The sequence below is a fragment of the Steroidobacter cummioxidans genome, assembly GCF_003104955.1.
Window position 1 is genome coordinate 1 of the sequence record NZ_LSRW01000008.1, and the last position, 57,671, is coordinate 57,671.

The following is a 57,671-nucleotide window of genomic DNA, read 5'->3' on the forward strand; positions in this document are numbered from 1 at the left end:
GCAGCGTCAGATGTGTATAAGAGACAGCGCCACGATGGGTGGGATTTGTATTTCAACGACCGGAAATGCACCGCATTCATCATCAGTATGGCCGGCATAAGAATAACTACGGAGACATTACTTGGTGGGATATGTTGTTCGGCACCTACGAAAATCCGCAGGAGTGGGTCCATACCTGCGGTTTCGATGACGATAAGGAGCAGCGCCTGCTCGCCATGCTTGCCTATCAAGACGTGCACGCTGAACCAAGAGAATAGTGTTTATTTCAGATCCGAAGCGACTTGGTCAGATCGGGTAGATCCTTTTTAGCCCGCTAGTTCACCTGGGTGGTTCGAGATCGGCAGACGGGCGAGGGCGGCGTACCTGTCAATCCGCGCGACGGCCGTCGGAGAAAGATCCTTCGGCCGTCACTGTGGCGCTATTTTTCTTATATGCGCTCCCTGCGATCGTTATGCCGCTTCTTCGCGTCGTTCGCGCATCAGATGCGCGATCAACATGCGGCGTGCCCGCGTTCGGCGCAGCCCACGCTTGCCCATTTGGAGCCGCGCGAGCCTGTGCTCACCGTCGCCAGCTTCCTCGCCGTACTCATCCTCGTCCTCTTCCTCGCCGGCTTCGCCTCCCTCGCGTACCAGGTGCGCGAGAAGCATCTGTCGCACGCGTCGGCGACGCAGAATACGACTGGCGATCAGCAACCGCGCGAGCTTGCGCTCATCACCGCTGCCTTCCTCGCCGTACTCATCCACACCCTCGTCCTCCTCTTCACCTTCTTCATCTCTTCTCTCACTGAGCAGGTGCGCAAGAAGCATGCGTCGCACACGTCCGCGACGCAGAATGCGACTGGCGATCAGCAGTCGCGCGAGCTTGCGCTCACCACCGCCGCTTTCCTCGCCGTACTCATCTTCACCTTCCTCCTCTTCGCTTGCTTCACCGCCCTCGCGCAGCAGGTGCGCGATGAGCACATTGCGCAAACGTCGGCGGCGCATCTTGCCACCGGCTGCCATTTTCAGCAGATCCTCATTCTCAAGCGAAGCGCTCATAAAGGTCTCCTACTGACTTGATTGAATCGTCGAAATCCCAGTCGGCGCGCGAACCGAAGTCACGCGCTGGCCGCGGGGCGGCCTGGGGTGTTTTTGGCTTGCTGAATCAACGTTTCCAGGAGCAGCCGGTTCATGGATTCGCGCTCCAGCAGGTGCTTGGCCGGACTGTGCGCGATCAGTTGCGTAAGCAACGCGTGGCGCAGCTCTGCGTCTTTCTCCGACTCCTTGGTCTCGTTCTGGCCATCTTCTTCGCCCAAGACGCAATCGATTCCCGCCTCGAAGGCCTCCTCGATAGCTTGCTCCAGTTTCTGGCTTCCTGGTTGTGCGAGATTCGCGGTCTCCTCACCTGAGATCTCGTGGCTGGCGCCACTCGCGTCAACGGTCTCAAACTTGATGACCTGCGCGGTCGCCGGGTCGATGGTGAACGTAAATAACTTACCTCGCTTCTGCGGCGAGGTCTCGTGCGGATTTGAAGCCTTTTGCCTTACACCCTTGCGACGAGCGCCTGCGGATTTTTTCACTTCATGCTCCTTTCAGAGGCATGCAAGCTATCGCACGACGCACGAGTCGCATATGTCCCCTTGGTCTAATCCGCGTCGCAGCTACACAGACGCAACCCACCTCTCAGCGGCCGCTTTGCCCGCCCTCAGTGTCTTTTCGCGCGGCCACGAGCCGAGGTTCGTTGTGCTCGTAATCGAGAAAGTCCAGTGGATCGGGATCGGCGGATCGTACGTGTGGGGCACGCACGTCACCGGATGGACCGTTGGTGCGGACGTTGCCTTCCGCTTGTGAGCCAGACCTCGCGGTGGGAGGAACCGTTTCTAAGGAACTCGCGGTTCCTGAGCATGGATCGAGATGCCAAGTAAACCTTGTAGTGCCCACGCTCGCCAACTTGACGAACTAACGGGCAGTCTCCTATCGCCGCTGCGTCGAGCGGTCGCGTTGAGGCTATTTCTCCCGTTCCGGCGGGTCCATGGGGTGTCCAGCCCTGACTTGGATCAAGGGCTCGAGCGCTGCTAAGATTCTGCGCACCGGCACCACACTCGGAATCACAATATCGGCCATGCCGGTGGCCGCCAGGATGCGGCACTCCATGAGAAGAATATTTTGTGCTCGTCGCACGTTGCGTCAGCTGCTCGCTCTCATCGGTCTCGTCGCCTGGTGCACGCCCACGAGTGCGGCCGTAAATGAATGGACGCAGATCGGTCCGAGTGGCGGCTACGTGCGTGGCCTCGTGTTCCACCCAGCAGCCGCCGGTGTGTTGTATTCGATCGTGGAGGAGCGGTTCTACGTCTCTACCGACAATGGCATGTCGTGGACTGCCCGGCCGAAAGAGTTCTCGGACACGCTCACGGCTCTGGTCGTCGACCCGACCAACGGCGACGTGCTGTATGTGTTCGAGATCAATTCCGGCCTGTGGCGTAGTGCCGATCGGGGCGAAACGTTTACCTTCGTGGGTGCGGGGGGAAGCGATGCCGGCGTCATCGATCTTGCGATCAGTCACGATGGCATGCGGCTGCTGGCCGCTACCGCAGCTGGAGCGCTGCTGAAGAGCGACGACGGTGGGGCGCATTGGAGTAACGTAACCCCCGCGGCGACGCCGCCGCTCGTGGCATCGTATTTCGTCGCACTGACGATCGATCTAGTGAACAAAGACATCCTCTATGCCGGCATGCTCAATGGAGGGGTGTTCAAGAGCACCAATGGCGGCGCGACGTGGACGCAACTCATGGCCGGCCCTGGGGGCTCGCTTGAGTACAGCATCGTTGTCGATCCGGCGGATCAAGATCACCTGCTACTCTCCGCAGTTCAGCTACTCGAGTCGCACGATGCCGGCGCAAGCTGGTCCATCGTCGGCGGCGCGGCCGGGCCGGTCGTCGCGTTCGATCCGCAGGATTCGAACCGGATCTACGTCGGCAGCATCCACAACGCCATCTTCAGAACGAGGGACGGCGGCGCCCCGTGGGAATTGTTCAACACGGATGACGGCCTGACGTGCGGCTGGTTCAACCATCTGCATGTGGACCCGCGCGACCCCAGCCATCTGGTCGGCGGCGGCGATGAAGGAATCTGCGCGTCTAGCGATGGGGGTAGCACCTGGACATCTGCGTCAGCCGGAATATCTGCCACGCGTGTCGAAACGCTGCGCACGGCACCCGGCTCGCAGCGCCGAATACTAGTAGGCCTGTCGCCAGGCGCCGCGTACGTGAGCTCGGATACCGACGGCTCGTGGACACGGCTCGACAATCATTCCTTTCGCTCCGGAGGTGCGCCCAGCGGCACATCGATCGTCGCTTTCGATGCGGCGGCGCCGGCAAGTAAGTGGCTCATAGGCATCCGCACAGGCGGACTGCGCATCACTCCGGACGGCGGTGCCAGCTGGCTGTTCGGTGACCTGGGCACGCCATACTATGATCTGATTCCAGATGCCGCCTTGGCCGACACGTTCATCGGCGCAACCCACTTCGGCATCGTCCGCAGCACCAATGGCGGCGTGAATTGGGAGTTCACGTCGACGCCGGCGGATTTTCGCGACTTCGCCGCACTTGCCACGGATCCCGCAGATCCAGCCGTTCTCTATGCTGGCGCCGGCGGTCGACGCGGCGCTGCTTTCGGTGTGGTGAAGAGCACCGATGGCGGCCACACGTGGTTGGCAGCGAACACGGGCATCGCCTCTCAATCGATCAATCGTCTGGTCGTGAATCCCACGAACTCCAACGTGATCTATGCGGCCGCCAGCGGTAGCCTCAGTCGGTCGGTAGATGCAGGGCAGAGTTGGACGGCACTGCCGGCTATCGATCAGAGTGCTGCCGCGCAGTTCGATGACGTCGCGCTCGATCCCTCGAATCCGGACGTCATCTACGCCGCGCACGGAACGCTCGATCGGTCGGTCGATGGAGGTGCGTCATGGCAAACGATCTATTCGGGGTCGCGAAAGCGCGTGCGTCGAGTCGCTCTCGATACGCTCAACCCGAGCATCATCTACGTGGGCACCGAGGTACATGGTGTGCAGGCGATGGAGATCGCGCTGGATCTGCTTCTCACGGCAACGCCACCTGCGGCGGAGGTTCGTGAGGGTACGACCGCACGCATCAGCTTCGAAGTGCGTAATCAGGGACCGTTCTCTGCAAGTCTGGTCTCGCTTTCCGGCACTTTCTCTCAGGCCGCCGCGAGCACGACGATCGCGAGCAATCGTGGCACGTGCTCGCCAAGTGCAGGTGCATTCACGTGCTCGATCGGGGCGCTCGGGTTGGGGGAGGTCGCCAGAGTGACATTCGATTTCACGCCGGCGGCCGGAGTTTTCTCAGTAAATGCACGCGCCAGCGCGCACGAACGAGACCCCGCGAACGACAACAACGCCGCTCAGGTCACCATCAATGCAACGAGCGCGCCCAGCGCGCCTACGGGCGGCGGATCGAGTTCGGGGCGTCGTGGGGGAGGGGGCACCACTGGACCGCTCGATCTGTTCGCGCTACTCCTGATTGCGGGTGCCGCTCGTTGGTCGCTTACGGCAACTCGACAGCCACGATGCGAGTCGATCCCGCCACGAACAGCAATCGCTCATCGGCGGACAATGTGCTGCCAAAGCTGGTGACATTGCCGTAGTCGTAATCGCGATCGGGGGTGCCCATGTCTTCGGGCACCGGAATGTCGGCGCCGATTTGGGGGAAGGTGCTGTTCGCGCCAACCGCGGCCGAGGTATTGAACACCGCCACATGCCCTGTGCCGCCAGCGCCGTGGACATAGACATAAGCGCGGCTACCGTCCGCGGACAACGTGGCCGCGCTGTTCGTCGGCAATCTACCCAGCGTAATGCCAGCTTGATCTCGCAGGGAGGTATTGTTGATTAGCACTTTGGCGCCGGTGCGATCCAGGCTGAAGCGATAGTAATAGTAGACGCCGTAACGGGACCAGTTCCCTTTATCGATGACCGACCGCGTCGATGTATCGAACAGCACATAGTTGCCGCCGCTGGTCGAGGTGTTGCCGATCGCGACCACTCGGCCATCGCCGCTGGTGGCGAGGTTGGCTCGATAGAAATTCCAGTCACGGTAGTCGTAGTTCGTTATCAGTGGGCCCTTCATCGCCCCGGACAGCAGGTCCAGCTCGCCGATATCCGACGCGGAACAGGAGCTATTGAGTGATGCGAACACCGTGCCAGTCGTCGGGGTGACGACATGCGAGTAAACACAGGCCGGATTGGGGTTGCCCGGCATCGGCGTAGCCACGCCACTGTCCAGATCGACGCTATGGAAAGCGCCGTAGCTGACCGCGACCATATGGCGGCCGTCGCGTAGCAAGGCTGCATCCTGAAGGAGCGCTATCGATAGGGAAGGCAGTGCATTCCATTGCGTGCCGTTCCATTCATAGCGCTCGATCTCGCTATTCAGGGTGTCGATTCCGTACAGGCGGGACCGGATGGCGTCGTACAGCAGCTTCATGCGATTGCCGGTACCAACCATTTCTCCGGCGCCCGGTGTGAGGGGAGCGGCGGCTACTTTGATCGCGGCCGCCGAGCGGCTCAGTCCGAGCTGATTTTGAAAGCTCACTTCGTAGTCGTTGGCGGCGAGTGCGGGCAGAGTCAGCGCAATCTCTCGTGCGCTGGTCAGCGACGCCGATGCGCCGAGCGCCGACAGCGGCTGGTTGTTAATTCGCAGCAGCTCCAGGTCGTCCTGCGTGAAATCCTCGCCCAACAAGCGGATGGTGTCCGGCGTGCCTGGCCGCAGGAAATAGGGGTCGGCGGCATTGGCGCGCGGCAGGCGCACACTCACATTGAAGTTCAGATACCTGTTCTCGTAATAGCCGTATTTGATCGTCGCGGCCGGTGTGTAGACGCCCGTGCGCAACGCATTCAGCTCGCTGCGATCCAGGTCGAGCGTCAGCGTCGTCGGCGCGCCGGCCGTCGTGCCGCTGGACGGAGCTACGTGGAGCAGTGATGAGTTGCTCTCGGCGGTCCAGGCAATGGCGCGCGGCAGATTTTGCCCCAGGGCGGAATCGGAGATCACCACGCCGTGGTGAGTGTCGGCCTCGGGTGTCTGGGAATTCAAAGTGATATCGAAACGGGTCGCGCTGGCCGTGAGTTGCGGCACGACGACCTGGACGACTCCCAAGAAGCGCCACTCGTTGCCGCTGATACTATCCTTGATACCGAATATCTGCTGATAGCGGCCGGGAGCCAGTCCGGTCGGATTCGGCGTGACGACAATCGAACCCCGCTGCGTGCCGCTGGTGGCGGAGAAATGCAGCCAGCTCGGCCCGTCGACGCTCCATGAAATGTTCTCGCCAGTGATGTCGATCGTGACGCCCTCCGCGGGCGTGAACGGTCCTCCTTCCACCACGGAAAAGTTGATGTCGGGAGCAGTGGCTCGGAAGCCCTCGCGCAAATTCAAGGTGATGGCCAGCTCCTGATAAACCGTATTGGAGCCGTTGGCATTGCCGCTGACAAAACGCAGCGCAGTCGAGTGAGTACCGGCCGCCAGGGACCCAGGCACGATTTCAACGGAAAAGACGGCACGATCGCCGGTGACGCCGGTGTTCGACACCCGTAGCCACTGCGGTAAGACCTCGCCCGGTCGCGTGCCGACGAGCACGCCATCGCCTTTGAACGTCGCAGTGACGGTCTGCGCGGGAATGGAAGAGTACTGCGTGCCCGAGAATGTCAGAGCCTGCGTCGACAGCGAGATCGAATATCCGCCGCTCGTGCTCGTGCCTCCGCCTCCGGTACCGCCACTGCCGCCGCCACCACCGCCGCCGCCACAGGCTGATAGCAACGACAAACAAAGCGCGGCCAAGACGCTCCGGACAACCGCCGTGTTGATATTCATGTTTATTCCCGCCGATGGAACGCGGCTCGTTCGTGCCCAAGGCCGCTTGCCGCGGACTATATCAATTTCGGGCGCAATGTCCCCGAGCCTTTGCGACTGAGCAAGATTAAGTCATGACAACGGGCTTGTTTGCATATCTCGCGCAAGGGATTGCCATAGTGTGCAAACATCGGCCGGATACTCGCGTCCGCACCCTTCGCAGTGATAAGTCAAAAAGAGAGCCCGATCTTTCGACCGAGCTCTCCTGCTTGATGTTGTCGTAGCTCACTTCAGTTCGCCGGAACCTGAATGCGCACGACATCCTTCAACACGCCGTCGAGGCCGCCGAAGACCGTCAGCTTGTCGACCTTCTCCGTCACCTTCTCCAGCGTTTCCAGCTCCTTCAGGCGCAGCAGCGTCGGGTTCTCGTCCATGAGACGCGCCGTGTTCAGAAGGGAGCGGGTTGCCGCGGTCTCTTCGCGACGCTTGATCAGGTTCGCTTGCGCAACCTTCTCGGCTTCCACGACTCGGTTGAGAATCTCCTTCATCTCACCCGGCAGGATCACGTCCTTGATCCCTACGCTTGCCAGCTTGATACCGTGCTGCTCGATCTTGCCGCGCGCCGAGGTCTGGATCTCACGATCCAGGTTGCCCTTGGCACCGAGCAATTCATCGAGCGTACGGCTACCGATCGCCTCACGCAGCGCGAACTGCAGCTCCTTGTAGATGTACTCCACGAAGTTCTGCAGCTGCGTGCGCGCCAGCACGACATCCTCCACCTGCCACAGGGCAGTGAGGTTGACGCGCAAGCTGACCTTGTCCTTCGTCAGGATGTCCTGACCCGAGACTTCCATGGTCTGCACCCGGCGATCGACGAGCTCGACCTTCACCGTGCGCTGGAACTTCCAGAACACGTGCAGGCCAGGCTCGAGCAGCTTCACGAACTTGCCGTCCACGATCAGCATTGCGACCGAGGTATCCGGCACCTCGATCGAGCTGGTGGCGTCCGCTGCCTGTGCAGCCAGCGGCTGCTTTGCTCGCGCCAGCAGCTTTGACAAGCGCGCCGGCACTTCCAGATCCGCCGTGAGGTCGATCTTCTCGACCTTCACTTCGATCGGGCCCTTCCAATACAGCTGACGCTTGCCGGGTGCGAGCACGCCGGCCAGCTTACCGTTCTTGTAAACAAGACCCGCCTCGCTATCGGTGAGCTCGACGATGTCGAAGTGCTGTTCCATCGTCGCCCGCGCATCCTTCACGAGGAAGTCCACGCGTGCGTGTTCGAACTCCGGGACCGTCAGGTCATAGAGTTGCGCCTGTACGTCGCTCATCGGCGCGATGAGCCAGTGCTTACCCGGCTCCAGCACACCTGCAAAGGTCTTGTTCTTCCAAACCAGTGCACGCTCATGCTGGGCGACAGTGATTCGCTTCATCGTCATGATTGCCTCCTTCTTCTTTCTCTGTTTCCTTCGCCCAATGCCACCGCTGGCCCAATCCAGCGGCGTTCTTTGAATGAGTCCGAAGCCACCCCACACCTACCGCACGGGCATCGCGTTCGTCGTGTCCATCCCCGGCGCGAGCACGGTTGTCATCGCTCGCGCCTTCCTGGCACGAGCACTTTTTCAACCGTTCTCTTCGTCAGATTGGGCACACGCAGAGCATCGATGCACAGGGCGTGGTACGCGCTGCGATGTGATCGTCGCTCACTTGCGTAAGCTCGATCAGGGATCGCTGGGGCGCCTCGGGTGCGAGACTTGCGTCTCGCGGATAAGATGCTGCTGGCATCCAACAGGGGGAGTCGAACCCCGAGCCTTGCGGCTCTTACCAGTAACGACATCTCAAGTCGTTGCAATAGAGGGAGTCGAACCCTCGACCGAGCAGTTATGAGCTGCTTGCTCTATCCAGCTGAGCTACATTGCAGTGGTGGACATGGTTGCGTTGTGCGCGGGTACACACAGCAGCAGCGCTGCAGCGTGCCAGTGTGGTTCGAACCACAACCGCTGGCGCATACGCTCACCAGGACCTCGGTGATGACCAACGCGGGTTTCGCGCTCGTCAAAATTCTTATGGACGGCGGCAGGCGGACGAATTTCCGCCTGCCGGTTTCATGCGATCGATCGCATCCTCGAATTCCTCGGTACACCCTGGAGCAGGAACTCCATCTGGTCGGCGAGGATCTTGCGGTTGCTTAGAATGAAGGCCTCGTACCGGTTCGGAACGTACGGCACGTAATGCAGCTTCATACCTGCAGCCTCCGGCGTGCGATCGGCCTTGCGGTTGTTGCACGCCTTGCAGGCAGCGACGAGATTCATCCAGGAGTTCTCGCCACCCTTGGAGCGCGGCACGATGTGCTCCATGTCGAGCTGATCGAAGCGAAACCGCTGTGCGCAGTAGGCGCAGACGTAGCGGTCTCGTGCGAGCAGCATTTCCTTGGTGAGTGCTGCCACCTGATCGAAGTTGCGGACGATGAAGTCCTTCCCTTTGATCGCGATGATGGAGTTCGCACGGATCAGCGACTGGATCCCAGTGGATCGCTGCGTACCGCCGCGAAGCAGAAACTCGTTTGTACCGGTAGCCCACGCGATCATGTCGGTTGCGTAGTACTGCGCGGCTTCACGCACGTTGATCCACCGATGCGGAGCGCCGGCGACGTCGAGCGCGAGAATGTGCGGACTCATCGTTACTCCTCCTCTGGTTGAACAACGGTTAATGGATGGCGCCACGGATGGGATTCGAACCCACGACTTCTCGCTAGACAGGCGAGCACTCTGGCCTCTGAGTTACCGCGGCAAATTCATATTGGATCAGGCGCCAGGGTTAAATATTGGTGCGGGCGACAGGATTCGAACCTGCACATGGCGGAACTCCGATCATTACTCGAAGACAGCATCGGCTTGGAAACGCGCTTCCCTAGCGACCCACTGAAGTAGCCGTTCGGTGCATCCGCAACCGCGTGCCTCAGCTGATTACCCGCGTAGCCTCTTCGGCTTTCCCTTGTCACGTTTTAGGGTCGCGTTTACCTTTTCCGCTACGCCCGCGCAAACAGTCACACGATGTGAGTCAACAATTGAGCTCACATCTGCAAAATTCGTAAGCGAATAAGACCCTCACGCTTGCACGTGCTTGGAATATTTCTTACTCGCTACAGACTCTCACCCTCAGCGTCGCAAGCACATCAACTGGTGTTGGCGTGGATGTGCGCAAGGGTGAGAGCCCTTACAGTTTCCAATTGTTAAACAGCGTCCTGTCCGAGCGAGCGGCGCAGGGGTCCATACGCATGCGCGTACGAATCCGGATCGAGGGCATTACCTCGCGGACGGAACACTGTTTTGGGTGGTTTTCGCCGACTCTGAGAGGGATCTCAGGTGGCTTGGCTCCCGTGGGTGCCCCGTCCGGCTTACCGCCTTCGGGGCAAGGAGCCCTAAAGGCGGTTACAGATCGAGTTCGGTCACGAAGTCGCGATAATTTTTCGCGATGGGCCGTAACCAGCTACCCATGATCGACGGGCAGCCGGACGCGGCGCGCTGTGCGCTTGGTCTTTGCATGGCTGTTCCGTGGATCGAGAGCATTTCAGTTTCGCTTCAACAGGCGGCACCAGGCCGCGTTACAAGTCAAGTGGCGCGAAAGATAGCATGCTTTATCGAACGTGCAAATGTTTCTTTCGAAAGCGCAGCGTAGATCTCATATTCATCCAATCAACGTTTTCAGCAGTTCAGGGGCAGAAAAGTCCTGCAGCCAATGCTCGCACTTCCCACGCAACCGGCTGCCTACGCCAATGAATCGCCAGCCCAGGCGTTCACTTGCCCTCTGGTCCCAATCGCCATCACCGACGTAGACAGTGACTGCCGTCGCAGGCAACAAGGTGCGGCACCGTTGCATGATACGAACACGTTCGTGATCGTCATCGGATGATGTCAGAGGAATGCCCGCAACGTCGTAGCCTGCGCGTGCCAGCTTCATGCGAGCTGTATGTTCCCATCCGCCGGTCGCTATGCCGATCCGGCAATGGAGCACCTCCCGCAGGTTTTCCAGAAGGCCTGGCGCGCCGGGTGTCGGGCAGCAGGAGCCCTCGTGGCGAAGATGATCTGCCATCAATTCGCCGAAGCGCGTTCTCACATTCTGCTCGCATCGCGTGATGTCGAGACCATTCTCATGGCATATTTGCCGGAGAATCCCGCGATCGGTCACATGCTCGTAGTCGCTCCACCTCGGTCTGGTCGAAACATCACCCAGCACCTCACGGACAGCGGTGGCGTACAAGCGGGCATCGTCTGCGACGGTGTCTACCAGGGTTCCGTCGATGTCGAAGATCACACAAGCATCCATGATGTGCACTTCTCAGTTCGGGGCATGCGGCTGCCGTGTAAGATGAGTCGGCGCCGAGTATTCGGATTAAACCGAACATTAGCATATGCCTTGTAACTCTAGGGATGGATCACCCAATGAGCACTACTGACCGTCGCTCCATCTGTCGCTGTCTTGCCCTTGCGTGTGCCGTTTTTGTACTGCCTGCCGCTGGCGTGGCTGCATCCGAGCAATCCAGTGCGAATGCCGGGGGCAACGACGCCTACTATGGTAACTATCGCGTCTCACGGGATCATGAGCTGGGAATTCAACGGTTCATTACGGATGCGGGTGAGAGCGTTGCGCTGATCGCAGACTATCAATCAGGCGTCGTCCGGCTGCTGTTTCCGGTCTCAGAAACGGAGTTCGTGATGGGCCCGGGGTTCGCTGTGCAGTCCCCGGCCGAGCTGCACGTTCGATTCGTCAAAGACGCGCAGGGCAATGTCACGGGCATCTCACTTCGCTCTGCAGTGGGTGCTACAAACTTTGCCGAGCGAGTGCCCGTGGCAGAGGAGGCTGTCGAGATTCCCCACGGCGACACGAGGCTCGCAGGAACACTTTTCATCCCGCCCGGCAAAGGGCCGCACCCTGCCATCATCCTCCTGCACGGTTCCGGGCCGTTGACGCGTTACTCGTTCGGTCCGTATCCGCGTTTCTTCGCCTCGCTGGGGCTCGCTGTTCTGATCTTCGACAAACGAGGCACCGGCGCTTCAACCGGTACGCGCCTGGACGCTTCGACGGGAGCTCAGTCGCCGCTGCCTGCGGCGTACTATCCCGATGACCTGGCGAACGATGCTCTTGCTGTCTTCGCCTTTCTGCAGCGGCGACCGGAGATCAACCCGAAGGAGATTGGTTTCTGGGGATCGAGCGAGGGAGGAATGCTTGCAACGCAGGTCGCTGCGCGCAACAAGGATGTGGCGTTCTCCATCAATTCCTCTGGCTTCATGGGGCCGCTGTGGGAGACAGTCCTCTATCAAGCGGGAGCGATTCCTAGATCGCACGGTCTTTCCGCGGCTCAAGCCGAGGAGGCGCGAGAGTTCGCCAAGCTTTGGATGAGAGTGGCGCGCACTGGAGAAGGCTACGATCAGTTCATTAGTCAGCGAGAGGAAATCCGCAAGGCGAACAAGGCCTGGCTGCTGTGTTACTTCAGCAAAGAGTACAGTTCGCTCGAACAGATGCGCTGGGATTGGGACCACATCCTTTCATTCAGCCCATTGCCCGCACTTGGGAACGTGACCTCTCCCGTCCTGGGAGTGTTCGGAGAGTTGGATCCCTTAACTGACGCCTCGGATGCAGCGAGCAACATGCGCAAGGTGCTCTCGGGTGCCGGCCACGGTGACTTTACCATCAAGATCTTCCCAAACGCTGGCCACTCATTGGGGGAAATGCCTTCCGGGAGCAGGATGGCCCCGGGGGTGTTTGAGATGCTTCGCTCGTGGCTACTAAAGCGCGTACACGTGGCTGAATAGATAACAAGCTGTGTATGCCTCGATTGCGACGCTTCAATAGCCAACGGTGAAGCGCTGCCGGATGTGCGCAGGGCGCTCCAGTTCATTGATCATCGCGACGGCATAGTCCTGCACACTGATGTGGCTCTTGCCGTTAACGTCCACCAATAGTTGATCGTCGCCCAGCCGGAATTCTCCGGTCCGCGACCCCGGAATTTTTCAATCTCTGCGGAAAGGCGCAAAGAAAAACGAACCACTCGAGCGAGGGTTCCTTGCGCAACTGCTCCAGTGCGTCGATCGTCGCGAGCGACCCGGGCTTTATCCAGTCAGGAAACCCCGGCGCATCGACGACGCGGACGCCGGGGGTGATCGTCTGACCACCGGCGCCGCCTACCCACAGTACGCGCCTGATACCTGCCTTTTTTATAGCGGCGATGATGGCGGTCGTGCCGCGTACTTGCTCGTCGTACAGGTGCGGATTCTTCCAACCCGGATTGAACGCGCTGATGAGTGCATCGTGGCCTGCGATCAGGGTTGCCAGCGCTTCTATATCGTGAACATCGCCTGCTTTCGGAATGAGGCGCTCCTGCCGCTGCAGTTTCCCGGGATCACGAGCAATCGCGGTGACCGTGTGTCCGCGGTCGAGCGCTTCCTTCAGCAGCGCTGAGCCGACAAAGCCTGTTGCGCCGAGCAGTACGATGTTCATGGGTGGGACCTTTCACTGGGTCATTTATCGGATGACATCGTCACGGCGCGCCCGACTGTCACGGCGCGACGACGCTGTCGACCTGCGCGCACATGATGAAACTCTCATATTGAGATTGGTAGCTGCGCGCGGCTCGAGACTCGAGTATGAAGTTCTGCATCGGACGCGGAACATGGGTCACTGAGTTGCGTTGCCTTTGCGGATCGGTTCACGGCCCCGGTAGTCGCTGACTTTGCGATCGGCAGTAGGTGTGCGCCGACATTCGAGGTTCCTTGCCGGAGATTTTCATGGTCACACTCAACGACGCAAAGACAATTATTGCTGCCGCCGAGAAGAAGGCGACGCAAATCGGCCAGCCTCAGAACATTGCTGTCGTTGACGCGGGGGGCAATCTGATCGCGCATGAGCGCATGGATGGTGCCTGGATCGGTAGCATCGACATTTCCATCAAGAAGGCCTTTACCTCGCGCGCGTTCGACATTGCCACCAAGGATCTGGCGAAAGAGGCGCAGCCGGGCAAGCAGTTCTACGGTATCCAAATGTCCAACTCGGGGCGGATCATGATTTTCGCGGGCGGCATCCCGCTCAAACGCGATGGCAGGGTCGTGGGTGCGATCGGTGTCAGCGGCGGGTCGGGTGAGCAGGATCAGACCGTCGCCGAAGCCGGCGCCGCTGCCTTCCGGTAGCAAGACGAGCCAACAGGAGAGTCATCATGGCCAGCAATCGCGGCGTCGTTTACACAGGCCCCGGCAAAGTTGAGATTCAGAGCATCGACTTTCCGGTGCTGGCGCTGGGCAAGCGCAAGTGCGAACACGGTGTCATTGTGAAACTGATCGCGACCAACATCTGCGGTAGCGATCAGCACATGGTGCGTGGTCGAACCACGGCGCCGGTCGGCATGGTGCTGGGGCACGAGATCACGGGTGAGGTCATTGAGTGCGGCCGCGACGTCGAATTCATCGAGAAGGGCGATTTGATCTCCGTGCCGTTCAACGTCGCCTGCGGACGCTGCCGCAATTGCAAGGAACGGCACACCGGCGTGTGCCTGAATGTAAATGGCGATCGAGCCGGTGGAGCCTACGGCTATGTCGACATGGGCGGTTGGGTCGGCGGACAAGCTGAGTATGTGATGGTGCCGTATGCGGATTGGAATGCGCTGAAGTTTCCAGATAAAGCTCAGGCCATGGAGAAAATGCGCGACCTGACCTGCCTGAGCGACATTCTGCCGACCGGTTATCACGGCTGTGTGTCGGCGGGTGTTACGACCGGTTCGACAGTGCTCATCTCCGGCGCTGGCCCGGTGGGGTTGGCGGCAGCGGCGGCTGCATTTCTGTTGGGCGCCTCGGTCGTCATTGTCACCGACCTCAACAAGGAGCGCCTTGCACACGCACGCTCGTTCGGTTGCGAAACCATCGATCTGAGCGAGGGAGGTAAGATCACCGAACGGATCGAACAGATCCTGGGCGTTCCGGAAGTGGATTGTGCGGTGGATTGCGTCGGTTTCGAAGCGAAAGGGCATGGCGGCGCCGACCAGCCTGCCGTGGTGCTCAACCAATTGATGGAGGTCACGCGTGCCGCGGGCGCGATCGGCATCCCGGGGCTCTACGTCACCGAAGATCCGGGTGCGAAAGACGAAGCCGCACGGCATGGCACGCTCGGGCTGCGTTTCGGACTCGGTTGGGCCAAGTCGCATGCGTTCTATACCGGCCAGACTCCCGTAATGAAGTATCACCGCGGCTTGATGATGGCGATCCTGAATGACCGTATCCAGATCGCCAAGGCCGTCAATGTGGAGGTGATTACGCTGGATGCCGCGCCAAAGGGCTACCAGGACTTCGACGCGGGTGTCGCGAAGAAATTCGTGATCGATCCGCACAACTCGCTCAAGGCCGCCGCCTAGCTCCCCAGGTGCCTGCGTCACACCATCCAGCCTTTGCCCTCGTACTCGAGGTCGGCAGCGGTCGTCGCCGCACGACACCTGGTCCTGTTTCTACCTCAGCTCAGCGTCGCACTGTCAGCGCAGGCGCAGAGCTCTGATCGCATGCGCGAGCTGCTCGCATGGATCGTCGAGCCCCCGAACGCGCCTTTGATCACCAGCATGCTGGCTGATCGTCTCGACATGAGGGAGCGTACCGTTACCCGTCGATTTCGCGAGGAGTCCGGTTGGCGCCTACGCAGTTCGTCGCGAGCGTGCGCGTCGATCAGGCGCGCGCCTTGCTGGAGCATACCGATTGGCCGATCGATCGTATCGTGGCCAAGTCAGGCTTCGGCTCTAGCGACGCGTTGCAGAGGGCGTTCGCGCGGCGCTTGAGATCGACGCCGCGGGAGTATCGGAGACAATAGAGAGGGACGGAGCCGTCTGGTCCAACCGGCCATTCTAAGCGAGCGCGTGTACGGCGCAGTCCAAGCAAACGGTAGTAAGATCAGTCTATGTGGACGACGACCTGCGGGGCCGGAAGATGAAACTACGTGTATTCGGTTGCGCGTTTTTTCCTTTGCTCACCGCTTGCGGCACAATTGCCACGCTCGGGGAAGACGAAACGCGCAACAAAATCTACTCAGGCACGCTGCGGCAGGTCGAGTTGAAGTGCGCACATGGTACCTGTCTGGATCTGCCGTTTTCCTTCGTCGCCGATACTGTGCTCCTTCCGGTGACGATTCCGTGGACTATCCTGAACGCCAACAAAGAAGACATCGCTGAGCCATGAACACTGCATCACATTTTCAGCTGCTTGCCGAGTATAACCGGTGGATGAATCGCTCTTTGTTCGCTTCCGCGGCCAAATTGCCTGCCGATGCGATTACAGCAGATAGAGGTGCATTCTTCGGTTCGATATTGGGAACCCTGAATCATCTGGCGGTAGCCGACACTATCTGGCTGAAACGATTCTCCACACATCCGGCTTGTGCAGCCTCACTACAGCCGATGAGCGATGTGCCATTGCCCACGCGGCTCAATGAGACTTTATTCTCCGATTTGACCTCGCTGCAAGGCTATCGCGAGCGGCTGGATGAGCTGATCGTCAAGTTCGTTGCGTCGCTGGGAGACGAGGCATTGAAGCAGTCTCTGACCTTCTCCAGCTTGAAAGGTGTTCCGTCGGGTCGCAATTTTCATGCGCTGCTCATGCACTTCTTCAATCATCAAACGCACCATCGAGGTCAGGTGACCACACTGCTGTTTCAGGCGGGTGTCGATCCGGGACCCACGGATCTGCTGGTGCTGGTCCCTGCAGATGAGATCGCATAGGTTGGATCATTAAACACCTCCTGCTCGAACGAGTCCGGTCAGAATCGTGCCAGCGAGCAGAGCGGCGAATGCATTCCTTGTAATCAGCATCACGACGGCGCCACCCGCGACGCCGGTTGCGCGAGCTGCGTCGCCGCTGCAAGCCATCGTCACTGCAAGGGCCGACAGCACGGATCCTGACAAGTGATGCAGAAAGCGCTCGAACCGCTGTGTCGGGGGGAGGATAGCAACCAGCCACAGACCGCCCACGCGAGTCAGATACGTCACCCCACCCATGACCAGGATCGCTGCGATGACATCGGTCGTGCCGATCCCGGGACTATTCATCTCGTGACACACCGAAGAGCGCACCAGATCCTGCACCGATGAGGATCGCCCACTGCGAAGGGATCAGAAGCGACAGCGCCGAGGCCAACGCCGCAGCCAACATCCACGGCGCAATATCGGCACGACCGCGCACCAGTCCTATCAGCGAGCAAACAAAGAACGTAGGCATGATTGCATCGAGGCCGAAGCGTTGCGGGTCTCCGAGCGTATGGCCGGCGCATGCGCCCACGGTCGTGCCGATCATCCAGGCGCCCCATAACACCAACCCACCGCCGACGAGATACCCAAGATTGCGCTCGCCTCGTGCAATCGCCTGTTGTGTCGAGGCCCAATTGGCATCGCTCAACAGGGCCACAGCGGCGTATCGCGATGCTCGTCCGTGCTTTGCCAGATAGTCGCGCAGCGTCATTCCAAATATCAAATGACGCGCGTTGACGGCCAACGTCATCATCGCAAGGCTGAGCAGCGGGAGCGGCGCAGTCCATAGATCAAGAGCTGCGTACTGAGATGCACCCGCGAATACAAATGCGCTCATGGCGATCGCGGCGAGGGGCGGAATATTGGCGGCGACCGCCGCGGCACCAAAGCCGATCCCAAAGGCGAGGACTGCGACGAATGCGCCGGCCAGGTCACGCACTCCGGCCGCTAGGCCCGATGATGCCGACGCCACGGATGCTCTGGTTGCGTCTGGCCGATTCATGCCCACAGCATCGTTGATCCGCTGTGTTTCGACCGCTGGCGGGATTGCCAAGAATCTGGAACAAAGTGACAGAAGACCGCTGAGGAAAGCGTCCCCCGAGTTCGTCATGACGTTGACAGCAGCCCCAGACGCTGCGCCAACAAACTCGAATCAGGGGGATTCACGTGACACTGCCAAAAATGGGTGTGCGAACGGGCAACTGCGCCCGTCAGAACCTGAAACTGCGTAACGCGATTGCTATTGCCACTGGAGCGGCGCTCTCGGCAGTGGTGCAAGTGGGCGCGGCGGCGGAGGTGGAGGAGATCGTCGTCGTCGGTGTGCGGCAGTCGCTGGAGACGTCGCAGGAAATCAAGCGAGAGGCGGACACGTTCGTCGACTCGATCACCGCAACGGACATCGGCGCCTTTCCGGACAAGTCGGTCGCAGAAGCTCTGCAACGCGTGCCGGGCATCACTGTCTCGAGGTTGCAGTCGAGCGACGATAGCACACACTTTTCCGCCGAACCGGCGAGCGTCCTGATTCGCGGCCTGACGTTCGTGCGCACCGAGTTCAACGGGCGCGACAGCTTCTCCGCCGACGGCTATCGCGGCTTGAACTTCAACGATGTGTCGCCCGAGTTGATGGCGGGCGTCGATTCCTACAAGAACCAGACCGCCGAGATGATCGAAGGCGGCATCGCGGGCACCGTGAATCTGCGGACGCGACTGCCGTTCGATTCCAAGGGCCAGGTGCTTTCCCTGACGGGTCGAGCGAACTACGGCGACCGAGTCGACGACACGACCTATGAGGCCTCGGGTATCTACAGCAACATCTGGGAAATCAGTGCCGGTCGCATCGGTGCGATGGTCAACTATGCCTATTCGCATGTGAAGACACAGAGCGAAGGCGTCGTCATGCAACGTATCGGCGCCTTTTGCAATGGCGGCAATCTCGACGCGAGTGGCAATCCCATCATGAACTCGGATGGTACCCCCGCGTGTACCTCCTCGCCGTACGGTGGGAGTGGCTGGCAGTACATGCCGCGTCAGGTGAACTTCTCACAAGTGCTCTACGACCGCGAACGTCATGGCGCCTCCGCGGCTCTTCAGTTCGAGAGCAGTGACGAGAAGGTCTTGGCGACGTTGCAGTTCATCGACTCGCGTTACGACAATCCGTGGCTGGAACGTAGCTCGAATGTGGGCTTCTTCGATCTGTGGGGCGCGGCCGCTTACTCACCACAAACGACAGCGAGGATCGGACCCGCTGCCGGAACACCAGCATTCAGGTTCGGCGCGGACGGCATGTTGGAATCCGGTGTGCTCACGCAGGCTTCGGGCGCGGGCGATTGGGGCACGGGGAGCCGGCAGGAGAGCATCAATCGAGGCTCTGCCGTCCCCGGCATGCCCTTCGTGAACTACTGTGGCGATGGTAGTTGCACCACCGATCGACAGGGCCTGGATATAACGAACGAAGCGCGCAACTTCGGTCACACCGAAGGGACGCGAGATCTCTCGGTGAACCTGCGTTGGGACATCACCGACAACGTACGCAGCACCTTCGACGTCCAGCGCATCAAGGCCAAGACGAACAACTACGACATCCTGGTCGCAGCCCGAACCATGGCCGACGTGCAGTACTCGACCAACTCGGATGGCACGCCACAGATCAAATTGCTGCCGGGCTCGAACATCAACTACGCAGCCGGCGGCTTCGCCAACCCGCACAATTACTATGTGCCCTTCATCCAGGATCACTGGGAGGACAATGACGCGCAGGAGACTGCGGCGCGCGCAGACTTTGAATTCGACATCGGCGAAAGCGGCTGGCTGGACTCGCTGAAAGTCGGCGTGCGCTATGCCGATCGCGAGCAGGAGGTGCGGTACTCGACGTTCAACTGGTCGCCGGTGGCGGCGCCCTGGAACTGCAATGGCCCGGGATTCAACGCCGATAACACCACGCCTGCGGCCTATCCGGACTGCGCCGCCGGGCGTACGTTCCAGGGCTACGGCGCGGGTATCTGGGAGTCCACCAGTCTCGGCAGCTTCTATAACGGCAGCGTCTATAACAACGGACCGCTGGTTTACTTGAATCGCGCCACGCTTGCCAATCGCGACGCTCACATCGGCGCGCTGAGCAGTGCCGAGACCAATTCACCGCTGGCGTGGAATCCCCTGTGCAGTCGCGAGGCGAATACCGCGGGATGCTTCATCGCTCCAGAGATGCTGGATGTGCAGGAGAAGAGCAAAGCGGCCTATGCAATGTTGAGATTCGGCGGCGCGGATACGTCGTTGTTCGGCCTGAACGTACGCGGCAACGTCGGCGTGCGTTACGTGAAGACTGACGTTGTGAGCACGGGCGGCGTCTCGTTCCCAACCTCGAACTGGTACAACCTGGCGGCTGCGACGCCCTGCAATGCGCCCCTGGGCCCCGATGCAGTGACCCACATCTCCTGTTGGCTGACGCCCGACTTGCTGGCCTTCAGCAATGGCGGCGGTGCCGGCAACAATGTCGACACGTCGTACGAGAATTGGCTGCCCAGCTTCAATGTTCGCTTCGGCATTGACGATCGTCAGTACGTGCGCTTCGGCTATTCGCGATCGATGTCGCGACCGGATTTCGGATTGCTGAGAAACTTCGTCGGCATCCAGGCGCCAGCGTTGGACGTCAAAGCCGATTCGCCGTACCTCGTGCGCAACGCGGCTGGCCAGATCACGGGCTATAACTTCGTGTTCGATGCCGACTCGGGCTTCGGCGGGCTCAAGCCCATCACCGCCGACAATTTCGATCTGTCCTACGAGAACTATCTGGGCAAGAGCAGTTCGCTCACGCTGGGTGTCTTCTACAAGCGGCTCAATGGCAGCATCGCGTATGGCGAGTTCGACCGCGAGTTCGACAACAACGGCACCACACAGGTGGTGACGGTTCGCGGTCCACGCAATGGCGAAGGCGGCGGCACGTTGAAGGGCGTGGAAGTGGGCTTCCAGACGTTCTTCGAGTTCCTGCCTGGGGCGTGGAGCGGCCTGGGCACGCAGCTGAACTACACGCACGTCAAGCAATCGGGCATCAACAACTCGAACCTCGCAGTCCAGCCCGGCTATGCGGCGGGCGGCACGATTGCGTTCGGTGGCGGTTTGCAGGTCAACGGTGCGGTGCTCGACTCGCATCGTCTGGCCGGCATTTCCGACGATGCCTACAACGTGGTCGCGTTGTACGAGTACGGGCCGATCGGCGCGCGCCTGGCTTACAGCTGGCGCTCCGAGTTCCTGACCAACAATCTCGACTGCTGTATCGGGCTGCCGATGTGGCAGAAGGCGAGCGGCTATCTGGACGGGTCGGTTCGATATCAGATCGGCAACAACATGGAGGTGTCGCTGGACGCGTCCAATCTGTTGAACACGACCACGGTCAATCAACAGCAGATCTTCGGCGACTCGGCGGCGACGCCGGGCGCCAAGCCGCTGAAGATCGACTCCGCATGGATTCGCAGCGATCGTCGGTTCCAGCTGGGAGTGCGTTTCAAGTACTGAGGTCATGGCGCAAGCCTTGCACATCGTCATTGTCGGTGGCGGGTCGGCGGGCTGGATGTCCGCCGCCGCCTTCGCTCGCGCCCTGCATCCGGGGCGCTATCGAATCACCCTCATCGAGTCGGAGGAGATCGGCACGGTCGGCGTGGGCGAGGCGACGCTGCCCCACATCAAGACGTTCAACGATCAGTTGGGCATCGATGAAGCGCAGTTCATGCGCGAGACGCGCGCGACGTTCAAGCTCGGTATCGAGTTTCGCAACTGGGGCGAGCCCGGCGATCGTTACATTCATCCGTTCGGGGTGTTCGGTGCGCCGTGGGGCGGGGTGGACTTCCAGCACCACTGGATTCGGGCGAGACAGCTCGGTCAGCAGATCGCCTCGTTCCAGGAGTATTCATACGCCATCGCGGCCTGCCGTCGTAACGCGTTCGAGTTTCCACACCGAGCTCGAAAGTCGATTCGTGCCACGTACGCTTACGCTTATCACTTCGACGCCGGCTTGTACTCTGATTTTCTGCGGCGCTGGGCGATCAGTCGCGGCGTTCGCCGCATCGAGGGGCAAGTCCGGGACATCTCGCTCGATGAATCCGGAGCCATCGAGTCGCTGTTGCTGCAATCGGGAGCACGCATCGAAGGTGATCTCTTCGTTGATTGCACGGGTTTTCGCTCGCTGTTGCTAGGATCGAAGCTTGGCGTGCAGTGGGAAGACTGGAGTCAGTGGCTGCCTTGCGATCGCGCGTGGGCGGTGCCTTGCCAGAGGGCAGGAGAGTTCACGCCGTACACTCGATCAACGGCGCAAACAGGCGGATGGATCTGGCGCATACCGCTACAGCACCGCACGGGCAACGGATATGTTTTTTCGACCCGCTTCATTGGCGAGGAGCAAGCGCGGGATACCTTGCTCGGACAGCTCGATGGCGCTGCGCTAGCTGAGCCTCGGCTACTGCGCTTCAAGCCTGGCCGACGCATTCGGGCGTGGGCGCGCAACTGTGTGGCAATTGGCCTCTCGAGCGGATTTCTGGAGCCGCTAGAGTCGACCAGCATCTTTCTCATTCAGGCGGCGGTGTCCGATCTGTTGCGGCTCATGCCATCGCCGGAGCGTGGCCGGGTGGTTGATCCAAGACTCGCCGACGAGTTCAACCGTTTGAGCGACATCCAATACGCGCGGGTGCGCGACTTCCTGATCCTGCACTACTTCGCCAACCGTCGCCACGGCGAAGCGCTTTGGGATTACGTGCGCAGCATGCCGATCCCGGACACGCTCGTACACAAGATCAGTTTGTTTGAAGGGCGAGGGCACGTGCCGTATTACAAGGACGGCTTGTTTTCTCGCGACAGCTGGCTGGCGGTGTTGTTCGGACAGGGATTGATGCCGCACGCCTATGACCGCCTGGCGGATAACCTCAGTGCGGATCAAGTCGGGCAGCTGCTGCGCGAGTTGCGCCAAGCGATCGCATCGAATGTGACGACGATCCCGTCGCATGCAGAGTTCATCTCGCGTTATTGCGCCGATCTGCAATCCGAAAGGGCGGTGATGTCATGAGCGCCCTTACCAAGGTCGTCATCGTCGGGCGCGATATCGACCTGTGGCTGTCGGCCTGCGTGCTCCAAACGGCGCTGTATCGCTCTGGCGTCAGTGTGACGGCGATTGAGCTGCCCACTCAGCTCCATGCAGCCGACGTGTATGTGACGCTACCCGCGCTGGAGGCTCTTCATAAACGTCTCAGAATCGAGGAACCCGAATTGCTTGCCGCGACTCGGGGCGTGTTCTCGTTGGGTCAGAACTTTGTTGGCGCCGACGGCCGCCAAACGTACTTCCATGCATACGGTGCGTACGGCTCCGCTATCGACTACAAGGCGTTCTTTCCGCATTGGTTGCGGGCGCGTTCGCTTGGAGCGAACGCCAGTCTCGAGGACTTCTCGCTGACTGCAACGGCTGCGAAGCATGGACGCATGCTCGTTCCCGATCGGGCGACGGAGAACTACGGTCGCACCGACTATGCATATCATTTGCCAGCGGTCGAGTACGTGCGCTTCGTGAAAGGACGGGCGCAGCGGCTTGGAGTGACAGTTCATCAAGCGCAGACCGCCGGTTGCACGATCGATCCACTGACCGGCGATGTCGCAGCAATGAGCCTGGATCAGGACCGTCGCATTGGCGGGCAACTGTTCATCGATGCAAGTGGACCTGAGGCGCTGCTGATCGGCTCTAGTCTTGGCGTGCCGAGAGAGAGCTGGCGTGATAGCAGTCCGATCGATCGGGTGATCGTTGCTTCAGGCGATGCGTTCGCGTCCATCCCGGCCCACGCGGAGATTCGAGCGCATGCGAACGGCTGGGTCGGCTTGTATCCAAGTCGCTCGTGCACGCACGTGATCGAGGCCTATTCGAGCACGCGTTGTAGCGCGAGCGAGGCGATGGCAGCGGCGGCCGCAGTGTCGCGCCTCGCACTACAAAACGCAGCGATACGAATCTGCGACCCGGGGATACGCACGCGCGCCTGGGAGCGAAACGTCGTTGCGGTGGGTGGTGCGGCGTGCACGTTCGATCCTGTCCATAGCGTGCAGGTTCAAGCGCTACAGATGGGGCTCGTGCACCTGCTTTCGCTGTTCCCAGCCGGCGAGCAAGTGAGCGGTGCGGAGCGTGCAGAATTCAATCGTGTGAGCCGACTGAGCTTCGAGCGACTTCGCGACTTTCAAGTGGCCCACTATCTTCTGAACCGGTGTGAGGTCCACGCGTCCGCCGAGTTGCTGCACAAAATCGTGACGTTCCGCGCGCGTGGCGAGGTGCCGTTGTACGAGCACGAAACGTTTTCGTTGGACAGCTGGCTTGCGCAATTCATCGGCAACGGCCAGCTGCCCGAAAGCTACGACCCGGCTGCGGACGGCACGGCGCCCGACTTGTTGAAGGCCGAGCTCAAACGCATGCTGCGCTTCATCAAGGACAAGGTCCTCGAACAGACGACGCACGATGCATATCTGCAGAGATGGTGGCCATGAGCGCGCTCGAAGCGAGTGGTCCATTGCTGCTGGGACGGTCGATCAGCGTCCGGCTCCAGCACGTGGGCGTCGAGCGTCACCCGCTCATGATCGTCGAGGATGTCCTGGCTGCGCCGCAGGCCATGATCGATGCAGCCTGTGCGGCCAGGTTCTATGTGCCACATCACACCAACTACCCGGGCATCAACGCGCCGGTGCCGCAGTCCTATTATTTGACGGTGATTACGACGCTGCGCGGCCCGATCGAGGCGGCTTTTGGACTGCCGAGCTCGGCCTATCTTTCTTACTTCGGCTTCTTCGCATTGGCCACGATCGACGCCTCCGATGCACAGCCGATTCAGAAGATTCCGCATCGTGATTCACCCGATCCGAATCGGCTCGCGATGGTTCACTATCTTTGTCGGGGCAGCTTCGGTGGCACCGGCCTGTTTCGTCATCGCGCGACTGGCTTTGAATCGGTTGATGCATCCAGGCAGGCTCACTACGAGAGCACGGCACGCCGAGAGCTCGCGGAGACCTCGTCCGAGCGTCAGGGATACATCGATGCTCAGACCCGGCACTACGAGCTGATCGGCCAATCCGAGGCGGTATTCAACCGTCTCATCGTTTATCGCAGTCACGTGTTGCATTCAGCGCTGCTGGCCGACGGTGCCGGCAGTGCCGATCCTGCCGTCGGCAGGCTCACCGTCAATGGCTTTATCGAGGCGGCGAAGTAACGTCATGCCAAAGCGCGCCTCTTGTGCGGACGGCTCCGCATTGTCATATTCGGCAGCACAGGGGGACCGTCCGCACCCGACGGAACAGGTCGGAACGAACAAGATGGCAGAGCTGCCGAATACTCGAAGCGGGTGGTTGGACCTGCTGCGGGCCGTGAAGCGTGCAGTCGGCGGAGCCGACAGTGCCGAGGATCTATTGCATTCGGCGTTCGTGCGGCTGTCCGAGTACAGCGCCCGGGACAGTGTCGACAATCCTTCCGGGTTCCTGGTCAGAACGGCTGCGAATCTCGCGATCGACGAACGGCGGCGGGTCCAGGTGCGCCGCGAAAGCCCGATCGACATTGGTGAAATGCTGAATTTGTCCGATGGCCAGCCGTTGCATCCTGAGGTTTTGGCGGCCCGAGAACGTCTTGAAAAGGTCATGGCTGCTCTCGACTCGCTCGGGCCGAGAACGCGGGAGATCTTTTTGCTGCATCGTCTGGACGGGTTGAAGTATCGCGAGATCGCCACGCGGCTCGACATCACAGTGAGTGCCGTCGAGAAGCACATCGCGAAGGCCAGCCTGTTCCTGGTGAACTGGGTGGAAGGCGAATGAGCGGTGGGCGTAACAAGGCTCAACAGCAGGCGGCCCGAGCCGAGGCGGCGGCGTGGCTGGCCCGGTTGCGTTCCGAAGATCGCAGCGCCGAGGACGAGCGGGGCTTTCGCGCCTGGCTGGCCGAAAGCGAGGATCATCGCGCGGCCTTTGAAGTGACGAATGCGATCTTCGAGATGGCTGGCGCCGCCGACCGCCGGCCGCAACAGACTCAGGCAGACAGGCAGGTCAGCCGTCGCCACGTACTTCGTGCGGGCATGGGCTTGGCGGCCGCATCGGTCGCCGGCGTGGTTGTCTATCTGCGATCAGGCACCACGTACGCGACCGACATCGGCGAACAGCACAAGGTTTCGCTGGAGGATGGCACGCTCGTCAGTCTGGACACCGATACGGAAATCCACGTTTCCATGAACGACACGCGGCGCCAGGCGAAGCTGCGCAAGGGGCGTGCGCATTTCGACGTGGCCGAGGACAGGGTTCGTCCGTTCCATGTAATCGCGGGAGACCAGCGGATCAGCACGCCGCGCGGTCATTTCGATGTGAGTCGCGATGGGATGGTGGTGTCGGTGTTGCTGGAGGAAGGGCCGGTCGAGGTCGAGCTGGGAAACTCTGTGGCCGGTGTGCCGATGCCAAGACTGCTGACGGCAGGGCAACTCGTGGTATTCGCCGAAGACAAGGTCGTCCGTGAAGAGCGACCGGTCATGGAGCGGGCGAGCGCCTGGCGGCAGGGACGGCTGGCATTCTTCGGTGAGCCGCTCGCAGAGGCGGTCGCCGCGATGAATCGCTATACGCGCCGGCCGATCGTGATTCTCGATCCGGAGATCGCTCAAATGCCGATCTCCGGCAACTACAGCGTCGACGATCCGCAGGCCTTTGCCACGTCCATCTCGGTACTGCTGCCAGTTCGGGTCGAGATGGAGCGCAGTCGAATTACATTACGCCGGACTGAGGAAACTCGAGCCCATATTCGTCATAGGTTGGATAGACCGCTGGCGTGACTGGCGGCTACCCGGGGGAGCATGTCGAAGCTGAGTGGCGCGCTGCGCGTTGCCGTAGGGTGCGCGGTTGCTCTTGCAGCCGTCAGTGCTTTGGGTGTGGCAGTCGCCGATCAAGTGGCTGTCAACGTCGATATTGAGGCGCAGTCCGTCGACGCCGCGCTCCGGGAACTGTCACGCCAGGCGAATACCAACATTCTGTTTTCGCCGGCAGCGGTTCAGGGACTGATATCGACGTCCATCAAGGCGGTAATGACGGCGGAGGAGGCGGCCAGGGCAATGACCGCTGGCACCGACCTGGAGGTCGTGCGCGATCTGACCGGGGCGCTGATCGTGCGTCGTCGTTCGATGTCCAAGACGAGCTATAACGATGTGAACCTCGATATTGAGTTGGAGGAGGTGATCGTCGTCGGCGTGCGACGAGCGCTCGAGACTGCGCAGCAGATCAAGCGCGACGCCGATACGTTCGTCGACTCAGTGACGGCGACCGACATCGGCTCGTTTCCGGATAAGTCGGTGGCCGAAGCGCTCCAGCGGGTGGCTGGCATCACCGTGTCTCGGCTGCAATCCAACGACGACAGCACCCACTTTTCCGCAGAACCCGCCGGCGTATTGATCCGCGGGCTCACGTTCGTACGTACCGAATTCAATGGGCGCGACAGCTTCTCCGCCGATGGCTATCGCGGATTGAACTTCAACGACATCTCGCCGGAATTGATGGCGGGCGTCGACGTGTACAAGAACCAGACCGCCGAGATGATCGAAGGGGGGATCGCGGGGACCGTCAATTTGCGTACGCGCCTGCCGCTCGATACTCCCTCGCGCGTCTTCTCGCTCACGGCGCGAGCGAACTATGGCGATCGCAGCGACGACACCACTTATGAAGGGTCGGGCATCTTTGCCGATGTCTGGAACACGGAGTTCGGCCGCTTCGGGATGCTCGCGAACTACGCGTACTCGCATGTGAAGACGCAAACCGAAGGCGTCGTCATGCAACGGATCGGTACGTTCTGTAGCAGTGGCAATGCCGATGCGGGCGGAAATGCGCTCGTCACCACGGACGGCTCGGTTCCGTGCGCGTCGTCGCCCTATGGGGGCTCGGGCTGGCGCTACATTCCCAGTCAGGTGAATTTCTCTGAAGTGCTCTATGATCGTGTGCGTCATGGGGCGTCGGCAGCGCTGCAGTTCGAGTCGAAAGATCGACGCTGGCTCGCGACCGCGCAATACATGAATTCTCAGTATGACAACGCATGGGGCGAACGCAGCTCAAACGTTTCTTTCTTCAGTCTGTGGGCGGTGCCGGGTTACTCGCCCCAGAGCAACGCAGTCATCGCCCCTGCGGACGGCACCCCCGCCTTTACTTTCGGTCGTAATGGAATGTTGGAATCCGGTGTGCTGACGCAGCCCACCGGCGATTGGCTCGGCGGCAGCACCGCAGGGAATCTCCTGTACGGCTCCGCGGTTCCCGGCCTGCCGTTCGTGAACTACTGCGGCCCTCAGGCCGACGGCAGCCCGTCGACCTGTAGCACGCAACGCCAGGGGGTGTATGTCGGTAATGAAGCGCGCAACTTCGATCATGCAGAGGGTACGCGCGATGTTTCATTCAATCTGCGCTGGGATCCGACCGATCGGCTGCGCGCAACGTTCGATGTTCAACGCATCGATGCTGAAACCAACAACTACGACATCCTGGTCGCGAACCGAACCATGGCGAACGCCAAGTACTCGACCAACCGGGATGGCACGCCTCAAATCGAATTGCTGCCTGGGTCCAACATCAACTACGCGCCGGGGTTTCTGGCCAACCCGCACAACTACTACATTCCGTTCATCCAGGATCACCTCGAGGACAACCAAGCTCGCGAGACCGCGTTGCGTGGCGATCTGGAATATCGGATCGGCGGCACCTGGCTCGACGCTCTGAAGGTTGGTGCTCGGCATGCGGATCGCAAGCAGCGAGTTCGCTACTCGGTCTACAACTGGTCGCCGATTGCGACGCCGTCGTTCTGCAATGGGCCGGGCTTCAATATCGACAACTCGCAAGCTGCAGCTTACCCGGCAGGGTGCGGTGAGGCCGGGCGAGCCTTTCGAGGCTATGGCGCAGGCATCTGGGAAACTGGCAGCCTCGATGCGTTGTACGATGGCAACGTGTTCGCGAACGGCGCGATGGTGTTCTTGAATCGATCGACATTGCTCGATCGCCAACGTCACATCGATGCATTGAGTGGCGCGACGACGGGCTCGCCCATGGCTTGGACGCCGCTGTGTCAGCGCGACAACAACACCGAAGGATGCTTCATCGATCCCGAGATTCTGGATGTCGAGGAACGCACCAAGGCGCTGTACGCAATGCTTCGATTCGGCGGTGACAACGTGACGCTCTTCGGCGTCGGCGTTCGGGGCAACATCGGACTGCGTTACGTTCGCACGGCGGTGTCGAGTGATGGCGCGGTCGCTTTCCCGATGTCTACTTGGTATCAGACCGCGGCCGCCACGCCTTGCAATGCGCCGCTCGCTGGCGAGGATGTCACGCATCTTTCCTGCTGGTTGACGCCGGAGTTGCTGGCGTTCAGCAATGGCGCGGGCATCGATAACGATCTCAGTCGCAGCCATGACAACCTGCTGCCGAGTCTCAATCTGCGCTTGCGGCTCAATGCGCGTCAGTACATCCGGTTCGGCGCGTCCAGATCGTTATCACGTCCAGATTTTGGGCTGCTGCGCAATCATGTCGGTGTGCAGTCGCCGGTGATCGATACGTCCGCCGACTCGCCGTACGTGATCTATCGTTCACCGACTGCGCCGCGCACTCCGGAGAATGTCACAGGCTATCGATTCGTGTTTCATGCTGACTCGGGATTTGGCGGCCTCGCGCCGATTACCGCGGATAACTTTGATGTCGCGTACGAGCACTATTGGGGCCGCAGTAGCTCGTTCAGCCTCGGTCTGTTTCACAAACGGCTGAACGGCAGCATCGCCTATGGCGAGTTCGAGCGAGAGTTCGAGAACAACGGCACGTCGCAGACCGTCATCGTGCGTGGCCCCCGCAACGGGGCAGGTGGCGGCACGCTGAATGGGGTCGAGGTGGCGTTTCAGGCGTTCTTCGATTTTCTGCCGGCGCCTTGGAATGGGCTCGGCGCACAGCTGAACTACACGCATGTGAAGCAGTCCGGCATCAGCAATTCGAACCTGGCGGTTCAGCCCGGTTACGCGCCCGGCGGCACGATCGCGTTCGGCGGCGGGCTGCAGGTCAATGACAAGGTCATCGATTCGCACCGGCTCGCCGGCATTTCCGACGATTCCTACAATGTCGTGGCGCTGTACGAGCGCGGTCCGATCGGTGTGCGGCTCGCGTACAGCTGGCGCTCGGATTTTCTGACCAACAATCTCGACTGCTGCATCGGCCTGCCGATGTGGCAGAAGGCGGGCGGCTATCTGGATGGCTCGGTGCGGCTGCAGGTCGGTAACAACGTCGAGCTGTCGCTGGACGGTTCCAACCTGCTCGACAGAACGACCGTGAGCCAGCAACAACTGTTCGGTGATTCGCCGCTGACGCCCGGTGCCGCGCCGGTACGACGCGACTCGGCGTGGATCCGCAGCGACCGCCGCTTCCAGCTCGGCTTCAGGTTCAAGTATTGATTGGCGCCCGAGGTCGACTGAGGGAATCGGCGCTTTCATTCGTCAGTGGTATGCGGCAGGCGCCGCGATCTGGAGCTGGCTGTGAAATTTGTAATTGGGCTCACATGTGTCCTGGTATTTCAGGCTGGGTTGGTTGAGGCTGCCGAGTGCGTCGAATCGCCGGGAAACGTGCTGCGGATCTGCGTGGGCGCCGCAGGTGGACAGCCATTCTACGAAGTCAGCCGGCGAGGGCGGCCGGTACTCGAGCGCTCGGCCCTTGGGCTGACGTTCGTTGGGGAAGCCCAGGCGAATGTGACGCTTGGGAAGGTAAAGCGCAGCGCCCACGACGCGACCTGGGAGCAACCTTGGGGCGAGCAGCGAGTCATTCGCGATCATCACAACGAGATGCGCGTCGCGATGCGCGGCAATACTCGGAGCAGCAAGTCATTCGATATTGTCGTGCGCGCGTTCGATGAGGGCTTTGGCCTCCGTTACGACTATCACGGCATTCCATCGAACCAGGAAGTCGCGATCAGCGATGAGCGGACGCAGTTCCGGCCGGCGGGAAAATATCAAGCGTGGTGGTTCGAGGCGTATCAGAAGGAGCGCGACGAGTATTTGTATCGCCGCTCGCCGCTCGCGGAGCTGACCAAAGCGGAGACGCCGCTGACGTTGGAATCGCCGGGATTGTTCCTTGCCATCCACGAAGCTGCGCTCGTCGACTTTGCAAGCATGACGTTGCGGTTGACCGCGCCGGACACCCTGCAGGCCGATCTCATGCCTTGGTCGGACGGCGTCAAGGTTCGACGCACGGGCCCATTTCAAACGCCATGGCGAACCGTGCTGATCTCCGAGACGCCGGGAGGATTGGCCGACTCGCGCATGGAGCTGAACTTGAATGAGCCGAACCAGCTCGGCGACGTTTCTGCCTACGCGCGTCCCGGCAAGTACGTCGGCATTTGGTGGGAGATGCATCTGAATCGTTCGACGTGGGGCAGTGGCCCCCAACATGGCGCGACCACGGCGAACACCAAGCGCTACATCGATTTCGCCGCGAAGCACGGTTTCAGCGGCGTGCTGGTCGAGGGTTGGAACACCGGCTGGGATGGTGACTGGATTGCCAATGGCGCCAGCTTCAGTTTCACGCAGACGTATCCGGATTTCGATCTCGCCGAGGTCACGGCGTATGCGCGGAGCAAAGGCGTCTCGCTGATCGGTCACAATGAAACGGCCGGTGCGATTGCGAATTACGAGTCGCAGATGGCGGCGGGTTTCGAGCAGTATGCAAAGTACGGTGTCCACACGGTCAAGACCGGCTATGTGAAACCGAACGGGACGATTCAGCGCCTCACGCCCGACGGCGCGTCGCATAATGAATGGTTCGCGGGCCAATACCTCGTGCAACATCATCAACGCGTCGCCGACACCGCCGCGAAAAATACAAAGATCGCGATCGATGTTCACGAGCCCGTCAAGGACACGGGCCTGCGACGCACCTATCCCAACATCATGTCGCGCGAAGGTGCGAGAGGGCAGGAGTTCAATGCGTGGGGCGATCCGACGAATCCGCCTGAGCACGTCGTCATCTTACCATTCACGCGCTTGCTCGCTGGGCCGATGGATTTCACCCCGGGCATCTTCGATATCACCGCAGGCAAGAAGGACATTCACAAGCGTGTGCAATCGACGCTCGCGAACCAGCTCGCACTTTACGTCGTAATTTACAGCCCGCTACACATGGCAGCCGACCTGCCGGAAAACTACGAGAAGCATCCGGAAGCATTCCAGTTCATCAAAGATGTGCCGACGGACTGGGAGCATTCGCGCACCCTCGATGCACGCATCGGGGATTACATCGTCGTCGCTCGTCAGGAGCGTAACGGCGAAGATTGGTATTTGGGCGCGCTGACGGACGAGCAGCCGCGATCGCTATCCGTGGCGCTGGATTTTCTGCAGCCAGGTCGCAGCTATCAGGCGCAGATCTATCGCGACGAAACCGATGCGGATTACCGGACCAATCCCCTCGCTTACGTGATCGAAAAGCGCACCGTGCGTGCGACGGACCGACTGCCGCTGGCAATGGGACCGGGAGGCGGGGTGGCGATCAGGTTCAAGGCGCTGGATCAGGATGCGCCCAGATAGGTCGGCGGGTCCTCCGTTGATCTATCGCGTGGCTGACAACTCCGCGACACATGCGCTGAAAGTTGACATCGGTGGGGGCGGCGAGTCTTTTAACGGAACGGCGAGCAGGCCGAACGGTCAGCATTGCATCGCTCGTCAGTTGGTTGGCAGCGCGCCTACCTGGATCAGAGTCACCTGGCAGAGATTGTCACCAGTAGGTCGCAGCGTGTCGTCTATGTAGAACGCTATCGGTTCACCACTTTGCATCGCTGTCAGTAGATGAGCGAGCAGGTGCGTGTCGCTTTTCTTTATGGCTACTGCATCCTGCCGGCACGTTGACGCACCCCATGGCGCAGGATTGACGTACACCAGCATGAGATCTGTGCTGTTGGGGTAAGCGGGGCGGGCTGCGGCCATTGTCAGTGACGCCCCGACGATCACGCTCCGACCATACTCGGCTGCGTGCAAAGGCTTGATTGGCATCGGGCTCAATGCAATTGCCAGTGCAATCGCGATCCTGCTATTCGTCGTTCGTGGGCCTGTCGTCAGCTGCGGCGTCACCGCGGCGAACCTCGGTTCCTTTAAGCTCAATTCAACTGCTTCCATACAGTGCCCCCAATCAAGGACGGCGCGAGGTTGTAACTGCTAACGCACCTGTGACGCACGCCCATCCAATCTAGTTGGTGTTGGGCTCAGTTTCGGTAGCGCCTGGATCTCTGTCAACAGCTTTGTCTCGGTGGGAATCGAAATCAGGGTTTCGCCGAATTGCTACTCTCACAATCGAGTCAACGACCGTGCACGGCAACCTCTCTGCGCAGAACGGATTGACAGACCGCGGTCCAAACTGAGAATGTTCGACTCCTCGCACAGCAACGGAAGCTAACAATGCTAAAAAGTATGATTGCGTTGACAGGCGCGTGTGCCCTGTTCCTCATCGCTCCAAGCGAAGCCAATGCCGGAGAAAAGCGCGGCCGCATCACTTCTGTGCATCTGGGCCAACAGCACGCCGAGAAGGTCTTTGTGAAGATTGAAGGCGCGTATACCCAGCCAGAGCCGGCGTGCAGTTTAGGTGTAAGCAGTTGGGATTTTGTTCTCAATGTATCGAGTCCCACGGGCAAGGCGATCTACACGCAACTCATAGCTGCGCAGTACTCTCAGACGCCATTGCTCGTGGCAGGTACGGGCGACTGCTTCCTTCACGGCGGCTATGAGACCCTGCAGCACATCATCATCGATACTTGATGCGGTGTCCTCCGCGGAAGCTCGATCTTGGTCTACTGAGTGACTCGGCGGTGGCAGGCTCATTCACATTAGCGTAATGACGCATCCGACTGCACAGATGGGCAGGTCTTTGTCGCTAGTTCTCGCGTGTCTGATCTCCGGAGCCCGCGCCGGCTGCCAGCAGCCGGCGCCGAAAAGGAGGAGGCAACCGTGGTCGACGCTCTCAGTTTCTCCGAAGATAAGGCACCGATCGTCCCGCGTGTGGTGCTTTATTACGTCTCGGCAAGTGGCGCATATTCAGCTCGAAGAGCGCCGCGCTATGGCGAGTACGCAAATTGTTCTCTTCATGGTTCGTCCTGAACACCTGGCTGTATCGCCAAAGTAAATTTGCAGCCTGAAGCATTGCATTGTCAAGAGCATTCCGTGACGCGCGCAGCAATCAGGGAATCCAGCGTCAGCGCCCGAACGGTCCTGCAAGAGATATTCGGGAGCGTTCCTTGATTCGTTATATCGGACTGGATTATTTCGTTGACACTGTCTCGGTGTGGCTGTAATTATCATTCCACTCAAGAAATGGCAAAGGACGGCCAACTAACAAACCGTACCTTCTCCTTTTCTCGTCAGTGGCGTTGTCACGAGAGTGAATCGTGTCACGCAAGCACAGCCAAAGAGTTTTCCTCAGTCCGCATGGATGCGTATTGCTTTGGGTTTACTTTGAAATAGGAGTACTGCGATGACGTTGTTGCGATCGTTGCTCGGGGCGGCGCTGCTGATGACTGCGTCTGTGTCCGCTCATGCATACACAGAGTGTACTGGACGAGTCGCGCGCATCTTTGCCGACTCATCGGTGTATGTTTGGTTCGATAACGGGCTCACTTGGCAAAAGGCGGCTTGGTTCGGCTCGACGACCGTGGAGCTCCAAAGCCAAGCCACCGTGAAGAATATTCTGGCCGTCGCAACAACGGGGATGACGACCGGCCGATCGGTCACCGTCAGGTTCGTTGCTGATGGGGTCTCGTGCTCTGGAGACAAACAAGCTCTTGAGGTTTGGGGCGTCTATCTGAACGCAACTTGACGAACTTGCCTGCGGCGATCAGCGCGGTTCTTCGAAACGGAACGAACAAGGAGCGTCTCGTGCGCATCATTCCCAGATATCTCTTTTCACGGCTTGGGCTCGGGCTGCTGACCGTGCTGTTGTTCGTTGCGCCCAACGATCCGGCAAGCGCTCAAACACGGGCGTTCCAGATGACTTTGTGGGCTGGCAGCGATTCTGCGCCAGGCCCCGATAGCGACATACCGACGTTCTACGATGGGAACCCACAGCCTGCCGGCCGCTCCATCTTGATCAATTTCAACTGGCACGTTCCGGTCTCCACCCGTAACTATGAGTGGTCGCGGATTGTTGCTGTGCTGATCGATGAGCCCTATAACGATTTTAATGGGTTGTGGGGACCCTGCTGGTCGGCGAGTGATGTCGCGGCGGTCAACGCCCGAGCACAGGTGCTGGCGGACACAGCGGCGGCAATCAAGTCGGTTGCTCCCATGACGCGCTTCTGGGTGAACCTCGCCAAGCCGCAGCTTGATTGGATGACAGGTTCCCAGTGTTCGGTCGCGGCCTATGCGCCCGTCAATGTCAACAGGGCCTATATCGACGTGATTTCAGTCGATGTCTACAAAACGTCGTTCGTGCCGACCCTCAAGGGTTATTACGACTGGCTGGATACTCATCGAGCGAAACCAGATCAGCAGATGGCGCTGATTCCCGGCACGTTCTACCGTGTCGGCAAAGATAGCGAGATTGGTCAGGCCTCGCTTCTGCAAGGCTACTTCGACTACGCGAACAGCGCGAATCAGAGCTGCGATCTACCTTGGGGCAGCCGCGGTCTGACCGGAAGCTTCGATGGCTGTCGAGTATGGATCGTCATGGGATGGCTGGCCGAAAATCATACGGAAGGCGGCGTACTCTATAGAGGCTTGCGAGATCCAAACTCACAGTACCTCGCCGCATATTGGAGAACTCAGTTAGCGTTGCCTCTCAGGCCCGACCTGGCGCGCCAGGTGGCACCGGGGGAGTTGCTTCCGGCAATCCTGCCCCTGTTTCTGGAGTGAGGTCCGGAAATTCGAGTGCAATCACCACCGCTGATGCGTCAACGACCGGAAGGTCACACTATCGCTCGCCGAATCGACCATCGGCGAGCGTGATAGAGCGAGCTTCCGGCTTTCCCGATGAGCTCCATCTGGGTCTTGGTGGTCCGTTGACGGTTAAGGCACCGGGACCAAAACATAGCTGCGCCGCTGTTGCGCGACCGTATCGATCCCATTGACGACGATGTAACCCAGATCATTGATTGCGGTTGCCTCGAGCAATCTGATGTGCAAGGCCTGGGTCGGGGTGAGCACCGTGTTGAGGTTCAGTGCACTCGTGCCATCCCACAGTGTCGCGACGGAAGTCAGACTGCTGTTCTCCGAGGAGCCAACGATCTGCCCGGCATTGTTGATGTCGCGGGCCGTGGTGCCGAACTGATAATTCGCCGGGCCGGTCAGTGCGACTGCGGTTCCTGCCGACCAGAGTCTTGCTGTGGTTGTCCATTGGCGAGTATTGGGATCGAATGTCTCACTGTTGCCGACGATCGCGGTTGAATCGTTGATGGCGATCGGTTGCATATTTACTCCCAACGCCGTCGCCGTGGTGCCATTCCACAGCGTGGCACCAAGGCTCGACAGGCCGATCACCTGGCCGAGATTGTTGATATCTCGCGCCGAGCCCTGACCCAGGTCAGTCAGCGTCGCGCCGTCCCAGATGACCGCGCGTTGTGACAGGGTGCTTGTGAACGTCCAACCGACGACCTGGCCCAGCTGGTTGATGGCAAGCGCATTGCCTTCGGTTCCTCCCAAGGTCGGCAGCAGCGTTGCCACCCCGCCATTCCACATCGTGGCGCGCTGGCCGTAGGTGCCATTGGGCTGCATCGTATAGGTGGTTCCGGCGATCAAGCCCGCGTCGTTGATCGCAAACCCTGCGCCCGAAATTCCGCCAGCCAGATCCAGCGTCGTCGCGCTCGTGCCATTCCATAGCGTGGGATTTTCAGAACTGGGTGAAGCGGAGATCGCACCGACAACCTCATCATTGTCGTTGATCCCGAACGCCAGACTGTAGTTGGCCGTGGCCGGTGCGTCGAGTTCGATCAGTGAATATTGCTGAGCGTGGACTGTGTGAGCGGACAGGCTCAACGCGGTGATGCTCAAGCAGGTCGCAAACCATCCGTGAGTGCGTAACATTGTTCTTGACGTCCCTTGGTTAAGTTATTGGTCTAAATTCTTGGTGTGAGTCGTTGGTCGGAATGATCGGCTCGGATTATTGCGCGAGCAGTATCTCCTGTCATCAAGGATTGATGGTCGAAATGTGACGGCCTGGTTTTATTAGCGCCGTTGCGCGCGCCTTCCGTTGCGGTACCTGCGAACGACATGACCCATCGCCGCGGGGGCGAATGCCCGACCGAGTGCCGCCAGCACCTCCAGCCACCATTTGCGATATCGCCACGAATAGTGCGCGCTTGCCGCGACGGTACGTAGCGCACCGATGCGCATTCCGCCACGCGCCTGGCTTCTCGCGAGTCCGCCAGCCATCTCCGCCCGCAGCCTGTGGAGTATGCAACTCACATCGGGGTTGCCGTTTACTCCCAAACCTTTCTCGAACACCCGTAGGCGGTCCCGCCACGCGGTGATGTCGTCTCCACCATGTTGTCCATGGCGGCGAACCAGGGTAAGCGGCTCGTCGATGCCATCGATCTCACTGTGTGCCGCCAAGCGCAGCCACAGATCGTCGTCTTCGCACATGACCAATGTCTCATCGAACGAGCCCAGTTGCTCCAGCAACTGCCGTGCCACGACCACGCTGGGTAACGCGATGACGATTTCGTCTTTGAGCATCCGCTCCATGATCCAGCCGGAAGGGGCGGATCGCTTGGCATCGTGGCGTAGCTCTTTGGGCTGACCGGCGCAGTCGACGAGGGCGAAAGCCGTGTAACTCCACTGGCGCTGGGGGTGGCGGGCCAACGAAGTCATCTGCATTTCCAGTTTGCGCGGCAGCCACAGATCGTCGGAGTCCAGAAACGCGACATACTCTCCGCGCGCCTCGCGCAACGCGGCATTGCGCGTCACGGAAGGTCTGCCGCTGTGTGGCAGGTAGATGACTTTGACTCGTGGCGGCGCATGCAAGCTGTGCAGATACGACCGCGTATCAGTGTCCGAGCCGTCGTCCGCGATGATGAGTTCCCAGTGTGCAAAAGCCTGATTGAGTAAGGACTCGATCGCCGGCTGCAGAAACTCCCGGCGATTGAAGGTCGGCATGATGACGGAAACGAGCGGCCCCATAGCAGCAAATCGAACCGTGCCTAACGCGCCATGCCGCTGAGCCTAAGCGACGAGACGGCAGCGTGACGCTCGCGAGCCTTACGGTTATATCGTGGTAAGGTGCACGCCGACCGCATCGCACGCCACTTTCCGAACGACCTGGAGGTGGAACATGTCAACGAGATCTTGACCGGCCGTGGTTAGCAGCATGCGCCAGAAGCGAATTCTCGTGGCTCACTACGGTGGCCCGGAAGTCATCACGAGTATCGAAGAGGAAATCCCCGTCCCGGGCGCCGGGGAGTTGCGCGTCAAGGTGCTGGCGGCGGGAGTCGGTTTGCCGGACGTACTGGCGCGCGAGGGGGTTCATCCCGAAACGCCTAGGGTGCCTTACACGCCTGGCTGGGACCTTGTTGGAACAGTCGATCAGCTCGGCCGGGGTGTTACGGACTTCCAGCTGGGCCAGACGGTAGCTGCCATGCCCATCCACGGGTGTTACGCGCAGTACGTGTGCGTCCCCCACGGTAGGGTCGTTGCGGTGCCCGCAGGGCTGGATGCGGCGGAGGCAGTCGCCGTCGTGTTGAACTACATCACTGCGTATCAGATGCTGCATCGGTCGGCGAAGGCCCAGCCGGGGCAGCGAATGTTGATCCATGGGGCTGCGGGTGGCGTGGGCACGGCGATGCTGCAGCTGGCGAAGCTGGCCGGTGTCGAAATGTTCGGTACCTGTTCCGAGCAAGCCGCTCCGGCGGTGCGGGATCTCGGCGGCATCCCGATCGACTACAAACATTCCGACTTCGTGCAGGAAATCCATCGCCTCACGGGGCGTGGCGTTGATGCGGTGTTCGACGGAATCGGCGGAGACAATCTTTGGCGCTCGCGTGACGCCTTGCGTGAGGGCGGTCGCGTGGTTACCTATGGCTTCCAGTCGAAGATGCGGGGAGGGCGGATGGCATCCCACAGTGAAGGACGGCATCCGTTTCGCGAGTCCACTGAGCTTGGGGGATACATCCTTCGCAACTGGTTCAAGCCCGGTCGAAAGAGCATGGTGCCCTACAGTATCCAGTGGCTGATGCGCTTCAAACCGGCCTGGTTCCGCCAGGATCTGTCGGCGCTGCTGGACCTGCTCAAACAAGGCAAGATCAAGCCCATAATCGCGCAACGGCTACCGCTAGAAGAGGCACGCCGCGCGCACGAGATGCTCGGCGCAGGCGGCGTGGTCGGCAAGATCGTGCTGTTGCCCAATGGCTAGGAGATGAACTCTTGTGTCGAGGGCGCGTGAGGTGATTGCTGGCAGAGCATCTGCACGGAGCGCTCGCGAGTTGGAACGGACCGTAAATGGTGAAGCCTGAAGCGGCTCAGACGCGTGCGGGCTTTCAATGCTCAGGTGCTGCTGATCTTCCTACGCAGCGCTGTGGCACTGCGAACCTCACGACCCATGCAGACCGGTCAATCAGATTGACCTAGAATATCCGCCTGCGGAGGCGGCGCACTTCTCCTCTCATCCCACTCGTCGTGACATCGGTCGACGGGCATGGGCGTACGCATATCTCCTCCGGTGCACGCTCGTGCCTCGACCGCTACGGAGGCGCCATGGCAACCTGGACACCCGATCCGACGTTCTATCCGTCCGCGCGAATGGCGATGCAGGCTCCAGCTGAGAAGCTTGCTTATATGGCCATTCTCAATGTCGAAGGCAACGAGCCCGACGCGCTCGGCGTCGTTGATCTCGATCCGCAATCATCCACTTATGGCGAGCTCATCAACCGCGTCCCGATGCCGAATGCAGGCGATGAGTTGCATCATTTCGGATGGAATGCGTGCAGCTCCGCGCTGTGTCCCTACGCACCGCATCCGCACGTCGAGCGGCGCTATCTGATCGTGCCGGGCCTGCGCTCGTCGCGCATTCATATCCTCGACACCAAGTCCGATCCACGCGCACCGCAGATGGTCAAGGTGATCGAGCCCGGTGAAGTTCATCAGCGCGCCGGATACTCACGTCCGCATACTCTGCATTGCGGTCCGGAAGGCATCTATGTGAGTGCGCTTGGCGCGCCGGATGGCGAAGGCCCGGGCGGCATCTTCTTGCTAGATCATGATGCGTTCGACGTGCTCGGCCGCTGGGAAGTGGACCGTGGCCCGCAGCAACTCGCTTATGACTTCGCGTGGCATCTCGGTCATGACATACAGATCACCAGCGAATGGGGCACGCCCAACATGATCGAGAATGGGCTCGTGCCGGAGTTGCTGCTCGGGTCGAAATACGGGCACCAACTGCACGTGTGGGATTTGCGTCGGCGCAAGCACCTGCAGGCGATCGATCTCGGCGCGGAACAGCAGCTCGTGCTCGAGCTGCGCCAGGCGCGCGACCCGACCAAGCCATACGGTTTCGTCGGCGTGGTGATCAGTCTGAAGGATTTGTCATCGTCTGTGTGGCTGTGGCATCGCTCGAATGGCCAGTGGGCGGCGCAGAAGGTGATCGAGATTCCAGCGGAACCCGCTGAGCCCGATCAACTGCCGCCGTTGTTGAAAGGGTTCAAGGCAGTGCCGCCGCTCATCGCGGATATCAATCTGTCGCTCGATGATCGATTCCTGTACGTGTCGTGCTGGGGCACGGGCGAGATTCGTCAGTACGACGTCTCCGATCCGTTTCATCCGCGGCTCACGGGCTCGATCCGGCTGGGTGGCATCGTGAATCATTCACCGCATCCGGCAAGCGGGCCGCTGAACGGCGGCCCGCAGATGGTGGAAGTGAGCCGCGACGGCCGACGCGTCTATTTCACCAATGGGCTCTATCGCGCATGGGACGCGCAGTTCTATCCGGAAGGTATCAAAGGCTGGATGGTGAAGTGCGATGCAGACCCGAACGGTGGGCTGACGCTCGATCCGGAGTTCTTCCTGCCGGCGGAAGAGGGCTTCCGCACGCATCAAATTCGCCTGCAGGGTGGGGACTCGTCGTCGGACACGTTCTGCTATCCATGACGCGTGTCTTCGTTCAGCAGGCATCGAGGGTGGCACCGTCTTCGCGGCGCAGGCTGTGAGCGAGGCATGGCCGTGGATGGCGCTCGCGGGGTTGGGAGCCTTTCACGGCCTGAACCCGGCGATGGGTTGGCTGTTCGCCGTCGCACTCGGTCTTCAGCGTAAAAGCCGCGGCGCCGTGCTTCAGGCATTGCTGCCGATCGCTGCGGGCCACGCGTTGTCGGTTGCAGCGGTCATCGTCGCGATCAGTGTGTTGCGTGTCTTCTTTGATATCACCGTGCTGGAGATAAGCGCGGCGGTCGCGCTCATTGCGTTCGGCCTGTACCGCCTGCTCGCTCGTCACCGCGGGCGCGCGGGAATGCAGGTGAGTGGTGCCCAACTTTTGCTGTGGTCGTTTCTGATGGCGACAGCCCACGGCGCAGGTCTCATGTTGATCCCGGTGCTGTTGGGGATGCCCATCGCAGATGCGCATAGCGAACATTCGCACCACATGGCGGCATTCTCGTCACTCGGACCGTCAGCTGGCACCGCCCTTGCGGCACTCGGCGTTCACACGCTTGGAATGCTTGCAGCGGCCGGCGCCATCGCCATCGTAGTGTATGAGTGGGCGGGCCTCGCCTTCCTACGTCGCAGCTGGATCAATGTCGATCTCATCTGGGTGTTCGCCTTGATCGGCGCGGGAGTCATTCTGCTCCTCATGGCGTTGCCTTGACGGACGCGCCAGGGAGGGCGAGCAGGGCGCGGCCCTTCGATCAGTCAAGGGGGCCTTGGTCCAATCAAGCGAATTCCACCTTCGATTTGCCCGCGTGCGTTGCGTGAGAACGAGGCAAACGCCGAAGCGAGTACAGCATCCATGACTCCTTCTATTCGTGCCATCGTCGCCGCCACTGATTTCTCCTTCTCGGCCCATCGAGCCGCGAGGCGTGCCGGAGTGCTCGCTAAAGAGCTCGGTGCTACGTTGGATCTCTTACACGTTGTCGACACTTCGACTGCCAAATCGCTACTGCGTCGCTCCCCATCATTCGAGGTAGAGCAGCCGCTGCGGCTCGAGGCCCAGCGCGCCCTCCAATCGCTCGCCGAGGACATTTTGGCTGCCGGAGGCGTGGTCAATGACCGGTTGCTGCGGGAGGGGCCGGCGATGGACGAGATTCTCGCGATCAGCACGAGCAGCGACTTGTTGGTCTTGGGGCCGCGCGGCGTGAATCCATTGCGTGACTTCATCCTTGGCTCCACGGCCGAGCGCATCGCGCGGATGGTCGAGTGTCCCATGCTCGTCGTGAAGCAGGATCCGCAGATCCCTTACGACAACGTGCTCGTGCCTGTCGACTTCTCACAATACTCCGCGCCCTCGCTGCAGTTCGCGTCAGAACTGGCGCCAGGCGCGACGCTACATGTGTTCCATGCGCTCGACGCCTCCCTCAAGCCGAGATTGCGCAACGCGGGCATTGCTGAGGACGAGGTCACGGCTTACACGGATGAGCTGCAGCGAGAGGCGAATGCAAGTATGACCGAGCTGACTTCAGCTGCGCTTGGACAACCTGTACTCAGTACGGTACAGATTGGCGATGCACGCGTAAACATCTGTGAGCGTGCGGTTGCGAATCAATGCACGCTGATCGTGATGGGAAAGCAGGGCCGCTCCTGGCTGTCGGAGCAAGTTGTGGGCAGCGTCACTCGACTGGTACTGGAGCGATCCAATTGCGACGTCGCGGTGGTCCCTCCGAGCTGAGCACTCGAGTCCCCGGCCACCTGATATTGAACAGTCGGCCTATGTCCTTTTCGACTGAAGGCGTGTTCTCGATAGCGGACAGGCAAGCCACTCGCCTTCACCAGGCAATCGAACCGACGTTACGCGCGCATCCCGGCGCGAGCGGAATCTACGCACTGGAGAATGGCCAGGACGCTTTCACTGCGCGGGCGCTCCTTGCGGCCGTGGCACAGCGCTCGATCGATGTCGAGTACTACATCTGGCGCCGCGATGTGACTGGCTTTCTGCTGTTTGAAGTGCTGTGGGATGCTGCGGAACGCGGCGTACATGTCCGCCTGCTCCTGGACGACAACAACACGGCCGGTCTCGACGACACAATCGCCGCGCTCGATGCTCACGAGAACATCGAGGTGCGCCTGTTCAATCCGTTGCGTCATCGTCGCCTGCGCTGGATCAACTATATCCTCGACTTTCGCCGGGTGAACCGGCGCATGCACAACAAGTCGTTCACGGTCGACAAGGAAGTGAGTGTCGTCGGCGGCCGCAATATCGGCGATGAATATTTCGACGCCAGCAGTGCGATGAGATTTGCCGACCTTGACGTGATGGCGGTAGGCCCGATCGCGTCCGAAGTGTCGAACGACTTTGACCTGTACTTCAACAGTGAGTCGGCGCATCCCGTCGAGAGCTTGCTGGGCAGGGCCTCGACCGATGCGATCCTCGACCTCAAGGCCGCCTTCGCAACAGTGCATTCCAGACCAGCCGCGACGCAGTACCTCGAAGCGCTGGAGCACAGCGGGTTCTTGACTGAGTTTGAGGAAGGTCGACTTACGATGGAATGGGTCGACGCGCGGCTCGTTTCCGACCACCCGGCGAAAGTGCTGCATGCACAGCCGCCCAAGGAGTTGCTCATGCTGCCGCGGCTGCTACAGCTGACTGGGCAGGCACGCGTGCAGTTCGACTTGGTTTCACCCTATTTCGTGCCTGCGATCACGGGAACGAAGGATCTTGCGCAGCTGGCGAGGCGGGGCGTCAGGGTGCGCGCGCTCACCAATTCGCTCGCGTCGACCGATGTCGCCGCGGTTCACGCCGGCTATGCCAAGCGTCGTAGAGCGTTGCTACAGGCGGGTGTGGAGCTTTATGAACTGAAGCGCGTCGAGCCAACGCCCGCGCGACTGACACGTGGCAGCTCCGCAGCGAGTCTGCACGCCAAGACCTTTGAGATCGACGGACGTTACGTCTACGTCGGGTCGTTCAACTTCGATCCGCGTTCCGCCTATCTCAACACCGAGATGGGGCTGCTGCTCGACAGTCCTCAGCTCGCCCGGCGGCTCAATCAATTCTTTGCAACGCAGGTGCCCGTCCATTCGTATCGAGTGCAACTCGACCAGAACGATCACCTGCAATGGGTCGAAACGACTGCAGAAGGAAGCAAAGCGTATCGTATCGAGCCTCACACAAATGCCGGGCAGCGGCTGGCGCTCGCCTTGATTGCCGCGTTGCCGATCGATTGGCTGCTGTGATGTCGATAAATACGTGCGCCTTTGGCCGCAGCCACGGGGCGGTGTTGGGATCCCGCCCCGGTTTCGAATGCCGCGTCGTTGCGGGAGTCCTAGTGAACGATCATCTGGTATCCGCTGTAAGGCTGGCCGCCGGTTGCAGTCGTCGTGCAGTTCGAGAGGCTGCCATCGCCTGCGAGCGAACACTTCAACAAACCGCCGCCAATGCTGCCGATATAGGCGTACTGGCCGTTGAGCGCGATGCTCCAGGCGCCGAGCTGGGTTGCCTCTGTGACGCACGCCGAGGGCAATCCGTCCGCGCCCAGCGTGCATCGGCTGACGCTATTGCCGATCGTATTGGCGACATACAGCTGGGTCTCATCGGCGGAGAGGGCGATGCCCGTGGGCATGCTGAGCCCGATCCCGGCCGTTTGGCAGGCGCCGATGCTACCGCTCGGCAGCAAATCGCAGACTGCGATCTGGTTGGTGCTCGGCTGGGCGATGTAGGCGCGGCTGGCTGTGACGACGATGCCGCCGAAGTCGCCGGCCATAGCAGACGTGCAATTGCTTACTCTGCCATCAGGGTCGATTTCGCATTGGAGGACGTCGCTGGTGCCCGCGGCATACAGCAGGTCGCCAGCGATGGTCAGCCAGCGGGTAGTGTTGAATATGCCCATGGGGCTGCCGTTGGGATCGCAATAATCGAGCGTCGCATTTGCCTGGATCTCGCAGAACCGTAATTGCCCGGTCGCCTGATCGGCCACATACAATCGATCTCCACGGGCTATCGTTCCGTACACCAGCAGCGCCGGCGCGCCTGCGAGGACGCAAGCCCCGACCCCGCCATCGCTGTGGACCGGGCAAGAGAGGGTCCGCCCACCGTCGGCGGCGAACACGTGCTGCTGGTGGCCGACGTAGTTGATATTCACCGAGCCGTTCTTCGTCACGCCTGCGTGATTGATATAGCTGTAGCTCAGTGTCAGCGTGCCGGTGGTCGCAGCCGTCGGCGCATAGGCGAAAGCGAGCTGGCAAGCGTTGCCGGTGCTCACCGTCGCGCAACTGAATGAGCTCGGGCCACTCCAACCAGCGGGCAACGCGCTCAGATTGGCGATGGCGAAGCTCGTGGCCGGATGGCCGTCGTCCGAGGTGAACGTGATGTCGACGTTCTTGCTGGCGCTGATGGGCACGATCACCTGGCCGGTCGGTGACACGGTGGCGACCACGTTGTTGTCGACGGTTGCGACAAAAGGAACGTTGATACTGCCGCTCTTCGCACCGCCAGAGTTATCGGTGTATGCATAGTTCAGCGATAACGTGCTGCTGGCGACAACCGAGGGGGCGTACGTCAAGTGCAGCTGGCAACCGTTGCCCGTGCTCGCGCTCGCGCAGGTGAAGGAGGGCGCCGAGGCGCTCCAGCCCGTGGGCAACGCGCTCAGATCCGAAGTGACGCTGATGCCAGTGATGGTGCGGCCGTCGTCGCTGGTGAACGTGATGTCGACGGGCTGGCTGCCACCCACAACGGCGGCGATCTGTCCGGTCGGTGAGACGGTGCCCACCAGATTGTTTTGCGAAGTGCCGGCATAGGGCACGCTCACCGTGCCCGTCTTGGCCGTGCCCGAATTGTCCTCATAGGAATATTCGAAAGTGAGCGTGCCTGCGTCGGCGCTGCTCGGCTCGTACACCAATCCGAGCTGGCAACCGTTGCCGGTGCTGACCGTGGCGCATGTGAATGTGCTCACGTTGCTGGTCCAGCCGGAGGGCAGGCTGGTCAGAGCGCTGGTGAGTTGCAGTTGGTGCGCGGGATTGCCGTCGTCGGTCGTGAAGGTCAGATGCAACGACTGCGTGCCGCTGCCAGCGATGGCTTGAATTTGCCCGCTCGGCGCTGCCGTCGCGACCACGTTATTGGTGGTGGTCGCTGCGAAAGGGATTGCAATCGTGCCGGTCTTGGTGGTCTTGGCGTCGTTGACGTATTGGTAACTCAACTCCAGCGTGCCGCTACCGATGGCGTTCGGCGCGTAGCTGAGATTCAGCACGCAGCCGCTGCCCGTCGTGACCGTCGCGCAAGTGAAGACGGAGGGCCCCGTCCATCCCAAGGGCAGACTGCTAAGGCCCGCGGTGACCGACAGATCGCTCAGCGGTTTGGCGTCGGATGCGTTGAAGGTGATGCTGAGGGTTTGCGCCCCGCCGCCCACGACGGCCGCGACCGTGCCGGTTGTCGACTTGGTGACAGTGGCGGAATTGTCCGTCGGCTCTGGTGAGGGTCGTGGGAATCCTCGACGCGGATCGTTATCGCAACCGGAGAGCGTCAGTAAGACGAGCAGCGCAGGCGTGAGCCACTGGGTATTCAAATGGTGCATGTCGAGTCTGGGCAGAAGTCAGAAAGGCGCACACAGCGCCTCAGGACGTATCGGCCGTGCATCGGCAGACTTGAACGCAGCGAATTCGGCAATCGATGAAACCAAGGCGACGCGTTCGCGGCACTGTCGGTGCAAGTTTTTTGCGCGTGAGGCCGCTTTTCGTTGTGAGCTTTGCAATTGTGGGTCGATTTGCGAGCACATTGTCCCGTGCGCCAGGGACGATGGCACAATCGAACGATCCATCGATGGCGCTGCACACGCTCACCGAAGCGGGATCGATTTCGATCCGGTCGAGCTGTGTAGAGCCAAAGATCTCAACCAGCAGAGGTATGACCATGACAACAAACTCGGCGCTACGTCGTCTTTTGAAAATCACCTTGCTAGGGATGGGCATGAGCGCCACTGCGTGGGCGCAGAGCGCGGCTGCCGCTGAACAGGACAAGCAGGTATTCGTGCAGGCCGGTCGTCTGCTGGCCGATCCTGCCAATGGCCGGGTGGAGCAGGAACGGACCTTGGTGATTGCCAACGGCAAGATCCTGGAAGTGCGCAATGGCTATCACAGCGCGCCCGAGGGCGGCAACACGATCGACCTGCGTGACAGCTTCGTGCTGCCCGGTCTGATCGACAGCCACGTGCACATCACCTCCGAAGGTGGGCCGACCTCAGAACTGGATGCAGTGAAGAAGACCGCCGCCGATCGCGCGCTGGATGGTCTGATGTACGCGCAGCGCAGCCTGCACGCGGGCTTCACCACTCTGGCCGATCTGGGCGGCGATTCCGATGCCGTCATGGCTTTGCGAGATTCCATCAATTCCGGTCGCGCCTTCGGCCCGCGCATCATCGCTGCGGGTGGCGTGGGTGCGCACGGCGGTCACGGCGACGTGCATGGCTATCGTCCAGACATCACTGAGCTGTTTGCCCGTCCCGGTCGTTGCTCTGGTGCGGACGACTGCCGTCGCGCCGTGCGCCAGGCGGTGCAGCGTGGGGCTGACGTCATCAAGATCGCGTCCACGGGCGGTGTGCTGTCGAACACCGCTGCGGGCCTGAGCCAGCAGCTGCAGGATGATGAGCTGCGGGCGATTGTCACAACCGCCCATGCACTGGGTCGTCGTGTGGTGTGCCACGCGCACGGTACCGACGGTGTCAACGCCGCCCTGCGCGCCGGGGTGGACTCCATCGAGCACGGCACCTACCTGGATGCCGAGTCCATCAAGCTGATGAAGGCCAACAAGACCTATCTTGTGCCGACGCTGCTTGCCGGCGCCACCGTGGCTGAGCGTGCCAAGACCGCTAGCTGGATGCCGCCGGCGGTACGCGACAAGGCGCTCGAAGCCGGTCCGAAGATGGTGGACATGGCGCGTCGTGCCCGAGAAGGGGGCGTGCAGTTTGCATTCGGTACTGACTCGGGCGTGTCGGCTCACGGAGATAACGCAAAGGAATTCGCGTTGCTAGTGTCCGCTGGCTTCTCGCCGCTGGATACGATCCGCTCCGCCACCGTCTGGGGTGCCAAACACAACCGGATCGACCACGAAGTGGGCGCACTGACCACCGGCAAGTTGGCAGATCTGATCGCCGTGAAGGGTGATCCGCTGCAGGACGTGACCGAGCTGGAGCGTGTGAGCTTCGTGATGAAGAGCGGCAAGGTCGCCAAGCTCTGAGGATAGTGCAACCGGGCGGTGGCCGAGCCATCGCCCGTGATTGAAACGGCGCGGACAGCGAGAGCTGTGTCGCGCCTTTTTTATGCCGATCGGGGACGAGCCTGGCGCAGTGCTAACATCGCGCGCTTCTCCCATCGACAAAACAACAGACAGGGAGAAGCGAATAGGCAGCGCAGGGAACTCCAGTGTTCGAAGCATTCCGGTCGGCTCGTTTGATCTCACTCGTGGTCGTGCTGCTCACGCTTTCCGGTTGTGGCGGAGGTGGGGGTGGCGGCGGCACATCCAAGCCGCCGCTGCTATCGCTATCTCCGGGCGACGCCTCGATTACCATATCGCAAGGTGCCCGAGGCTCTTTCTCCGTGACGGCCACGTTGAGTCAGGAGGCCATCGACACAATTGATCACGTGGGACTGCAGGACGGGGGACGCTTTCTGGAAAGCAATTTCGATGTTGCGTCCAGCTCCAAATCGTTGGCGTACATCACCTTCCGCACGCGTCGCGATCTGCCTGTCGGTCAGCACAGCGGCCGAGTGAATTTTCACCTGTGCATGGACGCCGACTGCCGCAGCACCGCTACGACGACGCCGTTCGTGTTGACCTATCAAATCACCGTTACGCCTCCGCCGCCGGCCGCGGTGATCACGCCGTCGGCCATCCAAGGCAGCGTCGAATCCGGCGATATTCTGGTTGTCTCGCTGGCGGCTCAGGTTGTTGCTGGCCTCGAAGTGGGCGGCTTCGCAGTCGTCGATCAGCAGCGACGTTTTCAGCCCGCCGTGCAGATCGTTTCTCGGGACGAGCAGCGATTCACTATCTCGTTGAGCGCGCTCCCACTCGATGCGCCCGGGACTCATTCGGGCACAGTCGACCTGATGCTCTGTTATTCCAGTTATTGCGATACATACGCCCAGGTGCCCGGCTCGCCAGTCTCGATTCCGTACACCCTTACGGTCACGCCGGAAACCTTGATGCAGCCGGTGCCGTCCGTGTCCGGGCTCCCCGAATGGGAGACCTTTCAGGGTAACCCGGATCACACGGGGTACGTCCCGACCACGCTGAACGCGGCCACGTTCACCACAGGCTGGAGCTGGAGCGCGCCAGGCGACATCGCCCGCCTCAGCCCCGCCACCACAGGCTCAGGCAAAGTTGTCGTTACAGCTGGCGCTGGCAACGGCACCACACCGACCCTGTATGCGCTCAACGAGTCCAATGGCACTGTCGCCTGGAGTCACGACTTCGGGAATCGGCATGCGCTCAATCATCCGGCCGTCTCGGCCGGTCGAGTGTTTGTTACCACCACAGGACACAATGACACTTTCATGTGGTCCTTCGACATCGGGACTGGCGCCCGGCTATTCCAGACTCCCTTCAGCTCGCAATCGGAAAGCCATCTCGCGCCGACCATCAAGAACGGCTACGTCTACACCAACGGCGGCTACTACGGTGGCATGTATTCCTTCAAGGGGCTGACCGGCACGCAGCGGTGGCATGCTCCCCTGCGGCAGTATCATTTCTGGACCCCAGCCGTTGATGATGACTACGCGTATGCGCATACCGGCTTCGAGTTCGTTGTGCTGAACCGGCGCACGGGTGAGCGCGCCCTGACTGTGCCCAACAGTCAGATCAACTCGCGCGGCTATGCGCTCAACATCGCACCGGTGCTGTTGGGCAACGGCTCGGCGATCGTGGTCGACGGTATCTACAGCTTCAGCGACCTTGAACACAACAACCACCTGATCCGTTACAGCGTCGCCGATGCAGGCGAGACCTGGCGTGTCGCGGGACAGTTCAGGAGCAATCCCGTTGTGGCTGACGGCACCATCTATGTGAGCAACAATGCCGCCCGGCAACTGGAAGCGCGCGATGAGGCCAGTGGCGCACTGCTATGGGCGTGGTCGCCGAGCGATGCTTCGGAATCCTTGCCGATCGGAAATCTGGTGCTCACCGACAACATGATCTTTCTATCCAGCAGTGCGGCGACCTATGCCATCGACCTGAGCAGCCACCAGCCCGTCTGGAGCACGCCACGGACCGGGCATCTCGCCCTGTCCTCGAATCGGATTCTGTACGTCGTGGATGGGGCGATGGGGCGGATAGATGCTTATCGCCTCGCTCCGTAGAACGATCTGGAGCGCAAGAGAGGCGCTTCGCTCCGAGGCAGTCCTCACTGCGCCTTACTTCTTTTGCTGGGATGAGCGGCTCGAATAGCGAGCGTGATTCACCAGCGCGCGCAGTTTGGGAGGCAGATTTCTGCGATCTGGAAAATACAAATAGAAGCCAGCAAATTGCGGGCAGAAGCGTTGCAGTAGTGGCACCAGTTCGCCGCGCTGTATATAGGGCCGGAATGTCTCTTCCATGCCGAATGTGAGACCGCCGCCAGCGACGGCTGTGCGCAGCATCACCCACATATCGTTCGTCGCGACCTGCGGATTCACGGCTACGTCGAATTCGCGCCCGTCCTCTTCGAACTCCCACCGATAAGGCTCGGCGCGTGGCGAGGGCCGCCAGCCGATGCAACGGTGTTGCGTCAGGTCCGTCGGGTGCTTCGGCGGACGCGTGCGTGCAAGGTACGAGGGGGCGCCAACGACAAGCTGCCGTTGTTTGGCCGAAACCGGCACGGCGACCATGTCCTGCTCGATGACTTCTCCGAGCCTGACGCCTGCGTCGTAGCGTTCCGAGACGATATCGAACTCCTCATCCGTGATGGTGATGTCGAGCTGAATGCTGGGATAGCTTTCAACGAAGCTCGCGAGCAACGGGCCTGAAATGAAGCGCTCGGCAATAGAGGACACTGCAACCCGCAGCAGGCCCGAAGGGGCTGCGTCGCGATCACGTGTCGCTTCGAGCGCGAGGCCGACCTCGCTTACTGCGGGCGCTACACGCCGATAAAGGGCTTCTCCGGCCTCCGTCAGGCTCACGCTGCGGCTGGTGCGCTGGACCAATGCGATCCCCAGGCGATTCTCCATTCGGCGGATCGTCTGACTGATGGCGGACCGCGTCACGCCAAGATTTCGAGCAGCAGTCGTGAAGCTTTTCGCTTCGGCAACCGCAAGAAACACGGCAACGTGGTTGAGATCGACTGGCATTGGTTAGATAAACTTACCGGAGCGTTCAGAGCGCAGCAAGTTCTGTTTCGGGCGGATGCCGCCTATCTTGTCTCCACAGCACACGATATCCGCTGATGGAGGACTTCATGATGAGATCACTGGACCACTACCGACTGCTGGGCCGCTCTGGACTGCGCGTCTCACCGCTCTCGCTCGGCACCATGACCTTCGGCAAAGATTGGGGGTGGGGCGCCGATGCGACGGAGGCGCGTCGCATCTTCGATCTTTACATCGACCGCGGCGGCAATTTCGTAGACACCTCGGTGAACTACACGGATGGGGCTTCTGAGCGCCTGCTCGGCGAATTCATGCGAGACCGGCGCGATCGGCTGGTGCTCGCGACGAAGTTCACGATGGCCCGTGAGCCAGGAAATCCCAACTCCGGCGGCAATCACCGGTTAAATCTGCTGCGCTCGGTCGAGCAGAGCCTGCGCCAGCTCGGCACTGACCGGATCGATCTGTTGTACCTGCACGCGTGGGACTTCACTACTCAGCCTGAGGAAGTAATGCGCGCACTGGATGATCTCGTGCGGGCGGGCAAGATCGTCTATGCCGGCATCTGCAACACGCCCGCATGGCGAATCGCCCAGATGCAGACGCTCGCCGATCTGCGTGGCTGGTCGCCCCTGATCGCGCTGCAGGTCGAGTACAGCCTGGTCGAGCGGACCGTCGAGTACGAGCTGCTGCCCATGGCACAGGCGCTGGGTCTCGGAGTGCTGCCCTGGTCGCCACTGGGCGGCGGCATTCTCACCGGCAAATACAGTCGCTCGGACCTTTCTGACGAAAACGAAGCGAATGTTTCTCGGACCAGAAAGGGTGTCATCGCGTCCACCGGTCATCTCAATGAGCGCTCGCTCCAGATCGCGGAGGTGGTCGGCACCGTCGCGAAAGAACTGAATGCATCGCGGTCACAGGTCGCGCTCGCGTGGACATTACTCAATCCCGCAGTCGTATCGCCCATCATGGGAGCCCGCACGTTGGCACAAGCGCAGGACAATTTCGGCGCATTGGATATTTCATTCGACGCTGAGCAGCTCGACAGACTGGACCAGGCCAGCATGCTCCCGCCAATCTTCCCGGAGCGCTTTATCGGTCGACCCATGGCCCAACAGCTCATCCGCGGCGGGGCAAATGTACAAGGTCGGGGTTAGAGCGATGGCACGCGGCAGCTTCGCTACCACAATGGCCAATCTGGCCTGCGGTGTCCTGCTCGTGTCTGCACCGGCGGCGATGTTCCTCGCCAACGCGGAAGTGACGACGACAGCTCGGGCAGCGGCCGAGCCCGAGCGTAACAAGCAGATCGTCGTGGCAGCGCTCGATCGTTGGGCGGCAGGCGGGTCGGACTTCTTCAACGAGATACTCGCCCCCGACATTGTTTGGACGATCGAAGGATCAGGCCCGGGTGCAGGCACGTACAGAGGCCGCGATGACTTCATCGCACACGCAGTGCGTCCCTTGGCGAGCCGCATGAGCGTTGCCGTGCGCCCTGTATCCAAGCGGGTTTGGGCTGACGGCGAGCACGTCGTCATCAATTGGCAGGGCGAAGGCGTCGCACGCGATGGTCAGCCATACCGGAACCGCTACGTGTGGATTCTTCGCATGGCGGGCGGTAAAGCAACCGAAGTCAACGCATTTCTCGACCTGGCCGTGTATGGCGACGTGCTACGCCGGATTGCGGCGCCGGACCTTGCAAGCCTGCCATCGGCGCTCTCCAACGCCGATGGCACCGTAACGAAAGATGAACGAGAAAGAGCGATGTCACAACAACATCCCTATGTCGGCATGTGGGTCACCTCAGACGGACATATTCGCCAGGAGCTTCGGTCGAATGGACGCTACGATGAGGCGCGCGGGTCTCGGCACAGTGCGTATCAGGGCAGATACGAGATCAAGGGAAATCACATCGAATACTGGGACGACACGGGTTTTACCGCGGATGGAACGTTCGTCAGTCGGGACGAGCTTCACCATGGAGGAATGATATTCAAACGGCAGGAATAGCGCTCCTCGGAGTAGCAGGAAATTCCGCAGAGGTGCTAGCTACTCTATCTGCGCCCCGAGCGGGTCCGGCTTGGAGGATCATGACTCATTGGTTCACTCTGGCCCGGTCCGGTGCAAATAACTTGCTCCGTGGGTGCGTTTGTTAGAACGTTTATCTTCAGGCTGCGACGATCTGCACCGATATCTGTCGCTTGCGATTCGCACCGTTGAACAAAGAACTTACCAAGTCGCCTCGGTGCGAGGGTGCCCAGTATTGGCGCATCTCCAGATCCAAGTATCGCGGCGGTCGCTGCATTGCACATTCCTAGGTCGAGTTGTTTGGTGCGCCGCGCTGTACGAGTGCGAAAAGCCCTTGTTTGGTAAGTCGTGCACGCCGCCCGGAACGACCCGGTAAGAAATTAAAACAACGCAATTTTTTTCCCCGGTGTTTTTATTTAGAGAATGCCAAGGCTGTACTCACGCCGAGACAGACCTGCAGCGTTAGTGGCATACGGTTTGCAATCAACCATCGCGACAGTTGATCGGTTGAGGTAACAACTAACAGAACATTCGAGTCGATCGGTGGAGTTGCAGGAGAGCAGGCGGCAGCAGGGACGTAGCCTCACCGAGGCGCATCTCAAACACTCAGGTCCCTGTACTGCACATCCGACATTGCCGTCTGAAGGGTGACGCGACCACGTGCGTCCACCGCCGGGGCAACGCGCTAACTGCGCGCGGAAAGCTCTCAGGTACCCGGGATTGGGGAGAGGCGCCGCGATCACGAGAGTGGTCCGCGACACATGTTTTCCTGGCTCGGGACTGACGACGAAGAAGGCACCCAGATGAAACATTCCCTGCTGCGCGTGATCGCGGATTCGCGGCACGTTGCGCTCAACATCACCTCCCTCGACACGGGGGCGAGGCCCACTCCCCGCGCCGCGCGCGCATCGCAGCCCCAGGCGCGTTCCCGCACTCGTAATCGACTTTCACGCCTGCTGCTTGCGGCATCTGTTGCATTGGGCCTCTGTGCCACATCGCTTCACGCACAGGACGCACCTCACGGCGATCACAACCCGCATCACGGCGGAGTCGTCCTGATGTACGGCCTCGATCTGCACTACGAGGTGGTGCTGACATCCGCCGGCAACGTGGAGTTGTGGCTGTCCAATGCTGCCCGAGACGATCTTCCCGCATCAGTCGTATCGGATGTCGCGGCAGAAATTGAGCGCGGGGGCACGCGCCAGGACATCGACATGGCAATCAGCGATAGCGGCGATGCCTGGGTGGGCAAAGTAAGTGGCGTGAAGGCCGAAGGCACCACGCTTCATCTCGGATTCGTTTATCGCGGCGAGCCCGCAGCGCTCGCTTTCCCTGCAACGTCGCTGATGGGCGAAGGGCGGGAGAAGTTAGTGAACGACACCGCGCACGCACCTGCGAATTCGCCTGCGAAGCCGGCGCCGAAGGGTCACGAGGGCCACGAAGGGCACTCGATGGGGACGCCCGGCACCGGTCAGCTATGACGTAGGCCCGTACTGAAAAAGAACATTTCGTGTCCCAGGCCGCTGGTGACACCTCAATCGCGATGTAACGAACAGTAAGTCTGAAGGACAGCGCATGCCCGTCATTTCGTTCCAGAACCTGAAGAAATCGTATGCACTGGGCGAGAACACCGTGCATGCCTTACGAGGCGTTTCACTCGACATCGAGGCGGGCGAGTTCGTAACGATCATCGGGCCTTCGGGCTCGGGCAAGTCGACGATGATGCACATTCTCGGCTGCCTCGATCGACCCACCGAGGGCCGTTATCTGCTGAACGGGAAGGATGTCTCGAATCTGTCGCGTGATGAGCTCGCCGAGGTGCGCAACAAACAGATCGGCTTTGTGTTTCAGGGATTCAATCTCCTGCCACGCACGACTGCCGCCGAGAACGTCGAGGTTCCGTTGCTCTACTCACGGCCTGTGAAGCCAGCGGCGCAGCGTCGCGAGGCCTCGATCGCCGCGCTGGAGGTGATGGGTCTCGGAGAACGCACCGATCATTTGCCCAACCAGCTTTCCGGCGGTCAGCAACAGCGCGTTGCCATTGCTCGCGCGCTCGTGAACGAGCCGACACTCATCCTCGCCGACGAGCCCACCGGCAACCTCGATTCGAAGACGAGCATGGAAGTCATGCGCACGCTGCAGGAACTGCGCGAGCGGCGTGGCATCACGATCGTGCTCATCACGCATGACGCAGAGGTCGCATCCTACGGCACGCGCACGGTCGCGATCCGCGACGGGCTGATCGTGAGCGATGTGGTGAATTCTGGCGGGAATGCCGTCGGCGCAAGCCAGCGGGTCGCCTCCATCGCCACTGCCTGAGCACCATCACGATGCTGCCTGCACGTCACGCAATCGAATTGTCTCTCAAAGCGCTGCGCCGGAATCGTTTGCAGACGTTCCTGGCAATGCTTGGCGTGATGGTCGGAGTGGGCGCGCTGGTGACGAGCATAGCGCTCGGTCGCGGCGCGCAGGATGCGATCAACGATCAACTGCGCGCCGCTGGTGCGAACGTGATCATGATTACCGCCGGCAATTATCAAGTGCAAAAACCGGACGGGACGCAGGGTCCGGCCGGCCATGAAGCCTATCTGCGGCGCTCCGATCCGAACGTGTTGCCCGCGAGTTATCACCCGAGTGTGCAGCCGGCACTGCGCACCGCTGTGTGGTATCACGACGCGGCTCCCGCGGTATGGAGTGATATGGGTGATCTCGTCCAGCGCGGAACGACGGCGGGAATGTGGAAGGCGCACTTCGAGGACGATCCCAATGCCGTGCACGACCATCCCACCGCGAAGGAGCGGCTCGGTGATTCGATGGCAGGTCTCGGTGCCGCGGCAACCCTGACACGCGAAGATGCGGAAGCGATACGAAAGCAAGTCCCGGGCATCCAGTTCGCGACCTCCGGGGTTCACGAGAACGCTCGTATTTTGCTACCTGCCACGTCTGCGGGATCAGAAAAGCCCAAGCAGTGGTTCACGCGCCTGCACGGCACGGAGGCAGAGCTGCCACAGATCCGGCGCGGTTGGACGCTGACGTACGGCAAGTTCCTCTCCAGCAAGCACGTCGAACAAGCGGCGCGCGTGATGGTTCTCGGCAAGTGGGTTGCTGATCGGCTCTTCGGCGAGAACGTCGATCCAACCGGCAAGACGGTGGTGCTGTGGAATCAATCGTTCGAAGTGATTGGCGTGGTCGGCAGCCGCATCTGGGCAGTTCAGCCCGCGGCGGGCGACGATCAGTTCGATGCGGTCTACGTGCCGGTGACGACCGTGCACGAGCTGCTGAATCTCAGCAAGTTGAACACCATCACGGTGACCACCAAATCGGCGGGCGATACGACGCGCATTGCAGGGGAACTCGTGACGCTGCTGCGCGAACGCCATGGCATCACGGAGCAGATGCCCGACGACTTCACGGTGAAGACGCAAGCACAGCAACTGCTGGGCAAGGGGTTGCCTCCCGACTTGGCACGCGTAGTGGCCGGCAACATGCAAAGCGTCGACACGCTCACCATCGAGCAGCTGTCGCAGTCCCTCAGCCGTGCGAACTGGACGATGCTTGCGTTGCTCGCAGGTGTCGCAACCGTATCGCTGCTGGTCGGCGGTATCGGCGTGATGAATGTCCTGCTGCTGTCGGTGACTCAACGCACCGGTGAAGTCGGCCTGCGCATCGCGCTCGGTGCGCGCAAAAGTGACGTTGCGACTCAGTTCATTCTGGAGGCGGTGCTGCTCAGCACGTTAGGCGGAGTGCTCGGCGGATTGCTCGGGCTCCTCGCGTCCTCCGGTCTCGAGAAGATATTCCAGTGGTCGGCGACGGTCTCGCCTTCACTGCTCGTGCTGGCGGTCGCGGTCGCTGGCGTGCTCGGTGCCGTGTCCGGTGCGTATCCGGCAAATCGGGCCGCTGGTCTCGATCCCATTCAAGCGCTGCGTCACGAATAAAGAGGGCACTGCCATCGTCACTCTACGCATGGCGCTCAAGGCGCTGACACGAAATCGCCTGCAGGCACTGCTCACGCTCAGTGGCATGAGCGTGGGTGTCGCAATGGTGGTCATCGTCTCGGGCCTCGGGCGTGGCGCACAACTGAAGATCGAGCAACAGATCGAAAGCTCGGGGCCCACCCAGATCACCATCCGCTCCGGCAACTATCGCCCGGCGGGCATCACCGCGGCCGGCGACCAGGACACAAGCGGCGGCGAACAGGCGGAAGGTTTCGTTTCCGAAGACCAGATGGAGGATGGCTCCGGCAACGCCATTGCCAACGAGGCGGTGGACCGGGTGCGAAACAGGCCACCTCGCCAGACGAACTACAGAACTCCTGCGACGCCTCTGGGCGAGCCGGAGCTGCAGATGCTGCGCGATGTGGAGAACGTGCGCGCAGTGTCTTCCACGGTGTCGGGCAATGTCACTTTAGAGCCAACGCCTGGTCTCACGGCGCGCATCGCGCGTGTGCACGGCTTTGATGCACAGTGGCCAGACATTCGTGCGTGGAAGATATCGGCGGGCCGTGCAGTGAGCGCCGCCGAACACAAGCAATCCGCGTCGGTGATGCTCGTGAGTCAGAGCGTCGCTGCGCGATTGTGGCCCGGTGTTTCTCCCCTGGACAAGGTCATCAACATGGGTGGCCAGGCGGTGA

At 60.8% G+C, this 57,671-nt stretch carries 44 protein-coding genes, 2 tRNA genes and 3 pseudogenes (1 of these 49 running past the window's edge); 33 read left to right on the forward strand and 16 right to left on the reverse strand.

Annotation, left to right across the window (positions count from 1 at the left end; genetic code table 11):
• Positions 1-29: 29 nt before the first annotated feature.
• Positions 30-257: pseudogene (locus D0550_RS05555) on the forward strand (sterol desaturase family protein); the annotation flags it as partial.
• A 192-nt stretch (positions 258-449) separates the two neighbouring features.
• Here D0550_RS05555 and D0550_RS05560 read toward each other — a convergent pair.
• Both D0550_RS05560 and D0550_RS05565 read right to left on the reverse strand, forming a co-directional pair.
• Complete coding sequence (locus tag D0550_RS05560; protein WP_116808128.1) at positions 450-1,037, reverse strand: hypothetical protein; 588 nt, start codon at positions 1,035-1,037, stop codon at positions 450-452.
• A 59-nt stretch (positions 1,038-1,096) separates the two neighbouring features.
• Entirely contained in the window at positions 1,097-1,558 is a 462-nt protein-coding gene (locus D0550_RS05565) for a hypothetical protein (protein WP_116808129.1), read from the reverse strand.
• Positions 1,559-2,130: 572 nt separating this feature from the next.
• On the opposite strand from D0550_RS05565, the gene D0550_RS05575 reads away from it, so the two are divergent.
• Positions 2,131-4,632, forward strand: coding sequence for a DUF11 domain-containing protein (locus D0550_RS05575; protein WP_153067048.1), 2,502 nt, complete (start codon positions 2,131-2,133; stop codon positions 4,630-4,632).
• Here D0550_RS05575 and D0550_RS05580 read toward each other — a convergent pair.
• The 6 genes from D0550_RS05580 to D0550_RS05605 form a co-directional block, all read right to left on the reverse strand.
• Positions 4,544-6,862, reverse strand: coding sequence for a hypothetical protein (locus D0550_RS05580; protein WP_116808132.1), 2,319 nt, complete (start codon positions 6,860-6,862; stop codon positions 4,544-4,546). The genes D0550_RS05575 and D0550_RS05580 overlap by 89 nt on opposite strands.
• A 269-nt stretch (positions 6,863-7,131) precedes the next feature.
• Positions 7,132-8,277, reverse strand: a complete 1,146-nt coding sequence (locus tag D0550_RS05585) for a slipin family protein (RefSeq protein WP_206606105.1) — start codon at positions 8,275-8,277, stop codon at positions 7,132-7,134.
• A 407-nt stretch (positions 8,278-8,684) separates the two neighbouring features.
• Positions 8,685-8,758: transfer RNA gene (locus D0550_RS05590), tRNA-Ile, on the reverse strand.
• A 185-nt stretch (positions 8,759-8,943) separates the two neighbouring features.
• On the reverse strand, positions 8,944-9,516 hold the full coding sequence (locus tag D0550_RS05595; RefSeq protein WP_116808133.1) for an HNH endonuclease: 573 nt from the start codon (positions 9,514-9,516) through the stop codon (positions 8,944-8,946).
• A gap of 36 nt (positions 9,517-9,552) precedes the next feature.
• Positions 9,553-9,628, reverse strand: a tRNA-Asp gene (locus tag D0550_RS05600).
• Positions 9,629-10,525: 897 nt separating this feature from the next.
• Positions 10,526-11,152, reverse strand: a complete 627-nt coding sequence (locus D0550_RS05605; protein ID WP_161965650.1) for an HAD family hydrolase — start codon at positions 11,150-11,152, stop codon at positions 10,526-10,528.
• Between the two features lie 128 nt (positions 11,153-11,280).
• On the opposite strand from D0550_RS05605, the gene D0550_RS05610 reads away from it, so the two are divergent.
• The gene (locus D0550_RS05610) at positions 11,281-12,651 is read left to right on the forward strand and encodes an alpha/beta hydrolase family protein (RefSeq protein ID WP_161965651.1); all 1,371 of its coding nucleotides are present in this window, start codon (positions 11,281-11,283) and stop codon (positions 12,649-12,651) included.
• Positions 12,652-12,684: 33 nt separating this feature from the next.
• On the opposite strand, the pseudogene D0550_RS05615 reads toward D0550_RS05610, so the two are convergent.
• Positions 12,685-13,336: pseudogene (locus D0550_RS05615) on the reverse strand (NAD(P)-dependent oxidoreductase).
• Between the two features lie 287 nt (positions 13,337-13,623).
• Between D0550_RS05615 and D0550_RS05620 the strand changes: the two are divergent.
• The 5 genes from D0550_RS05620 (at position 13,624) to D0550_RS05640 (ending at position 16,583) form a co-directional block, all read left to right on the forward strand.
• Positions 13,624-14,022 (forward strand): GlcG/HbpS family heme-binding protein, encoded by a 399-nt coding sequence (locus tag D0550_RS05620; RefSeq protein WP_116808208.1) that lies wholly within the window; start codon positions 13,624-13,626, stop codon positions 14,020-14,022.
• A 26-nt stretch (positions 14,023-14,048) separates the two neighbouring features.
• Positions 14,049-15,236, forward strand: a complete 1,188-nt coding sequence (gene fdhA, locus D0550_RS05625; protein WP_116808136.1) for a formaldehyde dehydrogenase, glutathione-independent — start codon at positions 14,049-14,051, stop codon at positions 15,234-15,236.
• 263 nt (positions 15,237-15,499) lie between these two features.
• Positions 15,500-15,679: a helix-turn-helix domain-containing protein gene (locus D0550_RS37090; protein WP_161965652.1), complete on the forward strand. Its 180-nt coding sequence runs from the start codon at positions 15,500-15,502 to the stop codon at positions 15,677-15,679.
• Positions 15,680-15,795: 116 nt separating this feature from the next.
• Positions 15,796-16,044 (forward strand): YceK/YidQ family lipoprotein, encoded by a 249-nt coding sequence (locus tag D0550_RS05635; RefSeq protein WP_116808138.1) that lies wholly within the window; start codon positions 15,796-15,798, stop codon positions 16,042-16,044.
• Positions 16,041-16,583 (forward strand): DinB family protein, encoded by a 543-nt coding sequence (locus D0550_RS05640; RefSeq protein WP_116808139.1) that lies wholly within the window; start codon positions 16,041-16,043, stop codon positions 16,581-16,583. The genes D0550_RS05635 and D0550_RS05640 overlap by 4 nt, the downstream gene beginning before the upstream one ends.
• A 9-nt stretch (positions 16,584-16,592) precedes the next feature.
• Here D0550_RS05640 and D0550_RS05645 read toward each other — a convergent pair whose 3' ends face one another.
• Positions 16,593-16,910, reverse strand: a complete 318-nt coding sequence (locus D0550_RS05645) for an AzlD family protein (RefSeq protein ID WP_116808140.1) — start codon at positions 16,908-16,910, stop codon at positions 16,593-16,595.
• Complete coding sequence (locus D0550_RS05650) at positions 16,903-17,547, reverse strand: AzlC family ABC transporter permease (protein ID WP_161965653.1); 645 nt, start codon at positions 17,545-17,547, stop codon at positions 16,903-16,905. The genes D0550_RS05645 and D0550_RS05650 overlap by 8 nt, the downstream gene beginning before the upstream one ends.
• Before the next feature lie 227 nt (positions 17,548-17,774).
• Between D0550_RS05650 and D0550_RS05655 the strand changes: the two genes are divergently transcribed.
• The 8 genes from D0550_RS05655 to D0550_RS05690 all read left to right on the forward strand — a co-directional run bounded on the left by D0550_RS05655 (position 17,775) and on the right by D0550_RS05690 (position 32,170).
• On the forward strand, positions 17,775-21,116 hold the full coding sequence (locus D0550_RS05655; RefSeq protein ID WP_206606107.1) for a TonB-dependent receptor: 3,342 nt from the start codon (positions 17,775-17,777) through the stop codon (positions 21,114-21,116).
• 4 nt (positions 21,117-21,120) lie between these two features.
• Positions 21,121-22,656 carry a tryptophan halogenase family protein gene (locus D0550_RS05660; protein ID WP_116808143.1) on the forward strand — a complete coding sequence of 512 codons (1,536 nt, stop codon included), beginning with the start codon at positions 21,121-21,123 and terminating at the stop codon, positions 22,654-22,656.
• Positions 22,653-24,110 carry a tryptophan 7-halogenase gene (locus D0550_RS05665; RefSeq protein ID WP_116808144.1) on the forward strand — a complete coding sequence of 486 codons (1,458 nt, stop codon included), beginning with the start codon at positions 22,653-22,655 and terminating at the stop codon, positions 24,108-24,110. Before D0550_RS05660 ends, D0550_RS05665 begins: the two co-directional genes overlap by 4 nt.
• A complete protein-coding gene (locus D0550_RS05670) occupies positions 24,107-24,826 on the forward strand; it encodes a DUF6445 family protein (RefSeq protein WP_153067049.1) in 720 nt (239 codons plus the stop codon). Before D0550_RS05665 ends, D0550_RS05670 begins: the two co-directional genes overlap by 4 nt.
• On the forward strand, positions 24,768-25,421 hold the full coding sequence (locus D0550_RS05675) for an RNA polymerase sigma factor (protein ID WP_206606108.1): 654 nt from the start codon (positions 24,768-24,770) through the stop codon (positions 25,419-25,421). The genes D0550_RS05670 and D0550_RS05675 overlap by 59 nt, the downstream gene beginning before the upstream one ends.
• Complete coding sequence (locus D0550_RS05680) at positions 25,418-26,416, forward strand: FecR family protein (protein WP_116808146.1); 999 nt, start codon at positions 25,418-25,420, stop codon at positions 26,414-26,416. Before D0550_RS05675 ends, D0550_RS05680 begins: the two co-directional genes overlap by 4 nt.
• A 21-nt stretch (positions 26,417-26,437) precedes the next feature.
• A complete protein-coding gene (locus D0550_RS05685; RefSeq protein WP_206606109.1) occupies positions 26,438-30,049 on the forward strand; it encodes a TonB-dependent receptor in 3,612 nt (1,203 codons plus the stop codon).
• An 81-nt stretch (positions 30,050-30,130) separates the two neighbouring features.
• The gene (locus D0550_RS05690; RefSeq protein WP_206606110.1) at positions 30,131-32,170 is read left to right on the forward strand and encodes a glycoside hydrolase family 97 protein; all 2,040 of its coding nucleotides are present in this window, start codon (positions 30,131-30,133) and stop codon (positions 32,168-32,170) included.
• 135 nt (positions 32,171-32,305) lie between these two features.
• On the opposite strand, the gene D0550_RS05695 is transcribed toward D0550_RS05690, so the two are convergent.
• Positions 32,306-32,755, reverse strand: a complete 450-nt coding sequence (locus tag D0550_RS05695) for a hypothetical protein (RefSeq protein ID WP_116808147.1) — start codon at positions 32,753-32,755, stop codon at positions 32,306-32,308.
• Positions 32,756-33,034: 279 nt separating this feature from the next.
• Between D0550_RS05695 and D0550_RS05700 the strand changes: the two genes are divergently transcribed.
• The 3 genes from D0550_RS05700 to D0550_RS05710 all read left to right on the forward strand — a co-directional run bounded on the left by D0550_RS05700 (position 33,035) and on the right by D0550_RS05710 (position 35,479).
• Entirely contained in the window at positions 33,035-33,391 is a 357-nt protein-coding gene (locus tag D0550_RS05700) for a hypothetical protein (RefSeq protein WP_116808148.1), read from the forward strand.
• Between the two features lie 712 nt (positions 33,392-34,103).
• On the forward strand, positions 34,104-34,445 hold the full coding sequence (locus D0550_RS05705) for a hypothetical protein (RefSeq protein WP_116808149.1): 342 nt from the start codon (positions 34,104-34,106) through the stop codon (positions 34,443-34,445).
• A gap of 59 nt (positions 34,446-34,504) precedes the next feature.
• Complete coding sequence (locus D0550_RS05710) at positions 34,505-35,479, forward strand: hypothetical protein (protein WP_153067050.1); 975 nt, start codon at positions 34,505-34,507, stop codon at positions 35,477-35,479.
• A 153-nt stretch (positions 35,480-35,632) separates the two neighbouring features.
• Here the strand turns inward: D0550_RS05710 and D0550_RS05715 are convergent, their stop codons facing one another.
• The gene (locus D0550_RS05715) at positions 35,633-36,646 is read right to left on the reverse strand and encodes a DUF3466 family protein (protein ID WP_116808151.1); all 1,014 of its coding nucleotides are present in this window, start codon (positions 36,644-36,646) and stop codon (positions 35,633-35,635) included.
• Positions 36,647-36,787: 141 nt separating this feature from the next.
• Positions 36,788-37,741 carry a glycosyltransferase family 2 protein gene (locus D0550_RS05720; RefSeq protein ID WP_116808152.1) on the reverse strand — a complete coding sequence of 318 codons (954 nt, stop codon included), beginning with the start codon at positions 37,739-37,741 and terminating at the stop codon, positions 36,788-36,790.
• A gap of 187 nt (positions 37,742-37,928) precedes the next feature.
• Here D0550_RS05720 and D0550_RS05725 point away from each other — a divergent pair, with 187 nt between their 5' ends.
• The 5 genes from D0550_RS05725 (at position 37,929) to D0550_RS05745 (ending at position 43,927) form a co-directional block, all read left to right on the forward strand.
• Positions 37,929-38,969 carry a medium chain dehydrogenase/reductase family protein gene (locus D0550_RS05725; RefSeq protein ID WP_116808153.1) on the forward strand — a complete coding sequence of 347 codons (1,041 nt, stop codon included), beginning with the start codon at positions 37,929-37,931 and terminating at the stop codon, positions 38,967-38,969.
• A 341-nt stretch (positions 38,970-39,310) separates the two neighbouring features.
• A complete protein-coding gene (locus D0550_RS05730; RefSeq protein ID WP_116808154.1) occupies positions 39,311-40,699 on the forward strand; it encodes a selenium-binding family protein in 1,389 nt (462 codons plus the stop codon).
• A gap of 76 nt (positions 40,700-40,775) precedes the next feature.
• Complete coding sequence (locus D0550_RS05735) at positions 40,776-41,408, forward strand: hypothetical protein (RefSeq protein WP_206606111.1); 633 nt, start codon at positions 40,776-40,778, stop codon at positions 41,406-41,408.
• A 141-nt stretch (positions 41,409-41,549) separates the two neighbouring features.
• Positions 41,550-42,425 (forward strand): universal stress protein, encoded by an 876-nt coding sequence (locus tag D0550_RS05740; RefSeq protein ID WP_153067051.1) that lies wholly within the window; start codon positions 41,550-41,552, stop codon positions 42,423-42,425.
• Positions 42,426-42,466: 41 nt separating this feature from the next.
• Positions 42,467-43,927, forward strand: coding sequence for a phospholipase D family protein (locus D0550_RS05745; RefSeq protein WP_116808157.1), 1,461 nt, complete (start codon positions 42,467-42,469; stop codon positions 43,925-43,927).
• Positions 43,928-44,016: 89 nt separating this feature from the next.
• Here D0550_RS05745 and D0550_RS05750 read toward each other — a convergent pair whose 3' ends face one another.
• Positions 44,017-46,260, reverse strand: coding sequence for an SMP-30/gluconolactonase/LRE family protein (locus D0550_RS05750; RefSeq protein ID WP_116808158.1), 2,244 nt, complete (start codon positions 46,258-46,260; stop codon positions 44,017-44,019).
• Between the two features lie 392 nt (positions 46,261-46,652).
• Between D0550_RS05750 and D0550_RS05760 the strand changes: the two genes are divergently transcribed.
• Complete coding sequence (locus D0550_RS05760) at positions 46,653-47,918, forward strand: metal-dependent hydrolase family protein (protein WP_206606112.1); 1,266 nt, start codon at positions 46,653-46,655, stop codon at positions 47,916-47,918.
• Positions 47,919-48,103: 185 nt separating this feature from the next.
• Positions 48,104-50,035, forward strand: a complete 1,932-nt coding sequence (locus D0550_RS05765) for an outer membrane protein assembly factor BamB family protein (protein ID WP_153067052.1) — start codon at positions 48,104-48,106, stop codon at positions 50,033-50,035.
• Between the two features lie 54 nt (positions 50,036-50,089).
• Here D0550_RS05765 and D0550_RS05770 read toward each other — a convergent pair whose 3' ends face one another.
• Complete coding sequence (locus D0550_RS05770; RefSeq protein WP_116808162.1) at positions 50,090-51,001, reverse strand: LysR family transcriptional regulator; 912 nt, start codon at positions 50,999-51,001, stop codon at positions 50,090-50,092.
• A gap of 107 nt (positions 51,002-51,108) precedes the next feature.
• Here D0550_RS05770 and D0550_RS05775 point away from each other — a divergent pair, with 107 nt between their 5' ends.
• The 7 genes and pseudogenes from D0550_RS05775 to D0550_RS05800 all read left to right on the forward strand — a co-directional run.
• Positions 51,109-52,173, forward strand: coding sequence for an aldo/keto reductase (locus tag D0550_RS05775; protein WP_116808212.1), 1,065 nt, complete (start codon positions 51,109-51,111; stop codon positions 52,171-52,173).
• 4 nt (positions 52,174-52,177) lie between these two features.
• Positions 52,178-52,693, forward strand: a pseudogene (locus tag D0550_RS36785) (nuclear transport factor 2 family protein); the annotation flags it as partial.
• Positions 52,682-53,023: an Atu4866 domain-containing protein gene (locus D0550_RS36790; RefSeq protein WP_349770703.1), complete on the forward strand. Its 342-nt coding sequence runs from the start codon at positions 52,682-52,684 to the stop codon at positions 53,021-53,023. The pseudogene D0550_RS36785 and the gene D0550_RS36790, both read left to right, overlap by 12 nt.
• A gap of 821 nt (positions 53,024-53,844) precedes the next feature.
• The gene (locus D0550_RS05785) at positions 53,845-54,522 is read left to right on the forward strand and encodes a hypothetical protein (protein WP_153067053.1); all 678 of its coding nucleotides are present in this window, start codon (positions 53,845-53,847) and stop codon (positions 54,520-54,522) included.
• Positions 54,523-54,616: 94 nt separating this feature from the next.
• The gene (locus D0550_RS05790) at positions 54,617-55,360 is read left to right on the forward strand and encodes an ABC transporter ATP-binding protein (protein WP_116808165.1); all 744 of its coding nucleotides are present in this window, start codon (positions 54,617-54,619) and stop codon (positions 55,358-55,360) included.
• A gap of 11 nt (positions 55,361-55,371) precedes the next feature.
• On the forward strand, positions 55,372-56,976 hold the full coding sequence (locus tag D0550_RS05795; RefSeq protein WP_116808166.1) for an ABC transporter permease: 1,605 nt from the start codon (positions 55,372-55,374) through the stop codon (positions 56,974-56,976).
• A protein-coding gene (locus D0550_RS05800) for an ABC transporter permease (protein WP_153067054.1) crosses the window boundary here: on the forward strand, positions 56,915-57,671 show its 5' portion. It continues 749 nt past the right edge of the window; the window shows 757 of its 1,506 coding nt (coding positions 1-757); the start codon lies at positions 56,915-56,917; its stop codon lies beyond the right edge, outside the window. Before D0550_RS05795 ends, D0550_RS05800 begins: the two co-directional genes overlap by 62 nt.

Bases quoted from the DNA above. Each gene is read 5' to 3' on its own strand.
- D0550_RS05560 (WP_116808128.1), bottom strand. From the start codon at position 1,037: ATGAGCGCTTCGCTTGAGAATGAGGATCTGCTGAAAATGGCAGCCGGT.
- D0550_RS05575 (WP_153067048.1), top strand. From the start codon at position 2,131: ATGAGAAGAATATTTTGTGCTCGTCGCACGTTGCGTCAGCTGCTCGCT.
- D0550_RS05580 (WP_116808132.1), bottom strand. From the start codon at position 6,862: ATGAATATCAACACGGCGGTTGTCCGGAGCGTCTTGGCCGCGCTTTGT.
- D0550_RS05585 (WP_206606105.1), bottom strand. From the start codon at position 8,277: ATGACGATGAAGCGAATCACTGTCGCCCAGCATGAGCGTGCACTGGTT.
- D0550_RS05595 (WP_116808133.1), bottom strand. From the start codon at position 9,516: ATGAGTCCGCACATTCTCGCGCTCGACGTCGCCGGCGCTCCGCATCGG.
- D0550_RS05610 (WP_161965651.1), top strand. From the start codon at position 11,281: ATGAGCACTACTGACCGTCGCTCCATCTGTCGCTGTCTTGCCCTTGCG.
- D0550_RS05620 (WP_116808208.1), top strand. From the start codon at position 13,624: ATGGTCACACTCAACGACGCAAAGACAATTATTGCTGCCGCCGAGAAG.
- fdhA (WP_116808136.1), top strand. From the start codon at position 14,049: ATGGCCAGCAATCGCGGCGTCGTTTACACAGGCCCCGGCAAAGTTGAG.
- D0550_RS05635 (WP_116808138.1), top strand. From the start codon at position 15,796: ATGAAACTACGTGTATTCGGTTGCGCGTTTTTTCCTTTGCTCACCGCT.
- D0550_RS05640 (WP_116808139.1), top strand. From the start codon at position 16,041: ATGAACACTGCATCACATTTTCAGCTGCTTGCCGAGTATAACCGGTGG.
- D0550_RS05645 (WP_116808140.1), bottom strand. From the start codon at position 16,910: ATGAATAGTCCCGGGATCGGCACGACCGATGTCATCGCAGCGATCCTG.
- D0550_RS05660 (WP_116808143.1), top strand. From the start codon at position 21,121: ATGGCGCAAGCCTTGCACATCGTCATTGTCGGTGGCGGGTCGGCGGGC.
- D0550_RS05665 (WP_116808144.1), top strand. From the start codon at position 22,653: ATGAGCGCCCTTACCAAGGTCGTCATCGTCGGGCGCGATATCGACCTG.
- D0550_RS05670 (WP_153067049.1), top strand. From the start codon at position 24,107: ATGAGCGCGCTCGAAGCGAGTGGTCCATTGCTGCTGGGACGGTCGATC.
- D0550_RS05680 (WP_116808146.1), top strand. From the start codon at position 25,418: ATGAGCGGTGGGCGTAACAAGGCTCAACAGCAGGCGGCCCGAGCCGAG.
- D0550_RS05685 (WP_206606109.1), top strand. From the start codon at position 26,438: ATGTCGAAGCTGAGTGGCGCGCTGCGCGTTGCCGTAGGGTGCGCGGTT.
- D0550_RS05695 (WP_116808147.1), bottom strand. From the start codon at position 32,755: ATGGAAGCAGTTGAATTGAGCTTAAAGGAACCGAGGTTCGCCGCGGTG.
- D0550_RS05700 (WP_116808148.1), top strand. From the start codon at position 33,035: ATGCTAAAAAGTATGATTGCGTTGACAGGCGCGTGTGCCCTGTTCCTC.
- D0550_RS05705 (WP_116808149.1), top strand. From the start codon at position 34,104: ATGACGTTGTTGCGATCGTTGCTCGGGGCGGCGCTGCTGATGACTGCG.
- D0550_RS05715 (WP_116808151.1), bottom strand. From the start codon at position 36,646: ATGTTACGCACTCACGGATGGTTTGCGACCTGCTTGAGCATCACCGCG.
- D0550_RS05720 (WP_116808152.1), bottom strand. From the start codon at position 37,741: ATGGGGCCGCTCGTTTCCGTCATCATGCCGACCTTCAATCGCCGGGAG.
- D0550_RS05725 (WP_116808153.1), top strand. From the start codon at position 37,929: ATGCGCCAGAAGCGAATTCTCGTGGCTCACTACGGTGGCCCGGAAGTC.
- D0550_RS05730 (WP_116808154.1), top strand. From the start codon at position 39,311: ATGGCAACCTGGACACCCGATCCGACGTTCTATCCGTCCGCGCGAATG.
- D0550_RS05735 (WP_206606111.1), top strand. From the start codon at position 40,776: ATGGCGCTCGCGGGGTTGGGAGCCTTTCACGGCCTGAACCCGGCGATG.
- D0550_RS05740 (WP_153067051.1), top strand. From the start codon at position 41,550: ATGACTCCTTCTATTCGTGCCATCGTCGCCGCCACTGATTTCTCCTTC.
- D0550_RS05745 (WP_116808157.1), top strand. From the start codon at position 42,467: ATGTCCTTTTCGACTGAAGGCGTGTTCTCGATAGCGGACAGGCAAGCC.
- D0550_RS05750 (WP_116808158.1), bottom strand. From the start codon at position 46,260: ATGCACCATTTGAATACCCAGTGGCTCACGCCTGCGCTGCTCGTCTTA.
- D0550_RS05760 (WP_206606112.1), top strand. From the start codon at position 46,653: ATGAGCGCCACTGCGTGGGCGCAGAGCGCGGCTGCCGCTGAACAGGAC.
- D0550_RS05770 (WP_116808162.1), bottom strand. From the start codon at position 51,001: ATGCCAGTCGATCTCAACCACGTTGCCGTGTTTCTTGCGGTTGCCGAA.
- D0550_RS05775 (WP_116808212.1), top strand. From the start codon at position 51,109: ATGATGAGATCACTGGACCACTACCGACTGCTGGGCCGCTCTGGACTG.
- D0550_RS05785 (WP_153067053.1), top strand. From the start codon at position 53,845: ATGAAACATTCCCTGCTGCGCGTGATCGCGGATTCGCGGCACGTTGCG.
- D0550_RS05790 (WP_116808165.1), top strand. From the start codon at position 54,617: ATGCCCGTCATTTCGTTCCAGAACCTGAAGAAATCGTATGCACTGGGC.
- D0550_RS05795 (WP_116808166.1), top strand. From the start codon at position 55,372: ATGCTGCCTGCACGTCACGCAATCGAATTGTCTCTCAAAGCGCTGCGC.